The sequence below is a fragment of the Streptosporangium sp. G11 genome, assembly GCF_051192615.1.
Classification (GTDB): Bacteria; Actinomycetota; Actinomycetes; order Streptosporangiales; family Streptosporangiaceae; genus Streptosporangium.
The window spans coordinates 114,005-160,765 of the sequence record NZ_JBPJUQ010000015.1 but is presented as its reverse complement, the minus strand read 5'-3'; the positions used below and the strand labels follow the sequence as shown (position 1 = coordinate 160,765).

The window sequence follows — 46,761 nt, the reverse complement described above, 5'->3', positions numbered from 1 at the left end:
CCGCCGACGACAAGCCCAAGCTCGACGCTCCCACTACCGAAGACGCGGCCACACCACCCTCTAAACGCCGTTGCAGTACTAACGGTCCGTCGATGACGCGGCCACCCGCTCCCTCCCTCACGAGAGACCTTGACGTGGATTGGTGGAGATGTGCTGGCCGACCCGCTTGACCAGCATCGCCATCTCGTACGCGATGTGGCCGACGTCGGCGTCGGAACTGCTCAGCACGGCCAGGCAGGTGCCCTGTCCCGCGGCGGTGACGAACAGGAACGCCGACTCCATCTCCACGATGGTCTGGCGCACCTCGCCGCCGCCGAAGTGGCGTCCCGCACCGCGCGCCAGGCTCTGGAATCCGGCGGCGACCGCGGACAGATGCTCGGCGTCCTCGCGCAGGAGCCCCTTCGAGAATCCGACGGCCAGTCCGTCGGTGGAGAGGATCACCGCTTGGCGTACCGCGCCCACCCTGGTGGTCAGGTCGTCGAGGAGCCAGTTCAGCTCGCCGGTGTTGGTCAATTTCCCGGTCATTTGTCCCCCTTGTCGCCTGTCGTATGGTGCGCGAAGTCATTGTCCTGCTCCTCGCGTCCACGCCGCGCCCCCGCCTGGAAGGCGGAGAACAGCGCGCGGACCTCGTCCGGCGAACGCTCCTCGCCCGGCTCCGCCCTGGGCTCGGGCTCGGGCGGCTCGTTCTCCTGGCGGAGCTGAGGCGCCAGGTTCGCCTGCCGGACCCGGCGGGGCAGGCCACCGGGCCCCATGGGGGGCTGTGGGGCCGCCTGGCGCGTCGGACCGCCGTTGCCGTCCCTTTCCCGGGCCTGGGTCTCGCGGGGCGTCTGGTGGGTCTCACGGGGCTCCTGGGGCGCCGGGAACGGCGCGTTGGGGGGCGCCGCGTGGGACGCCGCGTCCCAGCCCGTCTCCCACCCGGTCTCGCCGCCCGTCTCCCCGCGCGCGGGTACGGCCGGGTACTCCGCCTGATCCGGCGACGGGGCGCGGGCGGGCAGGTCCGTGACCACGCTGAGGGACGGGGCGGTGGCGGGCTGGTTCGGGGAGGCGTGTCTCGTCCTGCGCGGGAGGCCGTTGCCGTTGGCCGAGGGGGCGAGCGCGCCGGGAGGGGCGGCCTCGAACAGCTCTCCCGGACGTTCGGCGGCGCGCTCGGCGGGAGAGGACGTCCGCTCCGCGGTGAGGGTGAGCGGCGTGCCCTGCTGGGCGATCACCGAGCGGGGGATGAGGACGATGGCCGTGGTGCCGCCGAACGGCGAGCCGCGCAGGATGACCTGGACGCCGTGCCGGGAGGCGAGCTGGCCCACCACGAACAGGCCGAGCCGGTCGCTGTCCGCCAGGTCGAACTCCGGTGGGCTGGCCAGCCGCTCGTTGATCGCCTCGTACTCCGCGACGCTCAGGCCCAGGCCGCGGTCCTCGACCTCGACGGCGAACCCGTTGGCCACCACGTCGCCGCGCACGGTCACCGCGGTCTGCGGCGGCGAGTAGATCGTGGCGTTCTCGATCAGCTCGGCCACCAGGTGGGTGATGTCGGCGACCGCCGCCCCGTCGAGCGAGACGTCGGTTATCGGCATCACGTTGACCCGGGTGTAGTCCTCGACCTCGGCGATCGCGGCCCGCAGGACGTCGATCACCGGCACCGGCTTGCGCCAGGACCTGCCGGGCGCCGCGCCGGACAGGATGATCAGGCCCTCGGCGTGCCGCCGCATGCGGGTGGTCAGGTGGTCCAGCCGGAACAGGTCCTCAAGGCTGTCGGGGTCGGTCGCCCGCCGCTGCATGCTGTCGAGCAGGGTGAGCTGGCGGTGGAGCAGGCTCTGCTTGCGCCGGGCCAGGTTCACGAAGACCTGGCTGACACCGCGCCGCAGGTTGGCCTGGCCGACGGCGGCCTCCACGGCGGTGTGCTGCACCGAGCCGAAGGCCTGGGCCACGTCGTGCACCTCGGTCGAGCCGCCCGCCTGGATCGGCGGCGCCTCGGCCTGTACGTCGACCTCCTCGCCGCGCCGCAGGCGGTCCACGACGCGGGGGAGCCGCACGTTCGCCAGGTCCAGGGCGGCCGAGCGGAGCCCGGCCAGCTCGGCGGCCAGGCGGCGGCCGAAGCGGACCGAGATGATGATCGACGCGACCACCGCGATCAGGCCGACGCCGCCGGCGATCACGATCCGGACCATGACGCCGGTGGCGACCTCCTGGGCCCGTTCCGCCAGGACCTTGGAGGCGGCGAGGTTGACCTTGTCGAGCCAGGTCGAGATCGCGTTCGTGGTCGCCTTCCACTTGCTCGCCTCCGGGGCCAGCCGGCCGCCGGTCGACCCGGCGATGGCCTTCTCCAGGTCGGTGAACTTCTCGAAGGCAGAGGAGGCGAAGGTGTCGCGATACTGGGCGCCCAGCTCGGGATCCAGCGAGGCCGCGCCCCGGGTGTGCAGGAAGCGCCGGGTGGCGACGTACTCGCCGAAGGCCTTGCGCTCCTCCTCGGACAGCCGGTAGTCGATCAGCGCCCCGCTGATCAGCGCGTTCTCCCTGGCGATCATGTCGTGGGCGTTGCCCATCCCCTGCATGGCCGAGGCCTGCTGGAAGATCGAGAGATCGGGCACCGCGGCCATCTGGTCGTACACCAGGAAGACCGCGTCGAGGATCTGGTTGTAGTTCGACAGCACGCCCAGCCGCGTGTGCTGCCCGCTGTCGACGCCCGAGCGGACGCTCGGGAGCCTGTCGAGCTGGCGGAGCAGCTCGTCCAGCGAGTTGCGTAGTTCCGGGCTGCCGGAATCATCGGTTGTGGCGGCCTGCCTGAACCCCTCGACCGCGCGGTCGGTGCGGGCGCGCTGGTCGCCCATCCCGCTCGTGAGGACCCGGGAGCTGATCGCCACCGACGACTGCGTCCGCTCCGCCTGGAGCTGAAGACCCAGCTCGGTGGAGGTGACGCCCACCGTCTGGTAGAGGGCGTTCGCCCTCAGCAGTGCGATTCCGTCGCCGACGGTCAGGTTGAGCACGAAGCCCCACAGCGCGCTCAGTGACAGCAGCGGCAGGAGCAACAGCAAGAAAATCTTGAACCGAATCGAGCGGTTTCTAGAGCCCATGTCCACTCGTCCCAACCTCTGAGCGTGTGGAGGCTCGCGCCAATTTGGGGTGGATACGCCTCCGGAAGATCGCACAGGAGACTAGCACCGAATAAGGTCTTTGCGCAGTGGAGGATCTGATGATTAGTGTGATTACCGGGGCTAGTGCCGGAATTGGCGAAGCTGCCGCGGTGGAGCTCGCGAGACGCGGGCAGACAGTAGTTCTGGTTGGCCGTAATCCCGACAAGACAGCTCGGGTGGCGGAAAGAGTGAGGGCGGTCTCCGGGGTACTCCCGGATACTTTTACCTGCGATTACACCCTTCTGGGTGATGTGCGTAGGTTGGGGGACGAACTGCTGTCCCGCTATGAGCGGATCGACACCCTCGTCAACAACGCGGGCGTCATGACCACCGAGCGCACGCTCACCCGCGACGGTCACGAGACGATGATCCAGGTCAACCACCTGGCTCCCTTCCTGCTGACGAACCTGCTGCTCGAACGGGTCGCGGGGCGTGTGATCACCACCAGCTCCCGGGCGGGCAAGACCGGAGGCCTCGACCCGTCCGATCTCGACCGCGAGCGGCGGCGCTGGAGCGGCTGGCTCCAGTACGGGGACTCCAAGCAGGCGGGCGCCCTGTTCACGGTGGAGCTGGCCCGCCGCCTCCAGGGCACAGGGGTGACCGCGACCTGCTTCCATCCGGGCGTGATCAAGACGGAGTTCGCCCCGTCGACGTTCATGATGTGGATGGTGAAGAACGTTCCAGGCATGGGCCAGACGGTCGAGGAGGGCGCGAGCACCATGGTCCACCTCGCCACCCATCCGGACGGCGCCGCCCATCCGGGCCGCTACTTCGCCAAGGGCGCCCTCGCGGCCGTTCCCAAGAGGATGAGCGACCCCGCGCTGGCCCGCGCCCTCTGGGACGCCAGCGCCGCCGCCGTCGCGTGACCGCCCGCGCGGCGCGGTAGGGGCGCCACGTCCGCGCGGGCACCCGTGGCCCGCGCGGCCGGGGCCGGTGAGTCCCGCGCCCGAGGCGTGCCGGTGCGCGGGGCGGCCGACGGCGGGCGCCCCGCGCACCGGGCGCGCGGCCGTACGGCGGGCGTGCGCACGGTTCGCAGCGGGGATTTCCCCGCGTGTCACCGGCCGTTCGCCGGGTGTTGGGGGGATCCGGTTACGGTCCGGGGCTGTGAGCGTCACAACCCCGCTGCGGGCCGTCCTCCCGCCCGCCGCGGCCAGGGACCCGTTCTTCGACAACGCCAAGTTCCTGGCGATCACCCTGGTCGTGTCCGGCCATCTGATCGAGGATCTGCGGGACGTCCCGGCCGCGCACGCCGCCTACTTCTTCGTGTACACGTTCCACATGCCGCTGTTCATCGTGCTCAGCGGCTACCTGTCACGAAATTTCACCTTCTCGTCCGGCAAAGCGCGCAAGCTGATCAGCACCCTCGCCGTCCCGTACGTGATCTTCGAGCTGATCTACTCGCTGCCGCGCTTCTTCCTGTACGGCAAGCTCGACATCAGCCTCCTCGACCCGTACTACCTGACCTGGTTCCTGATGTCGCTGTTCCTGTGGCGGCTGTCCACGCCGGTCTGGCAGCAGCTGCGGTGGCCGCTGGTGGTCGCGGTCGGGCTGTCGCTGCTGTCGGGGATGAGCAGGCTCCCCGACGAGCTGTCGATGAACCGCACCCTCGGCCTGCTCCCGTTCTACGTGCTCGGGCTCATGCTGCGGCCCGAGCACTTCGAGTGGCTCAAGAAGCGGTGGGTCCGGGTCGCGGGCGCGGTGACCCTGGTCGCCGGCGCGGTCCTGGCGCTCGCCGTGCACACCTCCGTGAAGACCGAGTGGATCCGCTGGCGGCACGCCAACGACGTGATCGGGGTGGACGACCTCACCGGCAGCCTGATCCGCCTGGGCATGCTGGCCGCGGGGGCGCTGCTCGTCGCCGCGTTCCTGGCGATCACCCCCTCCAGGCGCACCTGGTACTCCGGGCTCGGCATGGCGACCATGTACGCCTACCTCCTCCACGGCCTGGTCGTGAAGGTCGCCGAGCGGTTCTACGGTGACTGGGCCCAGACCCTGCCCGGGGTGGCGGCCGTGGCGCTCTTCGGGGTCGGGCTCGCCGCCCTGCTGTGCACGGCGCCGGTGCGGCGCGTCACCCACTGGGCGGTCGAGCCCGGCATGAGCTGGGCCTTCACCAGGCTGAGAAAACCAGGCTGAGAAAACCAGGCTGAGAACCAGGGACGAGAGGGCCGGGCTGACCGACCGGGCTCACCGGGCCGTCCGGTCGCGGAGGTCAGGCCAGGAGCGGCCCGCGAGAAGGGCGGCCCTGGAGCTCCGCGACCGCGCGGTAGGCGGCGGTGACGGCCGCGTCGGCGCGCGCGGCGGGAACGGAGTCGGAGTTGGCGATCGCGATCCGGCCGTGCGGCCTGCGGGCGACGGCCGCTGGGGGCTGCCCGTCGGGGTAGAAGTCGAGGTCCCACGGGGTGGCGTACTCGGGTGCGTAGCCGTGTCCCCACCGGTTGACCGTGATCGCCTCGATGTCGCGGGCCGCGTCGAAGCCCCCCGGCCCGAGCAGGCGGGCGAGCTGGTCGCGGATGCTGTACTCCAGGTGGTCGTACGGCGTCCCGATCAGGGCGTACCGCCCGGCGACCGAGCCGTGCGCGGGTGACACCCCGGGCGTGACAGGGGTGCTGACCATGTGCGCGGCGATCGGCTCCCCGGGCCTCCTCGGGCACCTGTAGCCACCGACGTCCGCCGGGTCGTCGAGCTCGGCCACGCACCAGCGGGCACCGGTGAACCGGGCGCGCCTGATCCCCATCTCCCTCCAGGCCCGCCAGTCGCGGAGCTGGACCGTCGCGTAGAGCAGGGGCACCTTGACCGCCCGCCGCAGGGCCGCCCGTTGCGCGGGCGGGAGGTCGTCGACCAGGTAGGGGATCATCGAGTTCCAGCAGGCCATGATCACGCCGCCCGCCCGTACGGTCCTCACCCGCTCGCCGTCGAAGTAGCCGACCGTGGCGCCGGTGGCCGCGCCGGGGAGACCGTCGTTGGCGGCCGAGACCACCGGGCTGGACAGGCGCACGCGCACCCGGTTGCCCGGCCGGTCGAGCACGCCGTAGTCGAAGTTCGCGGTGGTGATGTCCTTCACGCCGCCGGCGGTGGCGAAGCCGGGGATCATCCGGGCGGCCATCATCCGGACGATCGCCTGGTTGCCCTCGGGGAAGCGGCAGACGCGCGGTTCGCCCGCGTCCCACTCCTTGATCACGGTCGGGGAGTTGTACCTGGACGGCTTGGACCTGTCGAGCCCGAGCCCCTGGAACCCCGCGTACCGGTACTCGTCGGCGCTGCCCCAGGCGTCGATCGCGCCGAAGGCGTCGGAGCCGTAGGCCCACTCGTCGTTCGGCATGGTCCTGACGAACGCCAGCACGTCCGGGTGGACCCCGCAGACGTCCCTGAGGAAGCCCGAGTAGGTCAGCCGGGCCAGCCGCGCCTGTTTCTCCTCGCCCGACAGGCCGGGGAACCAGTCGGGCGGATCGCCGTACAGCATGAGCAGGTCCCTCCTGGCCTGCTCCGCGACGGGCAGCTCGGCGATCCACCGGGGAGCGCTCCTGCCGGGCGCGAGCACGACAAGCCTCTCTTCGGGGAAGGTCTCCCGGTCGCAGAAGACGCTGTCGTGCATCCCCAGGCTCGCGTACAGCCCCCGGCCGGAGGGTTCCCCGAGCCTCTCGGGGCGGATGTCCAGCTTGGCGAGCAGGTCCTTGCCCTCGGGGGTCCACGCCGACGGGCTCTCCATCGACCGCGAGCCGCCGTACGCGACCAGCGGCCCCTTCCTGGCCGCCGGGCGGAACTCGTTGCGCAGGGCGTGCCCGCCGATGTCGTCGTGGTTGTCGAGGATCAGGATCCGCGCGCCGGGCTCACGCTCCAGCCATCGGTGGGCCGCGCTGAGACCGCTGATCCCCGCGCCGACCACGACCAGGTCGTAGTGCTCGCCGGTGGGCTCCGGGGTGCCCGCGTACGACCAGAACCGCCGGTCGCGGAGCGCGTGGGGCACGCTGAGCGCCTCCGCGGTGTCGCCGCGCAATCCCGTGAGGGACGGCGGATAGGACATGTCAGGCGAAAGCTCCAGATCCTCCATGGGTGCGGCGGGATAGGTGTCCCGCCCGCCGGCCCCGGGCAGCGAGCACGCCGCCGCGATCCCCGTGGCCGCGATCACCCCATCGAAGAAGTCCCGGCGGGAGATGGGCCGGTCCATGCCGAGTTCCAGGGCCTTACGTGGATTGATCTCGTGAGGATCGGTCATGGGGCGATCATCACGATGTGAATGGATCGGCGGGGCTGCCTCGCTGCGTTTTCGGGAAGTTTTTACCCACGCCATTAACGTACTGTCGCGACATTCCCTGTATAAGCGTTATGTCGTGGTCGCATGGAATCACAGGGGGTGGGGAGGCGATATGGCATTGGCGGTACGCCGGCCCGTCCGGTCCGGGGGAAGGGGCCCTCGCGGCGAGCGCCCGGGATGCGTACCACTCCACCTCAAACCCCCTTTACCTGCTGCTGCGTCCCTTTCCGTCCGTTCGGCCCCGGGGGTGCCGGGCGGAGGCGTGTCGCGGGGAGTATTGCGACAACGCTCAAAATCACGAAGGATCGGCGCCGTAAGTCCGGTCGCGTCCGTGCCTTCGGATGGCGCGCGGTTAAGTGGGACATGCCGGTTCGGGGCTTGTATTCGCGCCCCTTTCCGCAGGCGGTAAGGAAAGTGTCGCGCGGAAGGTAAGCGGGGCCGCGACACCGGAAAGGGGCGCGCGGAACGAGATCTCGGGGAAAGCGACGAGCGGAGCGGCGGAACCGGGAAAGGCGTCCGGTGAAGCGGTTCCCGAACGGGTGAGCAGCCGCTCGCCGGAGCCCGAATCCCCGGCGGCACCGGCCCTGGGCTCCTCCGATCCCTCCCGGACGACGCCGCTCCCGGCGCCGGCGCGGGGAGCTGCCCGCCGTCCGAAACACCGGGACGGACCGCCGATTCCCCTCCCCGGCACCGGGACACCCGGTCTCCGGCCCCGGATCGGAGCCGATTCGCGGAGCCCTTACGGCGTGTCCCGCACGAGCTCGGGGGGCGTCCCGTGCGAGCGGCCAATAATTCGGGTCACTCCGTTATGTGTTGTTCCTCTTTCCTCGGGCATACGCCTGGCAGCTGAGCAGACAGGGAGCGTGGAACATGACAGTCACCGGCATCATTACCGCCATCGTCATCGGCGCCATCATCGGTGCCCTGGGCCGGCTCGTCGTGCCCGGCAAGCAGGGCATCCCGATCTGGCTGACCATCGTGATCGGTATCGTCGCCGCACTCATCGGCACCGTGATCGCCGGAGCCCTCGGGGTCTCCGCCACGTCCGGTATCGACTGGATCGAGCTGATCATCCAGATCGCCCTGGCCGCAGTCGGCGTCATCCTGGCGGTGAGCCTGTACGGCAGGCGAGGCGTCCGCTAGTCCGTGACCTGGGGCGGCCGTTTTCCACGGGGAGATCCCGAGGAAATCCGGAGACCACCGCCCCGGGCACCCGCGACGGCCCCGCCCCGGATCTTTCCGGGGCGGGGCCGTCGTCGTGTTCCGCACCGCCCGGACGCGCGGTACCGCCCAGGCCCGAGCCGGAAGACCGGAAGGCCAAAGGGTCGGAAGTCCGGAAGTCCGGGAAGCCAGAAGGCCAGAAGGCCAGAAGTCCGGGAGGCCGGGGGCCAGAAGGTCGGAAGGTCGGAAATCCGGGAGGCCGGAAGGTCGCGAGGTCAGGAGGCCGACGGTCCGGAAAATAAGGAGTTCTTGACAAGTTAATTTGTCGGCCGTAGCCTGTGGTCATGCAGGACATCGCCGTGATCGAAGACCCGGCCGCCGCCGAGGCCTCGCTGGACCCCATCCGGGCCCGGCTGCTGGCCGAGCTGAGCGAGCCCGGCTCCGCGACCATGCTGGCCGCCAAGGTCGGCCTGCCCCGGCAGAAGGTCAACTACCACCTGAAGACGCTTGAGGCACACGGGCTCGTCGAGCTGATCGAGGAGCGGCGCAAGGGCAACGTCAACGAGCGCATCATGCGTGCGACCGCGGCCTCCTACGTGATCTCCCCGACCGCGCTGGCGCTGGTCGAGCCCGACCCGGCCCGCTCCCCCGACCAGCTGTCTGCGAGCTGGCTGCTGGCCGTCGCGGCCCGGCTGGTCCGCGACGTCGGGACGCTCATCACCGGCGCCGCCAAGGCGCGCAAGCGCGTCGCGACCTTCGCGATCGACGGCGAGGTGCGCTTCGCCTCGGCCGCCGACCGGGCCGCGTTCGCCGGGGAGCTCGCCGGGGCCGTCACGGCCCTGGTGTCCAAATACCACGACGAGTCCGCCGAGAGCGGCCGCGACCACCGGATCGTCGTCGCCCTCCACCCGAGCGTGAAGGAAGCCCGATGACACACCCGTTCGAGCTGAGCCAGGAGATCGAGCTCGCCGCCACCCCCGAGCAGGTCTGGGACGCGATCGCGACCGGGCCGGGCGTCGACTCCTGGTTCATGGGACGCACCGAGCTCGGCACGTCCGCCGGCGGCCCCGCCCACCTCACGATGATGGGCCACACCCAGCAGGCCACGATCACCGCCTACGAGCCCGGAGCCCGCCTCGCGACCCGCGGCGCGGAGGCTCCCGACGGCCGGTTCATGGCGATGGAGTATCTCATCGAGGGACGCGGCGGCGGCACGACCGTGCTGCGGCTCGTGCAGAACGGCATGCTCGGTGACGACTGGGAGACCGAGTTCGAGGCGATGAAGGCCGGCTGGCCCATTTACCTGGAGACCCTCAGGCAGTACCTCATCCACTTCACCGGCCGCACCCCGTCGGTCACGGCGGTCTTCCGGCCCGGAGCGGGCGGCCCGGACGCGGTCTGGAAGATCGTCACGGAGTCGCTGGGCGTCACGCCGGACGTCGGCGAGGGCGACGACGTCCGGCTCCCCGACGGCTCCGCCGGGGTCGTCTACTACGCGAACCTGCCCGTCAACCTGGGCGTCCGGACGGGCGAGGGCCTGTACCGGTTCATCCACTCCGGCACCGCCCGCGGCGACGCCCTCGTGCTCGGCCACCAGAACTTCGCGGGCCGCGACGAGCAGGCCGCCTGGGACGCCTGGATGGCCGAGAACTTCGGCTGACCGACCACCCCGATGCCCACGCCGGTGGTGCGACACCTCGGCGACACACCCCCTGAAGGAGCAATCCCATGCGTATCCTGATCATCGAGTTCATGAGCCTCGACGGCGTCGTGCAGGCGCCGGGCGGGCCCAAGGAGGACACCGACGGCGGCTTCGCCCACGGCGGCTGGTCGGGCCCGTTCTTCGATCCGGAGGTGGTCGGCGGCACCTTCGACGGCGCGCTGAGCGGGGCCGAGGCGCTGTTGTTCGGGCGCCGCACGTGGCAGACCATGGCCTCGGCGTGGCCCGGACGAGCCGGTGACCCGTTCGCCGACCGGATGAACGCGATCCCGAAGTACGTCGTGTCCCGGACACTGGGCGACGACGAGCTGACGTGGAACAACACCACCCGCATCCCCGGCGACGAGGCCGTTTCCCACATCCGGAAGCTGCGCGAGACCGGCGACGGCGACCTGGTGGTCATGGGGAGTCCCACCCTCGCGCGCACCCTCCTGAGCGAGGGCCTGGCCGACGAGCTCCGGCTCATGGTCATGCCGGTGATCCTCGGCGGCGGCAAGACGATCTTCCCTGACGACGGTGGCCTGCACACGCTCGAACTGGTCTCCACGGTCACCAGCGACGCGGGTGTGAACGTGTGCACCTACCGGACGACCGGCTGAATTCCCGGGACATCCCGGTGGTCAGAAGGTGACCGGTGTCCCCCTTTCGAGACGGGCGATCTCGTCCTCCGAGAGCCGCAGCGCACCGGCGGCCACGTTGGCGACCAGATGGTCCGGGTCGCCGGTGCCCGGGATGGCCAGCACGTGCGGCCCGCGCAGCAGCGTCCACGCCAGCCGGACCTGTGCCGCCGTCGCCCCGTGGGCGCGCGCGACGGCCAGGACCTCGTCGTTCTCGGCGCCGCTCGCGCCCGCCTCGCGCCCGTCCCCGGCGATCGCGAAGAACGGCACGAACGCGATGCCCCGCTCCCCGCAGGCGCGCAGGAACTCGTGGCGCTCGGGGCTCGCGCCGAGACCGTACCTGTTCTGCACGCAGACCACCGGGGCGATGGCCAGGGCCTCGGCGAGATGCTTGGGCCTGACGTTGGAGATGCCCAGGTGGCGGATCAGCCCGGCGTCGCGCAGCTCGGCCAGCGCGCCGAAGCGCTCGGCGATCGAGTCGGGTCCGTGGACGCGCAGGTTCACCACGTCGAGATGGTCGCGGCCGAGCTGGCGGAGGTTCTCCTCGACCTGGCCGCGCAATTGCTCCGGCCCGGCCGGGGGCAGCCACGCACCCGACGGATCCTTGCCCGGCCCGACCTTCGTGGTGATGACCAGGTCATCCGGGTACGGGGCCAGCGCCCGGTTGATCAGCTCGTTGGCGGAACGCAGCGGCGAGAAGTAGAACGCGGCGGTGTCGATGTGGTTCACCCCGAGCTCGACCGCGCGCCGCAGCACGGCGATCGCCCGGTCACGGTCGCTCGGGGTGCCGTCGGCGTTCGCCGTCAGGCGCATCGCGCCGAATCCGATCCGGTTGACGACCAGATCGCCGAGTTCCCACGTGCCCGCCACCGCCGCTGTGATGCTCTCCGGGTTCATGGGCGAAGTCTGCCAGCACCTCCCGAACGCCCGGAAACGCCGACGGTGGCCGGCGTCCGTCCCCGCGCGATCGGCCGATCGCGCGGGGACGGTGATCCTGGTGTCGCGGGTTATCGGCGGATGACACCTGGGTCGGGATCGAGGCTGATGGAGTCGAGGTTGACGTTGCCGTTGTCGTTGGGACCGTACGTGAAGGTCAGCGGGGTGGTCTTGCTGAGGCGGAGGCCGACCTGGTGCTCGGACCAGGTGGCCCAGTTCTGCAGGGTGGGCAGCCGGAGCTGGAGGGACTGCGTCCCGCTGGAGAGGGTCATGGTCTGGGTGGTGCCCATGGCGTTGGCGTAGCGCAGGCGGACGGTGTAGAGGCCGTCGACGGTGACCGGGGCGTTGAAACGGACGCCGCTGTCCTTGGTCTTCAGGCAGGCCACGAAGCCGGTGCCGGTGTAGCCGGCGTGCTCGGTGCGCAGGCACGCGCCGCTGACGAGCTGCGCGGACTCCGCTTCGAGCCTGCGGGGGCCGGTGGCGAGAAGTGCGCTGACGGACAGCAGGTCGGCCGCGACGTCCGGGGCGATCGGCTCGGCGTTGACCAGGGCGGTGAACCGGTTGAGGGCCTCCCGCATCCCGGCCAGGTCGCCGGCGACCGCCGCGGTGATCGCGGCTTTGACCTCAAGGGCGAGTCCGCCGGACAGGGCCGGGCTGAGGGCGCCCGCGTCCGTTGCCAACCGCACCTTCAGGGCGAGGGACAGGAGTGCCTCCGGTGTGCCGAGCCGGGTGGTGAGCCGGTCGTCGATGGCGGTGCGGGCCTGCGCGGTCACCTCGGTGAGGGGGAGACCGTAGAGGGCGAGGCGTACTTCCTGGAGGGCCAGGAGACGGCCGGTCGGGTCGCCCTGGCGGAGCAGGGTCTCGGCCTTGGTGATCATGGGCTTGAGGAGCTCCGCCGCGGACGAGGTCACCTCGCGGGACTTCCGCAGCTCCCGGACGAGGTCGAGCAGCGAACGCGTCTGTGCGACGCGGACCGATTCACCGTGTTTGCCGGTGGGGGCGCCGACCTCGACCCGGAAGTCCTGGTCGGGAACCTCGGAGGCGGGCAGTGTCCATTCGACGGTCCTGGCTCCGTCGCCCGCGACGCGGACGCGCCGGGCATCGCCGACGGCGCGGCCGTCGAGGAACACCTGGGCCTGGAACTCCGCCACGGTGCTGCCGGTGTTGGTGAGCTGAGCCTTCACGGTGAGCTGCTGGGTGGCCGGGTCCAGCACGGCTTCGGGGGTGTCGTAATCGGCGCGGGGCGTGGCGTACCGGGGGAGGTCACGGAGCTCCTTGGCGGTCGCGGGCCTGATCCTGACCGCCTGGCCGCCGGCGGCGACGAGCGACATCGACAGCCGGGTGGACGACCTGACCAGGGTCTTGCGGATCTCGACGGGCAGCGGGTCGCCCTTCCAGGTGGTCTCCTGGGCGTCGGCGTAGGTCTCCGCCACGAAGGTGCCGTGGGAGAGGAACGACAGCGGCACCTCAAGGACCCGGTCGTTCTCGTCGGTGATCGCGCCGAGGTACCAGGTGTCGCCGTTGCGCCGGGCGGTCGTGGTGTGGTCGCCGATGGCGCTGTCCAGGACGCGGGTCTCGTCCCAGGTGGCGGGCATGTCCTTGAGGAAGGCGAAGCCGGGGTGGGCGGCGTAGTTCTCTGGGGTGTCCGCGAGCATCTGCAGCGGGCTGAAGAACGTCGGGTACAGCGCGAGCTGTGCGGCCGAGGTGGTCTGGACGCGGGTGTTGAGCCGGGCCGGGTCCCACGTGACGTTCAGGACGCCGGGCGTGTAGTCGGCGGGTCCTCCCATGAACCGGGTGAAGGGGAGGATCGTGGCCTGCGCGGGCGGGTTGCCGTTGGCGCCCATGTAGTTGTGCTGCTCCATGCCCGCGACGCCCTCGCCCGACATCATGTTCGGGTAGGTGCGCGCCAGGCCGGTGGGCTTGATCGCCTCATGGGCGTTGACCGTGATGCGGTGCCGGGCCGCCGCGTCGATCACCCGCTGGTAGTGGCGGACGGCCTCCTGGTCGTAGTGGCTGCGATTGACGCCGCCGAGCAGGAACTTCGTGGCGTAGCCGGTCTTGATCGCGTGGATGCCGAGTTCCTCGTACTTGGAGAAGATCTGCTCCAGATACTGGTCGTAGTAGTCGATGTTGCCCCGGGTCTCGTTGTGCGCGATGTACCCGATGCCGTTCTCGGCGGCGTAACGGAGGACCTCGGGGAGGTCGAAGTCGGCCTGCGGGGTCAGGAAGTCCTGGTTCGCCCAGCTGCCGCCGGAGTTGGTGTTCCAGCCCTCGGCCAGCACGAACTTCGCGCCCGCCTCCTTGGCCAGGTCGATGTACTGCTTGACCCGTGCGGTGGTCGCGCCGTGCTTGGGCCCGGCGTTCCAGGTGGTGTGCCTGCGCTGGAGCTCCCACCAGACGCCCACGTACGTCGCGGGCTTGATCCAGGACGTGTCGTCGCAGATCGCGCACGGGTCGTTGAGGTTCTCGATCAGATGGGACTCACCCAGGTCGCCGGGGCGTTCGCCCACGGTGAGGGTGCGCCAGGGCGTGGAGAACGCGCCGTTCAGCTTGGCCTTGGTGCCGTCGGGGAGGGCGATCAGGTCGCTGGAGAACCGGCCGGGCCGTCCCGGCACCGACTTCAGCGTCATGCTGGGGTAGTCGGTCAGGTCGGCCTCGTGCACCACCACGTAGGAGTCGGCGGCGGGGGAGGCGGTGATGGGGGTCTGGGCGGTGGAGACGCCGGACAGGGGCAGGTCGCGGTAGTGCTGCTCGTCGGCGGCCCAGGTCTTGCCCGCGGGGATCGACCAACTCCGCGCGCCGGGGTCGAGGGCGAACTCGGTCTGCTCGGCGGTGACGGTGTAGGCCTCCAGGCCGGGCTGGTCGGGGAAGCGGTAGCGGAAGCCGACCCCGTCGTCGAAGACCCGGAACACCAGGTCGAGCTTGAACCCCGTGTCGGCCTGGACCGCGTGGACGGTGAGCTCCTTCGCGTGGTTCCTGACCTCGCTCGACGTCCCCCAGACCGGCTTCCACGTCTCGTTGATCGTGCGCCGTTCGACGGACTCTACGGCCATGCCCTGTGTGAGGCTGGGGCGTCCCGCGAGATCCACACCGAGCCCGGACGCGCCGACGAGTGTCTTGCGGTGCTTCGTCACGCTGTAGGTGAGACGCCCGTCGACGACGGTGACCGCGACCCGCAGATCACGGTCCGGCGACTCGACGACATGAGCGCCCTCCCCGGCGACCTCGGCGAGGGCACCGGAGGCAGGCATGGGTTCCTCGGCCAGCGCCGGCACCGCCACGATCCCTCCGGAGACCACGACGGCCGCCGTCATCGAGAGCAGTCCCGCCCATCTTCTTCTCCGCGCGGCCTTCTTACGTTCCATGCACGCCTCTTCTAACGGGGTGGTGATGTGACGGAAAAGACTCCGTGACATGTTCCGTGACGTTAGGGGCCAGAAAAGACTCTGGTCAACACCCTTAATACGATTTAATTAGTGCACTAAGCATCCAAATTAGATAGGCTCGGCCGGTGTTCACCACACAGAACCAGCGGATCGAACGCAGCAGGCGCGCGATCCTCGACGCGCTGAACCAGTCCTTCCCCGCGACCCGGCAGGAGCTGAGCCGCCGGACCGGCCTCGCGCCGAGCACGGTGGCGGGGATCGTCCGGGGCCTGCTGGCCAAAGGGCTGGTGCAGGAGCACGAGGCCGCCGACCACGCGGGGCGCGGCAGGCCGTCGTCGCGGCTGTCGCCGCGCCGCCTTCCGGGGTATCTCGTCGGGATCGACTTCGGGCACAGGCACGTCTCGGCGGCGCTCGCCTCGACCGCGCAGGAGATCGTCGCCGAGGGCACGGTGCGTCTCGACGTGGACGCCTCGGCGAGCAACGCGCTCGACCAGGCGGCGATCCTGGTCGCCGACCTGCTGGAGCGAGCGGAGGTCCCGGCCGGTTCGGTGCGGCGGACCGTGGCGGGGATCCCGGGGCCGATCAACCAGGCGACCGGCACGATCCAGTCGGCCACGATCCTCGCTGGCTGGGCCGGGGTCCGGCCTCGGCAGGAGCTGATCGCCCGGCTCGGCGGGGAGGTGGTGATCGCGAACGACGCGGAGCTCGCCGCGCTGGCCGAGCACACCCACGGGGCCGGGCAGAACGTGTCCGACCTGATCTACGTCAAGGCGTCCCACGGCATCGGAGCCGGGCTGATCCTCGCGGGCAGGCGATACACCGGGGCATACGGGGCGTCAGGGGAGATCGGCCACACGCTGGTCCAGGAGGGCGGGGCGCAGTGCCGTTGCGGGCAGCGCGGCTGCCTCGAATCGGTGGTGTCGATCGGCGAGGTGTGGAGGCAGCTCGTCGCGGCGGGTCTGCCGCCCTCCGAACGGCCCGACGACCTGTTCCTGAACGCCCTGGTCCACAACCCGGTCGTGGCCCGGATCGTCACCGACGCGGGGCGCCGGCTCGGACGGGTCCTGTCGGACCTGTGCAACGCCCTGGACCCCGCGATGATCATCATCGGCGGCGAACTGGCGACCGCGGGGGACCCCCTCCTGGAAGGAGTCCGCGAATCCCTGCGCCGCTTCGCCCAGCCCGCGATCAGCGACCGTGTCCAGATCCGCTCCTCCCCCCTGGGCCCCCGCGCCGCCCTCGTCGGAGCTCTGACCCTCGCCGCCACGGCGCCTGGAGCCGCCCCGGTCCGGTAGCCCCATCAGGACTTTCGGCTACGCGGCGGCATGATCGCCTTAGGAGAGCGGTCGCGGGTAGGAGCGATCATCAGGGGCGACATGACGAGCAGCGGGATGAAGAGCGGCCGACGTCTCATGCCCTCATGCCGTACGGCTTCAAGGGGTGCCGCACGTCGCGGGGCAGAACGTGACCTCGGGGTAGCGCGGTGACGGCCCCTCCAGCAGAGGCTGCCGCCGTGACTTCAGGTGCCGGTCGAGGAAGGCCGCCACGTAGGTGCGGGTGAGCTCGGCGGAGCGCGCCGCGGACAGGGCGCCGGGGGCGGGCCTGATGCCGAGGGCGCCCGCCAGCAGCGGCAGGTCGGTGGAGGACTGGTGGTCGGAGCCCGTCAGGACGAGCCAGCGCTTCCACCCGGTCAGCAGCTTCCAGTCGCGGTCCCACGAGGTGTCGCGGCCCCCGGGGACGTGCTGCGGCGAACCGATGAACATGAACGGCCGGGTGAACCCGCTCTTGGGAATCCGGGCGTAGGTGGTGCCGTCCATGTCGATTCCGGCGCGTACGCGTGGGTCTTTGACCATGGCCGCCATGGCGGCGGCCCCGCCGATCGACTGACCTGCCATCGCGATCCGGGAGCGGTCGATCAGACCGGAGCCGTCCCACTCCGATGGCAGCCGATCGAGCACGAAGGAGACATCGGCCGCCCGGCCCTGGACCAGCCCGGTGCCGAAGCCCGGGTCGGTGTCGCTGTCGCAGGCGAGGCATTCGGCGACCCGCCCGCCGGGGAAGGTGGTGGCGTAGCTCTCGTAGGTGTGGTCGATCCCGGCCACGACATACCCCCTGCTGGCCAGATCCTCGGCCAGGGACGTGAGCGTGCTCACCGGCTTGGTGAAGCCGGGAGAGAGCACCACCAGCGGGAATCCGCGCCCCGCGGGTTCGGCGTCCTCGATGGCGTTCGTGCGCGTCTTGCTCAGCGTGTCGTACGGTGCGCCGGTGATCCTGGAGCCCTTCAGGGTGAGCTCCGACTCCTTCGGCGTCATGTACGGCGCCCGCTGCCCCTCCCGCCGCTCGGTCGGATACCACAGGGTGACCTTGAGCTCTCTGGCGTCGGCGTCGAGGTCCCAGGGATCGGGGCGGGAGGCGTCTTTCAAATACAGGGCGGTGGTGCCGACCGGATGGGCGCCGGTGGGGGCCGGCAGGGTGGCGGGGCCGGTCGGTGTGGCCGACGGGCCGACGGCGGCACGGGGCGGTGCGGGGGCGGAGCAGGCGGACGCGGCGAGGACGACCAGTCCCGCGGCGACGGCCAGGAGCTGTCTCATGGGGAGGTCCATTCACGTGTGCAGCAAGGCCAGGGCCTTGGCCAGTGCGGGGTCGCGTCCGGCGGCCGCGTCCTTCGGGGTCAGGGGTATGTGGTGGTCGGGCGGCACGCCGACCCGGTCGATCACCTCGCGATCGGGCCCCAGGTGGTGCTTGTCGGGGAAGCTCAGGAGGGTGTTGTTACCGAGCAGGTACGGTTGCGCCGGGCCGGAGACGAGCCCGGCGGTTCTGGTACCGACCAGCGGGCCGATGCGCAGGTCCTTGACCGCGGAGCTGAAGTGCTCACAGGCCGAGGCGCAGCCGCGGTCGGTGAGCACCACCAGCGGCAGGTGCAGCAGTTCGACGGTGTCGTCGGTCCGCGACGCTTCGCACCTGGCGTCCACGGTGCACTGGTAGGCGGTGTTCTTGCCGTGGACGAACGCGCTCAGCAGCCGGATCGTCTCCACGGGGCTGCCGCCGCCGTTGCCGCGCAGGTCCAGCACGACGCCGGACAGCGTCCGGCCCTTTCGCAGCCTGGAGATCGCCTTGAGAACCCGGTTGGCGGAGTCGGGGGCGAATCCGGTCATCCGCACGTAGGCGATGTCGTCGTCCAGCAGCTCCGACTGCACCACCCGCAGGGTGGCCGGATCGCGCTGGAAGAGGCCGGGTTTGAGGGTGACGCTCCAGCGGCGGCCGGTGCTCTGCCGCAGCAGCCGCAGTCGCACCGGCCGCGCGTCGGGGTACCTGGGGTAGAGGGCGGCGATGGCGGGGGTGGCCTTGTCGTCGATGAAGGGCGCCGAGCCGTTGACCGCTTCGATGAGGTCGCCGGGGCGCAGGCCGGCGGCCCGCGCGGCGCCGCCCTGCACGGTGGTGACGAACAGCGGGGCGACGGCGGTGCCGGGGTTGGCGTTCGCCTGGGGGCCGTTGACGTTCGCCGCCAGGCCCAGGCCGTAGCCGTCGCCGTCGTAGTGGTCGGGGTGGCGCGTGACGTCGTGCGCCCAGCGGGCGTGGTTGTCGCCGAGGGCGGCCACGATGGCCTCCAGGGTGACGACGGCCAGCCGGTCGCGCAGGTCGGGGACCTGGTCGGTGGTCTTGCGGTAGGCGGTCTCGAAGGCGGCCCAGTCGGCTTTGCGGTCGCCGGTCAGCGCGGGCATGGTCGCCTCGGGTACGTCGTGCCCGTTGCGGTTGAGCTCCTGGGTCAGGGCGACGAATCCGGCGGTCAGCAGCGCGCGAGCGTCCAGGGTGGCGCCGCTGTAGTAGTTGCCGAGGATGCAGAGGTACGCCTGCTCGATGACGTCGATCGTGGTGGCCGTCTCCGCCTTGGGCGGTCCCTGGGGGCGTGCGCAGGCCGTCGCGCCCGCCGTGCTCGCCTGGATGCGCGGCGGCGCCGGCGCCGTGCAGGCCGCCGCCAGCAGGAGCGCGAGCCCGGCGGCCGCGGTCCTGACGGCGGTCATGACAGGCGCCTTCGGACCCACCAGAAGCAGAACCATGTGAGGCCGGCGGTGAGCAGGGCGTAGATCCCGGTCTCGATCCACTGGAAGGGCCAGAAGCGCTCCAGGGGCTGGTAGCTCGCCTGCTGCCGGTAGCCGAGCCGGTTGACCTCGACCAGGCACCCGTCCATGCCCGCTCCCGCTCCCGCCCCCGGCGGTGCGCAGGGCCCCGACGTGGTGGAGGTCTTGACGGCGCCTTCCGTACCGCTACTGGCGATCTTGCGCCCGGACGGATCGACGAAGTCGCTGGACAGGACCCAGGCGCCGGCGTGACCGGGAACGGCTGACTCCAGCACAATGTGCACGAACTGGGTTTCGCCCCGCTGTATACCGATGCCGTCCACGTTCGCCTTGCTGAGTTCGAAGGTCGATGTGACCGGGGGCATCAGGTGGGGCCGGACCAGCAGCGGCATGGCGATCTGGATTACGGTGAAGACGGCCAGGGTGAGGGCCATGGCGGCCAGCGTGCGGCGCACCAGCATGCCCACGGTCACGCCCAGGACGAAGGCGAAGGCCGCGTACCCCATCGGCGCGATACCGCGCGCACTGAACACCAAAGGAGCCATCAGGGCCAGCTCCGGAGTGGCCGACTTGTCCAGGGGGTCGGACCACCAGGTCGCCGCGAGGCCGCACAGGCAGGCGGCGGCGATGGCGACCAGGCCGGTGAGCGTGAGCTTGACCGCCAGCCAGCGGCCGCGGGTGATGCTCTGGTTCCACACCAGCAGGTGCGTGCCCGCCTCCAGCTCGCGGGTGATCAGCGGTGCTCCCCAGAAGAGCCCGACGAGGGCGGGCAGGAGCAGCACGACGAGGCTGACGGCCGTGAAGGGCAGCTGGTACTCGTCGAAGAAGCGGTCGTAGAAGCGGTCGCAGGTACTGTCCTGCGTACAGGCGGCGATCCCGGTGGAGTATTGGGAGGCCAGGTCCGGCCCGGTCAGGGCCAGGGCGGCGATGAGTGTGACGAGCAGGGCGGCCATCATCGCGGCCGATCCGCGGAACTGGCGCCAGGTCAGCCAGATCATCGCTGCACCTCCAGGGCGGCCCGCCGGTTCTCGGCGGTGCGCTTTTCCATGTAGGCCAGGACGAGGTCCTCCAGGCCGAGCCGGCTGACCGTCCAGGCGGGGTCGAGGATCGGGGCGTCGGTACGGACCACGTACGTGCTCTGCCGCTCGGTGTGGCGCGCGGAGACCACGTGCTGGTCGGCGGGGAGCCGCTCGGGGTCGCGGCGCGGACCGGTGAGCCGGTGATGGGTGGACAGCAGCCTGTCGACCTCCCCGGCGACCTGGACGCGGGAGTCGACCAGCACGATCAGGAAGTCGCAGACCCGTTCCAGGTCGGAGACCAGGTGGGAGGAGAGCACGACGCTGAACTCGTGCTCGACGGTGGCCTCCATCAGCCCCTGCAGGAACTCGCGGCGGGCCAGTGGGTCCAGCGAGGCCACGGGCTCGTCCAGGATCAGCAGCTCGGGCCGCTTGGCCAGGCCCAGGGTGAGGGCGAGCTGGGCGCGCTGCCCGCCGGACAACTTGCCCGCCCGTTGAGTGGGGACGAGGCCGAGCTGCGCGATGCGCTCCCGCGCCATGGCGGCGTCCCAGCGGGGGTTGAGCCGGGCGCCCAGCCGCAGGTGTTCGGCGACGGTCAGCCCCGCGTAGACGGGGGTGTCCTGGGCGACGAACCCGACCCTGGCCAGCTGGGCGGGCGTGCCCCCGGGCCGCCCGCCCAGCACGGTGATGCCGCCCGCCGTCGGCTCCAGCTGGCCGCCGGCCAGCTTCAGCAGCGTGGTCTTGCCGGCTCCGTTGGGGCCCACCAGCCCGACGACGTGGCCTGCCGGGATGTCGACGGTGCACTCGCGCAGCGCCCAGCGCCTGCCGTACCGCTTGCCCAGTGCCTGGGCCTCCAAGACAGCGGTCACGCTATTTCCTCCTGAGCGGTGGTCCGAAAGGTGGTCGTGAAAAGGGCCTCGATGCTCTCGTCGTCAAGGCCGGCCCGGCGGGCCTTGGCCAGCCAGCGCTGCAGCTCCAGCCGCAGCGGGCCGTGCGCGGCCAGCGAGGTGTCGGTGAGGGTCGCCGTCACGAACGTCCCCACCCCCGGCCTGGCGGCGACCAGGCCCTCGTGCTCGAGTTCCCGGTAGGCCTTGAGGACGGTGTTGGGGTTGATCGCCAGTTGCGCCACGGCCTCCTTGACGGTCGGCAGCTGGTCGCCCTCACGCAGCAGGCCGAGTCGTAGCGCGTGCCGTACCTGCTGTACCAGCTGCATGTACGGCGAGACGCCGGACTTCGCATCCAGATGGAACTCGATCACCAGTTCCTCCATTTATCTACTGTCCTAGTACTTTAGATTATTACATGTATGGAACTTGTTAAGAAGGCGCGTGGCGGGAGCTCACCGCAGTCCCCGTGGAGAGGTCAGAGGAGCTCTGGTGGCAGATGCCGACGACCAACCCCGCTCCGGGATCCTGTCCGGCCCACCGCCCGGGGCGGCCTACCGCTTCAGGGCCCTGCATCGCTTGAGAAGCGCGGTGACCCTCTCGTGGTCGGCCCCGTCGTTCAGTTCGGCGATGAGATCGTCAGGGCACAGCTCGTACAGGTCACCCCACCAACGTCGCCCTCTGTCGTCCCAGAACCGTGCGGTCCCGTCATGGTTGCCGGGACAAGAATTGACGTCGGCGGGGACGGGGGAGTCGAAGATTGTTGCCGAAACGGCAACAGGATTCGCGGGCTTCCGGGCCACCACCCCACGATTGGGAGGTGCGCCGGAGGGGCGCTTCGATTCAGGGGGATTCATGTCGCGGGCAGTCGAGGCTGGGGAAACACACCGTCTGGTTCCTTCCCCGGCGGGTCGGATCCATCTGGTGGAGCAGGGCACCGGGCCGCTGGTGCTGCTGGTGCACGGGTTTCCGGAGTCCTGGTACTCCTGGCGCCACCAACTGGCGGCATTGGCCATGGCCGGATACCGGGCGGTGGCAGTGGACGTGCGCGGATATGGCCGTTCGTCCAAGCCGGACGGGGTGGCGGCCTACCGGATGCTGGAACTGATCGAGGACAACGTCGCGGTGGTGCACGCCCTTGGTGAGGAAACCGCGACCATCATCGGTCACGACTGGGGTTCGAGCATCGCCGCCAACAGCGCCCTGGTTCGGCCGGAGGTATTCACCGCGGTCGGACTGCTGAGTGTTCCCTACGCACCTCGGGGTGGGCCCCGGCCCAGCGAGGTCTTCGCCCAGATGGGCGGCGAGGAGGAGTTCTACGTCAGCTACTTCCAAAAGCCCGGCCGGGCCGAGGCCGAGATCGAACCGGACGTCCGCGGCTGGCTGGCCGGGTTCTACGCCGCGCTCTCCGGCGACACCATGCCCGCTCCCGGCATGCCCGACCCTCATTTCGCCACCCGTGGCGGCACGCTCCGCGAGCGGTTCCCCACCGGCCCGCTGCCGTTCTGGCTCACCCAGGACGACCTGGACGTCTACGCCGGAGAATTCGAACGCACCGGCATGAGCGCGGCACTCAACCGTTACCGGAACATGGACCGGGACTGGGAGGATCTCGCTCCTTGGGACGCGGCCCCCATCGCCGCACCGTCGGTGTTCATCGGCGGCGTCCTGGACGCCTCCACCACCTGGATGGCCGACGCGATCGACGCCTACTCCGTCACTCTGCCCGGACTCGTCTCCTCTCACCTCCTCGACGGTTGCGGCCACTGGATCCAGCAGGAACGCGCCCATGAGGTCAACCAGCTCCTGACCGGCTGGCTCGCATCCCAGCCCACCTGAATCACCGCCTCCGTGGACACAACCAGGAGTGCGACCGGGCACACCTCTGGCCACATATCGCCGCCTGCTCACGGTGCCCCGACACAGGTACGGCTGTCATCTCTTCCGTACGGCTGTTCGTTGCTCTCCGGCCACGCGACCGCTTCCGCCAAGCGGCGTCGACCAGTTCGCGCTGTTGTCTGGGGTACCGAGAAGGTGTCAGGGGTCGGGTAGCCGGGGCGCATTGCTGCGCCCCGGCCCCCTCAGAACCGTGCTTGCTGCTCGTCGCAGCACACGGCTCAAGCAAGCCCCGCGGACGCTCGGGAGGGCTTGGCCGTCCTCATGCGTTCCCGGGACATGAGACTCCGGTGGCATGAGGTGTGCACAAGGTGTGATCGGACGTCACCCTTTGGGCCGCGGCTTCCGTGGTAGACGAGGTGATCTTGTGAGATCGCCTTTCGTGCTACCTGAAGCCACCATCTCTCCCATTCATCCGGTCCTTGCGGGGGTTGTTCGGGAGATAAGAGGTGTTCTCCGCAGAGCACGCAGCGCGCGTCTTGCCGGTCGAGCACCCTGATGGTGTAGGCGTCGAGCGGGGGTTTCACCCGTCGGCGCCGCGCAGTCCAGTAGTCGTCCAGGGCGGGGTCGTCTGGGGACGCCCGCCCTCTGACCATGGTGTGTCGTTCGATCTTTGTCCAAGAGAATTTCAGCAGGTAGGCACCCGTTTCCGGATTGCCGAACACCCAGCGGTCGTTGCGGAACTTGTTGAACTTTCCGTAGTGCCGATCAACGATCCAGCGGGGTGGCCTGTTGCGGTGGGTTCGAAGCGCCCACCGGTAGGTGAGCATCCACAGGTAGTGGTCCAAGGATTTGAACACCTTGGCCGAGACCACCGTCCGGTAGTAGGCGGCCCAGCCCCTGATGATGGGGTTGAGCCGAGCGATCACCCTCGTCGAGTTGGCCCCGCGCAGAGAGCGCAGTTCCTTGGCGAGCCGTTCCCGGATCCTCTTGATGGCAGCCTTGCTCGGTTTGATCAGTAGCTTGCCGCCCGCGTAGCGGCGGACGTTCATCCCCAGAAAATCGAACCCTTCCGAGGCATGGACGATGCGCGTCTTGTCCTCATTGAAGGTCAGTCCCCGGGGCTTCAGCCATGCGGCGAGCCGTGCCTTGACCTGTTCGGCCTGCTGCTTCGAGAAGCAGCAGGCGACCAGGTCGTCGGCATATCTGATCACTGCCGGGCTGGCCTGTCCGAGTCGCGTCGTCTCTTTCGAGTAGCGGACTCCTGCGGCTTCCTCTAGCCCGTAAAGTGCGACGTTCAGCAAGAGCGGCGAGATTACGCCGCCCTGGGGTGTGCCCTCTGGTGTCGGAGCGAACCCCTTGCCCTTCTCGAACACTCCCGCCTTCAGCCACTCACGGATCAGCCCCCGAGCGGGGAACGACCCAATCATGGACAACAGGTAATCGTGGTCGATCCGGTCGAACGCTGCAGCCAGGTCCGCGTCGAGGATCCAGAGCCGTCTCGTAGTCCTGAGACACAGCGTCTGGAAGATCGCCCCAATCGCGTCATGGCAGCTCCGACCGGGCCGGAACCCGTAGGAGCGCGGTTCGAACCGCGCCTCCCACTCGGGTTCCAGCGCGTTGCGTACCCGCGCCTGGTGGCATCGATCTGCCAGCACGGGAATGCCCAGCGGCCGGAGCTTGGTTCTGTCACGGGCCTTCGGTATGTGCACGCGCTTGACTGCACGGGGCCGCCAGGTTCCGATCGAGGCGTGCACTTGCACGGCCAGCTCGGCCCTGGTGGGCGAGGTCAGCGCGACCTGCCCGTCGATCCCTGGCGTCTTGCGCCCGGCGTTCTGCTGCGCGACCTGCCGCACGCTCACGAGCGTGTTGGCGCGGCTGCGCAGCATCAGCTTCTGCAGGTTCCTGACCTTGGGCCAGTCCTGCTCCTGAGTCGCCTTGAAGATCCTGTGGCGCAGCTGCTGTACCTGCTTGTCCTGGCTCGGCCAATGGATGGCATCCCATCCATTTCCGTCCAGGGACAAGGGCAGGTCCTCGGGTCCGTTCACCGCGACGGCATCCAACTTGTCCCTCGGTTCCAGCGACCTTGTCGCTTCGTCGTCAAAGGCTCACCTGCCCACGTCAGCACCCCTTTCGGGGCCGGGCGAGCAAGGCCCGGTATCCGGCCGGTTATACGGGGCGGCCCGAGGTAGAGGCCTTGCGCTCCGCTTTCCCGCTGCCTTTCGGCCGCCGGCGTTCGCTTCTTGGGCATCCTGTGCCCGCCAGGGAATTCAGCTCTCCTCACGGTCGGCCTACCCCACCTGGATGGGGACCCTGTCGGGGTTGCCATGTTCCACACTCATGAGATGCGGCCGGGTCGGACGCCCTCTCTGCCCCGGGGACGGCGGTGTCCTCACGTCAGCCATATGCAGCCTCCGCCGCCTGCCGATTCTCGCGGCCAGTCCCTGTTAGCCCCGAACTTGAAAGCCGTCTCGGGGAGTTTTGCCTCACGAGGCTTTGAAACAAGGGTTTGCTTTCGCTCGTCCTTTCGGCCTTCCCCTCGCCTGTGGCCCCCGGACGGATCGGGTGCTCTTGGGCTTTTCCTCTGAGCTCCGCACCCCGCAGTTACCCGCGACGCACGTCAGAGTGGGGACGGATCTTGGACACTGGTCCGAGCTATGATCACGGCTTCATGCCGGACCTCCTGTCATAGCTGCTCATCGAGTGCGGCCTCATGTCGCACCACGTAAGGCAAGTAGGCGTTCGACTTCGGCGGAGCGACGAAGGGCTGGCGGTCGTGCCCGGCCCGACGGCCGGGCACGACCGCCAGGTCACTCGACCATGATCTGATAGGTGGCCTTGGCCGGCCCGGCCGTGGCCTCCCCTGACCACAACGCGAGGTAGCTGTACCTGCCGGCGATGGCGGGTGTGTCGGTGAACGTGTACGTGCCGTCGGCGTTCACGCTCACCGGCGGCAGTTTGACGCTTCCGCCGCTGACGTTGTCGACGTACACGCTGCGCTGCACGGTGAGCGTGGCCCCCGGCGAGGGCGGCTTGCCACCCGCCGCCAGCACGCCGGTCAGCTCCATGGCCGTGCCGACGACGCCTGACTGCGGCCCGTTCATGGTGAGGTTGGATATGTGCCTGACCGTCACGGTGACGGAGGCGCTGCTTCGGCGGTAGCGGTCGTCGCCGTCCCAGAACACCAAGTAGGTCACCTCACCGATGTCCGGCGGCGTGTCCTGGAAGGTGAACGTGCCGTTCTTCTGCGTCGTCACGCCGGTGATCGGCTCTTTCGTCCCGTCGATCGGGCGCCGGGTCACCGCGAGCGGCTTGAGCCCGAGCGCCTTGCCGTCGGTGCGGGTGAGCCGCCCCTCGACGGTGACCGGCGAGCCGAGATACGTGCGCGCCGGGGCCGTCACCGTCAGATTGGACGCCGGCAGCGCGACGCCCGTCACCCGCCAGAGCAGCAGCCGGTTCGCGGGGCTCCGCAGCAGTACGAAGACGTCCGGGCCGGAGAACGCGACGCCGTCCGGGAGCAGCTCGGCGTCCGGCTGGTCGGCCGAGAACATCGCCGTGCCGGTCGCGGCGTCGTAGAGCGTGAGGTCGGTGCTGCCCCACTGGCGTCCCGCGGCGACGTAGGCGCCGCCCGAGCCGAGCGCCACGGCCGACGGATACCCGTCCCAGCCGTTGCCGTAGGTGCCGGTCGCCGCCAGGGTCCTGGTGTCGTACCTGGCGAAGTGACCGGGGGCGTCGGCCGCGGCGAACAGGGTGGTGCCGTCGGAGGTCAGGGCGAGGTCGCGCAGGTAGTCCATGCGCCACTTCTTGCCGTCGATCGTGCCGCGCGGCTCCGGGGTGTCGCCTCCGATGTCGTAGACCAGCATGTCGGCGTGGTAGATGCCGGTCCGGCCGACCACGAGCGTGTCGCCGGCGGCCGCGAGCACGGGAGCGCGCAGGTGCTCGCCCCCGACCGCCACCGGCGCCGGTGTGGCCGCGCTCAGATCCAGGCCGACGACGCCGCCATGGCCGTCGTCGCACCCGTGCCCCACCCACAGCCGCTCACCCAGCAGTGCCAGGGTGAACGGGCACGGGTGGGCCGACAGGTCGATCCGCCGGGTGACGGCGAGGCTCGCGGTGTCGATCTCGGCCACCTCGTGCGAGCCGGTGAGCGCCGCGTACAGGCGGGTGTTGTCCGCGTTCATGGCCAGCTCTTGGATGCCGGGCAGGCCGGTGACGACGTCGCCAGTGGGGTTTCCGCCGGTGTCGGCCACGATGATCCGGTCGTCGATGGGGACGAACACCCGGCCGCCGCCGATGGCCAGGTCGGCGGTGTGGGAGTCGGAGATCACCCCGAGGTCGGTCGTGGTGTCGGCCGCCGAGGCGGCGGGGGCCGCGACAGTGAGCAGGCCGGTGATCAGGCCGACGGCGCCGCAGTGAGCGGCTAATCGGCGAACCAGCGGGTGGCGCACGAGGCCCTCCTACATTTATGGGAACATGCGTTCTAATAACGTCTTATGGATGCTCCCACGTCAAGATCAGCCGATCGCACGACACCAAACCGTGATCAAGCACGTCCTCGCTCCGGTCGAGAGAACGTGTTCTCGGGGAAGGCAAGACTTTCCCTCGCGGAAGGGACCCTTCACTCGGCCGCGCGTCCGGTGCTGGTTGGCCCCGCCGCAGTCCCAGATCTACAGCCGGGTGCCGTCGGCGAAGCCGACGCCGGTCGCGTCGAGGCACCTGCCGGACTGCGGACTGACGATCCGGCCGCTGCCGGAGTCGAAGGTCCAGCGCTGCGTGCTCGTGCCGTTGCAGTTGTAGAGCTGCATCTGGGCGCCGTTGGCCGCGGAGCCTGCGAAGTTCATGACCGGGGCCCGAATCCCGCCACCAGAACCTGGGCGGCCTCGGCCGCTACGTTCGCCTGGGCGAGGAGGCTTTCGCCCGCATCGCCGCCGAGCATGCCCCCGTCCGACGCTGTCGGCGCTGCGGCCGACGTGGTCGGCCGCAGCGCCGATATCATCCCTCGCCGCCACCGCGCAGTCAGCCGAAACACCCGGCTAGGCCCCATGCGACATGCCTTCAAGATCGGTCGACATGCCTTACGTGCCTGACAAGATCATATCGCTCTGACCTGGGAGAAGAGGCCAAGGGCCCCGGATAGAGCCCGAGGCGCAGGGGTTCCCGAAGACGTACTCCAACCGGTCGCACGGTCAAGCGCGTGTGTCGAAATCCCCAGCCTTGACGTGGCCGAGGAAAACACCCCAGTCACTCGGCGAGAAGACGAGCGCGGCACCACCGGGGTCCTTGGAGTCGCGGACGGCGACCAGGTCCGAGACGACGGCGACCTCGACGCAGTCGGCACCGCCATTGCCGCTGAGGCTACTCTTGCGCCACGTAGCGCAAGAAAAATCAGGGAGGTCTCGCGGCTCACGCTCTTCTACGGTCATGAAGTCGTCTCCTCTATGACCGCGCTCATTAGCGCTGCGGACTCGTTCGGCGGCAGAGCAGCCGCGCGAAGGTGGTCGAAAATGAGTCTATACCTGCGTACTTCCTCTGGCTTTTCCAGATATAGGGAGCCCGTCAAGTACTCGACGTAGGCGACACGGGTCTCCGAGGGTGGGGGAAACTCCAGGAGGTGGAAGGGGCCGAGCATGCCGGGATGGGCGCCTCCGGCGAAGGGCAGCACCTGGAGAGTGACACAGGCGAGCCGTCGCGCGTCGCGGAGTTTGAGGAGTTGCTCGCGCATAGTCGCCGGGCCACCGATGGCGTGCCGTAGAGCCGCTTCGCTCATCACCGCCCACAGTTCCGGCGGGTTGGATCGGGTGAGGAGTTTCTGTCTGGCCAGGCGCAGGGCGACGAGTCTGTCGATCTCCTCCTCGGGCGTTCCGGGGTGGTCGGCCTCGATGACTGCACGCGCGTACGCCTCGGTCTGGAGAAGGCCGGGAACCAGCTGGGGTTGGTAGGTCTGGATTGACGCGGCCGCGGCTTCGAGCCCGATGAAGACCTCGAACCAGGGCGGTACCGCGTCCCCGTGAGCGTGCCACCACCCTCGCTTGCTCGCTGCGCGTGCGAGGTCGAGCACGGCCTGAGTTTCGTCGTCGGCCGCACCGTACAGGTCGAGGAGCTGAACAAGGACCTTCTGGCGGATGGTGACCCTGCCGGTCTCGAAGCGACTGATCGTCGAATCGGAGCGGCCGATGCGCTCACCCGCCTCGATGGCGGACACGTCCGCACGCTCACGTAGCCGACGCAACTCCATGCCGAGCTGCCGTCGCCGGACGGTAGGGCTCTGACCTTCGGTCATGTTTTCGCCTTCGTGAGATTTCTGTTGGTTTGATCGGCCGTACAAGCGAGCTTTCCATGAAGTCTCCTGACGTGCATATGCATTTGGGGTTGCATATGGGACTGCAGAGACTGCATGCTCTGAGCATACGACCGATGACAATCCGTGAACGTCGGTGTCCCCAAAAGCGCGAGCGAGCCAGTTCGATCGGCAACGAAAGGAAGGGCTGTGAAGTCACGCGATCCGCGTGAGCAGTTCACTCACCTGATGAGGCTGGGCTGGGACCTGCGAGGTCTGGGGTTGTGCACCTCGCTGGTGCTTCCCCGGGCAGGGCAGCCGATCCTGGAGGTCATGTTCGGCGGCGAGACCCGCGTCCGCATCACCGTCGTCCGTCGCGCCTGCGGGTGGGTGTTCGTCTGGCGGCCCTGGTGGGCCAGGGTGTGGCGGCCCGGCGAAGCGGTGTGGGCCGAGGCGGACAACGCGGCCGACGTCATCGTCTCGGCGGCGACCGCGTGAACGCGTCTAACCAAGCGGCCTGCCGGTACGAGCGCCAGCGGACGGCCTCGGAACGCTGGGCCGTGCTGCACCCGCTGGGCCACGCGGAGTTCGCGGGAACCCCCTGCTCGGTCGCGACCGTCCGCACCTGGGCGCGACACCTCCTGAACGGAAGAGTCGCCGGCACCGCCCTCGACGACGTGGTGCTGCTGCTCAGCGAGGTCGTCACCAACTCCGTCGTCCACTCCGACTCCGGACACACCCCCACAGGATCGGTGACCGTCTGCCTGGGCATCGGCGGAGGCATGGTGCACGCCGAGGTGATCGACGACGGCTCGGCGACCAGCCTGCCCTTCGTCCGCGCGGCCGGACTCGACAGCGACGGCGGACGTGGCCTGCTCCTGGTGGAGGCGATGGCCGTCGGATGGGGCGTCCACCACGACACCGAGGCGGGCACCGCCGTCTGGTTCCACGTGGCGGACGGCTCGGCGGGATCGGTTCCCTGACCCGCCACCGGCCGGGCCTCTTGAGGACGGGGTACGACAGCACGCCCGACGCGGAGGGTCCGGTGGTGGGAGACACGACCGCGCCCCCCACTCGAACGGTCGTCGACGAACCGCCGCGATCCCGGACAGGACCGGGCTCACCCCATGGGCGGGTCAGCAGAGCTGGTGGGTGATGGACGGGTCGGTGATGGTGGTGTCGGCGGCCAGCAGGAACGCCTTGGACAGGATGACCGACAGCATGCCGCCGTCTTCCTCGAACGGCAGGAAGACGGGGTCGTTGGCGCCGCCGGGGACGACGCACAGGTAGGCGTCGTTGGGCTCCATCAGGATGTTGCCGGAGCCGATGTGGATCTTGTAGGTGCGAAGGTCGCCCCGGACGCGGAGAAAACGGTCGGTGAGTTCGAGCCGGTCGGCGATGGTCAGACGGGGGATCAGCCTGGTCAGGGCGTCGCGGCGGACCTGCGCGGTTTCGGTGAGGTCGCCGACGTTGTAGGAGTGCCAGTAGTCGTCATGGCCCTCGGGGGCGAGGCCGGTGGAGGTGACGCCGACGGCCAGGTCGGCGTCACGCAGCGCCTCTGACAGCACTCGCGGCGGCACCTCTGCCAGCGAGACCCGGTGCCCGTGTTCGTCGGTGAAACGGATGTCCCCGCTGACGCAGACCGAGGCGGTGCCGTACCCGTCGCGCTCGCCCGACGCTTCGTCCAGGTGGAAGTCCCAGCGGACGGTCAGCCCCGGGAGCTCCTTGACGGCCTCGGCCTGGTCGTATCCGCCCTCTGCCCACCAGTGGCCCAGCGACAGACCGGTCCAGCCGCGTTCGGTGAGCAGCGCCTTGGCCTGGCCGTATCTGAGGAAGTGGCCGGCGAAGCGCCGCGAGTGGTCGCCGGTGCCCTCCTCGGCGGGGGTGAGCAGGTATACCTCACGGAACGCCTGCTTGAACGGCTGCCGCAGACCGATCGCGAGGACGTGGTCGCGCCAGGCGCGTACGTCGTCCGCGGCGGCGGAGATGGGGTGCCACAGCTTCACCGGGGTGTCCGGGAGGGGCTGGACACTCCGTCCCCGCGGGTCCGTCAGCTCCCAGCCGCCGGCGGTCCGGACGGGAAGACCGGCGAAGTCCTGCGAGATCTCCCAGATCAACGCTCTGCCGTACCTGCCGGTCACCGGGTGGTCGAGGTAGTAGGCGCAGACGTCGCGCCAGTGCCAGATCCGCTCGGTGGCCAGGGCGCGTTCGACCCGGAAGCGCTCGGCGGGGAGCGTCTTCCTCAACTCCTTGGCGGTGGCCTTGAATTCGGCCAGCAGCTCTCCGTGGGCGGAGCGCACGGCCTTGGGGATCGTCTTGCGGACCTTGCCGCCGTCGTCGACGAAGGTGATCACGCCGTCGGCGGACAGCCGCAGGCCGTGCTCGGTGCGGGTGCCGTCGGGTTCGAGCCCGAAGGACGGGACGGTCCGGTCCAGGAGCTGCTCGGGCGACAGGCCGGTCTGCTCGGCCACCCCGTCCAGGGTCCTGGCCGCGAGCGTGAGGATGCTCTTCCTGCGAACTTTGGCCTGCACCCGGGCGAGCTGGGTGACCACCTCCAGGCCGCCGCGCCGACCCAGTACGCCGAGGGCGGCGTTGGTCGTACGCTCGTTGCGCGAGTTGGGGCCCGAGCCGCCGACGCCGGTGCCGGTCGCGACGGCCACGTCGCCGAGCAGCGCCGTCACCCACGGCTCGTTGATCAGCTCGCACGTCCACACCATGCCGCGCACCAGGACCGCCGTGTGCTCGTGGAAGTAGGTGACGACGGTCCGGTGAAAACGCGACTCGACGTGCTCGCGGTAACCGGGGATGCGGCCCAGCGCCTCCTTGACCAGGGTGACCGCGTCCGGCGTGAGCAGCGCCGCGGCCTGGTCGAGCCAGGCGGCGTTGGGCCGGGGGTTCGTGGCCGTGGTCCAGTGCCGCAGCAGCGGCAGCACCTCGGGAGCGCCGAACCGGGCGGCGTACTCCTCGCACAGAAGCACGGCGAACGGGTCCAGCTCGTTGATGAGGTCGCGGGCGGCGACCGCGGGATCCTCCGCGTGGTCGGCCAGCAGGTTGTCGATGACGCTTTTGACCGAGCCGGTCGCCACCCACGGCGACTCGGCCAGATGATCCTTGACCTGCCGTAAGAACGTCACGTACGGCTCGCGACCGGCGACCGGCAGCCGTCTGGTCGCGGCGAGGGGCAGCCGGTAGAGGTCCGCCGTCTGCCGGTCCCTGCCCAGCGGGGTGACGGCGACGCGCCACAGCAGCTCGACCTCCGCCGGGGTCCATCGGGGAGCGCGCCGGAGTGCGGGGGTGAAGACACTGGTCAACGCCCGGTTGTAATCGCCCCTCCCCACGCTGATGTGCAGGCGGAGCTGGCCCCACAACCCCAGAGCACGCCACTCGGCACCGTCGAATTCCTTGGCGAGCCTCCCCATCGGGGTCTCGGAGAGCTTCACGTCCCACGGCGCGTGCTCCGCCGGGTCGAAGACCGCGTCCAGCCGCTCGAAGACGTCGAACGTCGCCTCGTCCAAGCAGTCGAGCCAGGCCCGCTGAGCCGGGGGCAACTCGTCCAGGATCGCCATGTCAGCCTCCCACCCGGGCCACGAATTCGACGACGGACCTCACCGAGTGGATCGAGCCGCTGAAGTGGTGGGTGAGCAACGCCATCGGTACATCCCTTGATCGTCGGGGGGTGACAGCGTCATCTATAGCAACCCGAGCCGACAAAGACGCGGCCGACTTCACGGCGACGGCGGGCGTGGCACACCCCTGCTGGAGGCCTTGGCCACCGGATGGGCTCCCACCACAGGGGCGCGTTTCCTGACACGCCCCCATGAGCCTCGTACGGCGAGCGAGCCCTGCGCTCCTTTCCGCACTGGCGCTTCAGCTACGGCGCCCGGCCCCGAACGCCCCCGTACGGATCGCTTCAGCGTCCCAGAGCACACTGGGCGGCCCGTCGCAAAGCGACTACGGTCCGAACGACGTACGGCGAGGCGGGTCGTGTGCGGAGGTGGGTGGGTGCTCCGGGCGGCTTATAAGAATCCGCAACCAGCGCGCCCGCCAGGCCGGAGGCCTGACGCACCGGACGACCACCAACGACGGCCGCCCGGAGCGCCCGCCCACCGGAGCGCGAACTCACCTCAAGCGCCGGTCCCTACCGGCCAGGCACCCGACGGACACCTGGACGACATCCGTCGCACCCATGCCCCGGAAAAGCGTCCCCGCCATAGGGAACCGCCCCACCAGAGTCAGATCATGACGTGCGCTTCGGGATGCCCGGCGAAGGAGAACTGGGCGTTGCGGGTGAGCTTGATGTCGTCGGCCTGCCAGGTGTGCATGGACTTGTCGCCGCTGCGCCAGTAGACGAAGTTGAAACGGTCGGCGGAGTAGATCTTGACGCGGTCTTCCTTGAGGCGGCGGACCAGGTGGGTGTCCTCGCCGCGCGTGATGTCCTCGAAGCCGTAGTGGCGGAACATGTCGGCCTTGCCGAGGAAGGTGCCGCCCTGGACGAGGAAGGCGTAGCGGTGCTCCAGGCCGGGCAGGCGCAGCATGGTGGTGTTGCTGCCCTCGAAGTAGGCGTAGTGGGCGCCCTTGCCGACCAGTTCGGCGTCGGAGTAGTCGAAGGCGCGGGCCAGGTCCGACAGGTAGTGCTCGCCGTACAGGTTGTCGTCGTCCATCTTGGCGATCAGCTCGCCCTCGGCGGCGGCGATGCCCATGTTGAGGCAGGCGCCCAGCGACAGCGACTCGTCGGCGGGCAGGACCACCACGTCGGTGATCCCGGCCATCCGGGCCTTGTCGGCGACGACGACGGGGTCGATGTCGAGGCCGTGCAGGACCATGACGAGCTGGACGGGCCGGTGGACCTGCCGGGCCACCGAGGAGATCGCGTGCTCGATCTGGGAGGCGCGGTTGGTGGGCAGGACCACGGAGATCGACCGGGTCCGCTGCTGCACCGGCCTGCCGAGAATTCCCAGGATCTGGTCCACGCGGTGGGAGAACAGGTGCTTGTCGAAGACCTCGCGCATGGCCAGGTGTCCCTGGCGGGCGCGCAGCTCGGGGCTGTTGATCAGGTGCAGGACCTGGTTGTACGACTCCAGCTCGTCGCGAGCGATCGGGATCAGCGACCCGAAGGTCTCCTCGATGGCCCGGGACCAGCCGGAGACCATCGACGTCGAGCAGGCCGACAGCTCGAAGACGCGGCGGGCGCACATGGTCGGCGAGTCGAGCACCGAGTTCACGTTGAGGAAGACCTTGTACATCTTGTACGCGGCCAGCATCCGGTCGTAGGGCAGCTCGCCCACGATGTGCGGGACGTACTCCTTCGGCCAGGCGTACTTCTCGTCCACGGTGCCGTTGCGGGCGAAGATGTGCAGCCCGAGCTCGCGGATCGGGGCGATGACGGTTTCCATCTGCTCGCGGCGCTCGGGGTGCTTGTCCCTGAAGTACATGCCCGCGAAGACCACGTCGTGCACGCGGCCCCGCTTGTCCTGGATGGGGTTGTGCACCCGGGGCTGCGCGGCGAACTGCAGGACGTCGACCCGGTCGTGGCCCAGCACCTCGCGGTAGCGGGGGACCATGTCGCCGTCGCAGGTGAAGACGTAGTCGAACAGCTTGGCCGTGTCGATGAAGAAGTCGAAGTTCGGCGGGTCCTCCTTGTTCCAGAAGACCGTGGGGATCCCCTCGGCACGACACCAGTCGATCAGGGCGTGCAGTTCCGGCTTGGGAGCGTTCGTGCCGGTCATCTGGTAGCGCCAGCGGCCCTGGTTGCCGTGCCAGGCCGACTCCACGAACAACAGCTCCGGGCGGCGCTCGGCGAAGATCTGCGGCCAGTCGCGGAGCCCGAACTCGATCTGGTCCCACTCGTATTTGAACGCCATCCTGGAGAAGTCGTCCAGGATGACCGCGACCTTCATGTCGGGGCGGAGGATCGGACCGGCGGGCCACTTGATCTCCGGTACGTCGGCCACCGGCCCCTGGTGCTTGAGCTCCTCGACCACCTCGGCCACCGGCCGGGGCGGCTTGGGCCCCTTGCGGGCCTGCATCGCCGAGCGCAGCTTGCCCGGCAGCGCGGTGACCCCCTGCCCCTTGGCCGCCGTCAGTGCCTCGGCCACCCGGTAGGGGCGCTGCACCTTGGTCGACTCCAGCTTCCACTGCGCGTAGTCGGCACGCGCCTCGGCGATGGCGAGCCGCCGCTCCAGGTCCTGGACGCGCTCCTCGAGGCGCTCGACGACCTTGCGCTCCTCGGGCAGCCAGTTGATCGGCCCGAGACGCTGGAACTTCGGCTCTTCTGGGGTCTCATCGCTCATGGGGAATCGCCTTTGTCAGGGGTCGTGCCAGCGTACGACCATAGCCGTACCGAAATAGTCGTTTTAAAGGGATTTGGGCGGTACGGCTTGCCCGGCCGGAGAGAGGTTGCCGCCGAGCAGCCAGCTCTCGATGACCCGGGCGATCCGGGGGCCCGCCTTGCCGTCCCAGAGCGGCGGCAGCTCGCCCGACGGCGTCGCCGCGCCCTCCGCCAGCGCCCGGTCGGCGGCGGCGGGCAGCTGCGCGGGGGTGACGAGGCGGTTGGTGCCGTGCGTGATGGTGATCGGCCGCTCGGTGTTGGGCCGGACCGTGAGACAGGGGACGCCCAGCATCGTCGTCTCCTCCTGCACGCCGCCGGAGTCGGTGACGACCAGCGTCGCGCCCCGCACCAGCGACAGGAAGTCCACGTAGCCCAGCGGGTCGACGATGAGGAGGTTCTCCCCGTTCACCAGTCCCGCCTCCGCCAGACGGGTCCGCCCGCGCGGGTGCAGCGGCACCACGATCGGGAGGCGCTCGCTCACCGACAGCACGGCGTCGACCAGCTCCTTGGCGGAGGCCGGGTCGTCGACGTTGCCGGGACGGTGCAGGGTGGCCACCCCGTACCGCTCGGGAAGACCGAGCCGGGAGCGGACCGGGGCGGGGTCGAGGTGGTCCAGCGCGGAGAACAGGCTGTCGATCATCGGGTTGCCGACGAGGTGCACCCGGGCCGGGTCGACGCCCTCGGCGGCCAGGTGGGAGAGCGCGTCCGGCGAGGTGGCGAAGAGGATGTCGGACAGGCCGTCGGTGACGACCCGGTTCACCTCCTCGGGCATCTCCCGGTCGAAGGAGCGCAGTCCCGCCTCCACGTGCGCGGTCGGCACGTGGAGCTTGGCGCAGACGAGGATCGCGGCCAGCGTCGAGTTCACGTCGCCGTAGACGACGACCAGGGTGGGACGGTGCTCGAGCACCACGTCCTCCAGGCCGACCAGCAGGGCCGCCGTCTGGCGGGCGTGCGAGCCGGAACCGACGCCGAGGTTGGCGATCGGCTCGGGGAGACCGAGGTCGGCGAAGAACACGTCCGACATGAGCGCGTCGTAGTGCTGACCGGTGTGGACGATGCCCTGTCGCACCCCGAGTTCGGTGAGGGCGCGCACCACCGGCGCGGCCTTCACGAAGTTGGGACGCGCGCCGAGCACGTGCAGGACGAGGGGATTCTCGGGGCCTTGAGCAGCGCCCGGACGGGCAAAGTCCCTCATTGACCTCGCCTTTCATGCGGCAGTGGGGCAAACGTTGCCTATGGTACGGTCACGGCGTGGTATCCGATGCCAACAGGCCAGACTCCCCCTCGGTTCCAGCGAAGGTTCCGTCGAAGCCCCCGGGTCCGGCGACGTCCTCGGTGCCGGCGACACCCTCCCCTTCGGTGACGCCTCCGGCCGTTGAGACACCCGCCGAGACCTCGGCTCCGGCGACACCTCCGGCCGCAGGTTCCCCCGCGCGACCGGTAACGCCCCCGGCAGGTCCCTCCGTGTCCGCCGCGCAACCGGCGACGACCCCGGGTCCGGAGAGTTCCGAGAAGACACCTTCCGCTTCCGCGCAGGACACACCCTCCTCGCCGGACGCCCCTTCCGTCAGGGAGACGACTCCGGTCGTGGAGGCGCCCGCCGTGGACACGCCCACGGAGCCGCCACCCCCGCCGAGCGCGGAGACCCCCTCGGTCGTGGACACGGCTCCGGACCCCGTCGCGGACGGCACCGCGGACCCGGTCGCGGAGACGTCTCCCGCCGACACGGTCCCGGACACCGACACGGTCCCGGTCTCCGACATGCCTCCGGTCCCCGCGAGGCCCTCGGACGAGGACGAGGAGAAGGTCCCCGCGTCACTGCCGGCGCCCTCGACGCCCCCCGGCACCTCGACGCCCCCCGGCGCCCCGGCCACCCCGGTGGCGGCGAAGTCCGCCAGGGCGGGACTGCGCGGGCTGATCAAGGGATTCGTCCAGCACCCGGTCATCGTCTCCCGGGTCGTGGCGACCAAGGTGAAGTCCGACCCGGTACGCGTGGCGCAGGCGGCGGCCGAGACGCTCCCGCCGAGTGTCCGTCCCGTCGTGGGCCGGTTCGCCTGGCCCGTCGCGCGCCGCGCCAAGATCGTCGTACGCAAGCTCGGCATGCGCCTGGTGAAGGGCCCGTGGAGCGAGGCGAAGGAGCACTTCGACTCCGGCCGGATGAGCGAGGCCGCCGCGGTGCTGCAGGCCCACACGCGCTACCCCTTCATCAAGCGCCGGGCCGCCTACTACGCCGGAGAGCTGGCCGCGATCCAGCCGAACCCGATCCCGCCCAAGGGCAAGGTGATCGTGGGCGAGCGGTTCCCCGGCCGGGTGCTGCACTGCGTGACCAACGCGCTGCCGTACACGCAGGCCGGATACACCGTACGCACGCACCGCATCGTCACCTCACAGAAGGCCGCCGGGCTCGACCCGCACGTCGTGACCAGCTGGGGCTGGCCGATGATGCAGGGGCACGCCGACGCGACGCCGTACGAGGAGATCGACGGCATCCCCTACCACCGGCTGATCCCGAGCGGCGAGGTGCCGTTCGAGAGTCAGGGGCGGATGATCCGCGGCGCCGGAGAGGTGACCGAGCTGGTCAGGACTCTGCGCCCGCAGGTTCTGCACGCCGCGACCGACCACCGCAACGGGTCGGTGGCGCTGGCGGTGCGCGAGCGCACCGGCACGCCGATGGTCTACGAGGTGCGGGGCTTCCTGGAGGAGACCTGGGCCTCCCGCGACCCCAAGCGCATCGGCAGCCAGCGGCACGTGCTCCAGCGCGACCGTGAGGCGTTCATCATGCGCTCCGCCGACGCCGTGGTCACCCTCGCGGAGACCATGGCCACCGAGATCGCCGAACGCGGGGTGCCGAGAGAGAGAATCTATCTCGCGCCGAACGCGGTGGACGACTCGCTGCTCAGCGCCCAGTACGACGGTGCGGCGTTCCGCGCCGCCTACGGCATCGAGCCCGGCGAGATCGTCATGGGCTCGGTGTCGAGCATCGTGGCCTACGAGGGCTTCGCCACCATGATCAACGCCGCCGCGCTCCTGCGGGACGAGGGCGCGCCGGTCAAGGTGCTGCTCGTCGGCGACGGCGTGGAGCGTGCGGCGCTGCTGGAGCAGGTCGAGGAGCTGGGGCTGGGCGACATCGCGATCCTGCCGGGACGGGTCGGCCCCGACGAGGCCCTGCAGGCGCAGGCGGCGATCGACATCTTCGTCTGTCCCCGCGAGGACCTGCGCGTTTGCAGACTTGTTACGCCATTGAAACCCGTCGAGGCGATGGCCCTCGGCAAGCCGGTCGTGCTGAGCGACCTGCCGGCGCTCTCCGAGCTCGTGGGCTCCGAGGGAGCCGGGCTTCTGGTGCCCGCGGGAGACCCCGAGGCCCTGGCCAAGGCGATCGCCGGGCTGCGTGACGATCCGGCGCGAAGGGCCGAGATGGGTGAGGCCGGACGGGCGGAGGTGGCGGCGAAGCGTACGTGGAGCCGCATCGCAGAGACGTACCGTGATATTTACCGATCGATTGCTGGTTGATGGTGTCGTGTTGATAACGGGGATACCAGCCGTTTGTGATGCGTTCAATCGCATTAGGCGTAGCTCGTTCGGACTTGAGATAGCCTTTGCGACCATGAAGTGTTGTTTCCGGCGTTCCAAGGTCATCCAGTGACTGCCTACGACCTGGCCATCATCGGTCTGGGCTACGTCGGCATGCCCCTGGCCAAGGAGGCCACGGCGGCTGGTCTGCGGGTCGTCGGCTTCGAGGTCGATGCCGTCAAGGTCGAGTCCCTCAACGCGGGCACGTCCTACATCGACGACCTGACCGATGCCGACCTTGAGCACATGCTGGCGGGGGGCTTCACCGCCACGCTGGACGAATCCGTCCTGGCGGACAGCCGGACCATCGTCATCTGCGTGCCGACCCCGCTGGACGAGGACCACCGCCCCGACCTGTCGGCGGTCGAGGGTGCCACCGGCACCGTCGCCCGCAACCTGCGCGCGGGCTCGCTGGTGGTCCTGGAGTCCACCACCTGGCCCGGCACCACCGACGAGGTCGCGCGGCCCATCCTGGAGAAGGGCTCGGGCCTCACCGCGGGCACCGACTTCCACCTCGCCTTCTCGCCCGAGCGCATCGACCCGGGCAACCCCAAGTACGGCCTGCGCAACACCCCGAAGGTCGTCGGTGGTTACACCCCGGCCTGCAAGGACCGCGCGGTCGGGTTCTACTCCCAGTTCATCGAGCAGGTCGTGCCGGTCAGCGGCACCCGCGAGGCCGAGATGGCCAAGCTCCTGGAGAACACCTACCGCCACGTCAACATCGCCCTCGTCAACGAGATGGCCATCTTCTGCGACGAGCTCGGTGTCGACCTCTGGGAGTCGATCGAGGCCGCGGCCACCAAGCCGTTCGGGTTCCAGAAGTTCCTCCCCGGGCCGGGCGTCGGCGGGCACTGCATCCCCGTCGACCCGTCCTACCTCTCCTACACGGTGCGCAAGCTGGGCTACCCGTTCCGCTTCGTCGAGCTGGCCCAGGAGATCAACGAGCGGATGCCGTCGTACGTGGTGGCCCGCGTGCAGCGCCTGCTCAACCGGCAGATGAAGCCCGTGAACGGCTCCAGGGTTCTGCTGCTCGGTGTCACCTACAAGCCGGACATCGCCGACGAGCGCGAGACCCCGGCCCTGCCGGTCGCGCGGGCGCTGCTGGAACTGGGCGCGGAACTCGTCTTCGCCGACCCGTACGTCAAGGAGTGGCGCGTCGACGACGTCGAGGTACCGCGTGAGGAAGACCTCGCGAAGGCAGTGGCCGAGGCCGACGTGACGCTGCTCCTGCAGCAGCACGCGGCCTTCGATCTGTCGGTTGTCGAGGACCAAGGCAAGCTCGTGCTCGACACCCGAGGCGTGCTCGCCGAGGGTGAACGCGTCGAGCGGCTCTAGCGACGAAGGGCTGCGCGCAGTGCACGTGCTCGTCATGACGGTGGTGCATCACCCCGAGGACGCCCGGATCCTGCACCGGCAGATCCGCGCGCTCGTGGACGCCGGTCATGAGGTCACGTATGCGGCCCCGTACACGGCGCGGGGCGTGATGGCCCGTTCCTGGGTGAACGGCGTCGACCTCCCCCGCGCCGCGGAGCGCAAGCGGTTCGCCGCCGTGCGCGCCGCGCGCAAGGTGTTCAAGCGCATGCGCGGGCAGGTCGACCTCGTGGTCATCCACGACCCGGAGCTGCTGCTCGCGGTGGTGGGGGTGCGCAAGCGGCCCCCGGTGGTCTGGGACGTCCACGAGGACACTCCGGCGACGCTGTCGCTGAAGCCCTGGCTGCCCGCGTTCCTGCGCCCGCCGGTGCGGTTCCTGGCCCGCCTGCTCGAAGGCACGGCCGAGCGGCACCTGCACCTGCTGCTGGCCGAGACCGCCTACGCCGGAAGGTTCCGCCAGGCCCACCTGGTGGTGCCCAACGAGACGTGGGTGCCCGACGAGGTGACCCCGCCGGGTGACGACCGCGTCGTCTACCTCGGCTGGCTGTCGGGGGCGCGCGGGGTGCGCGAGGCCATCGAGGTGGCCCGGCTGCTCCAGCCGTACCGGGTGGCGGTCGAGCTCATCGGCTACGCCGACCCGCAGTCGCGGCCGACGCTGAACGAGGCGGTGGCGGAGGGCGTGCTGGAGTGGCGCGACTTCATGCCGAACGACGAGGCGCTCAAGCGGCTCGACGGCGCGCTGGCCGGGCTCTCCCTGCTGCACGACGAGCCCAACTACCGGCACTCCATGCCCACGAAGATCGTGGAGTACATGGCGCACGGCATTCCGGTGATCACCACTCCGTCGCCCCGCGCGGTGGAGCTGGTCGAGCGCTACGACAGCGGCATGGTCGTGCCCTGGCAGGATCCCAAGGCCGTGGCCCAGGCCGTGCTTTTCCTGCGAGACGACGCCAGGGAGCGGTATGCCCGGGGCGCCCGAGGGTATGCGGCGGCTCGTGCGAACCACCACTGGCCCAACTCGGCCCGCCGTTTCGTCGCCCAGCTGGAGGCGTGGGCGGGCGTCAAGAGCTGATCTCCGGTACGGGGAGGCTCGCGGTGTCCGCCCGGCTCCTTATGTCTGCCTGATCACAAGAACGGTAGTGTCCTGAACGTGCGCTGGCTCATCGCTTTCCTGGGCGTGGCGATTCTCGCGGGTGTCGCGGCGTTCGTGGTGACCACGCCCGCCGGGAACGGCTCCCCGACGGCGGGAAGCTCGTCGCTCGCGGCATCCCCCTCTCCCTCCCCCTCGGGGTCCGGCACCCCCTCGGTGCCGGTGCCGGAGGTGGCCGAGTTCACCGACCCGTGTGGAACGTTCGACACGACGATGCGCTGGCCCTACGCCATCACCGGCTACTGGCTCATCCCGACGGCCGACCACTGCACCTGGCGGCGGCAGTTCGGCGCCATCCACGAGGTGGGCGGCGACACGGTGATCCGGATCGGCTGGGGCCTGCAGGCCCGCCGCCTCGACGACGACGGCCGGGTCCTCGACGGCGAGGGGAAGGTCGACGCCCGCTACGAGCCGTGCGAGGAGGACGGGGTGCCGTGCGCGCTGGCGGCGGAGAACGACCTCAAGGCCGCCAACCCCGGCAACCGGGTGAGCTGGACGTTCGTCTACCGCACCGACGAGGCGTTCGGCCCCGATCTGTTCCGCTGTCCCGAGTTCGAGCGGAAGATCGTCACGGAGAAGACCGTCTTCTACCGGATCGTCGCCACCGACGACGGCACCGACGACGCGAGCTGCGCCAACATCAGGGCCAAGGGACGCGGCTACCACGTGATCCTGGTGGCGGCCGCGCACGAGGACAGCCTCACCGAACTGCTCGACCTCGGTGACCGGTTCGGCGTGAAGGTCTATCCCGCGCTGCCGCTGGCCCCCCGCGACCCGGCGCAGAAGACCCGGGCCGCCAAGCAGGGCACGGACACGCTCACCACGCTCACCCGGCGGATCATGCAGGACTACGGGGCGCGCTTCCAGGACCGGACCTCGCTGGGCGGTTTCTACCAGCCGTTCGAGTTGCAGATGCGCGAGATGAAGTACCTCGGCGACGCGGACGAGGACCACCCGACGCTCAGGGTCTACGCCTCGCAGCACGAGATCGTCGAGCAGGAGATGCCCGGCAGGCCCGTCCTCGTCAGCCCCTACCTCGACGCCCGCAAGCAGCGGCCGTTCAGCGCCACCCCCAAGCAGGTCGCCAAGGGCTTCGAGGCCCTCGCCAGGACCGGTGTCGGGATCATCGCCCCGCAGGACAGCCGGGGTACGGGCAAGGTCGGGCTGTTCTGGCCCGACCAGCGCGAGGACGAGGTCGACGAGCGGCTGCGCCCGGCCGTCGAGGAGAAGACCAACGGCGACGCCTACCACGGCTCGACCCGCGACTACTACCGCGAGATGTCCCTGGCCAGGACCAGGATGGTCGAACAGGGTTTCAACGTGCAGCTCTGGGCCAACGTCGAGGCCTTCGAGCCGTCCGGCGCCGAGGCCTGCGCCGCCGGCTCCGGGCGGGGGCGCACCGACAAGGAACGGCTCGACACGGCCGTGGCGCAGGTCGGGCGCTACGTCTCCAAGATCGTCTCTTACATGTGGAGCGACTTCTACACCTGTGGCTCCCCGTCCCTCGCCCAGGAGATCGCCCGCGACCACGACCGGCCCATCGCGGCCGACGCGATCCGCATGCAGCGCGACATCCAGGACGGCATGGAGATCCGCGGCTACAACATCCCGATGGGTTCCAAGGTGACGATCACCTGGGAGGGCCAGGAGGAGCCCCGCGTCGTCGACGTGGCCGGGGTGAACCTGACGGAACCGCCGCCGGACCTGCCGGTGCGGATGGGAACGGCCTGGATCCCGTTCGACTGGACCCAGGTCCCGGACGACACCTGGGTCCAGGTCTCGGTCACGGCGGCCGACGGACGGGCCGCCACCGAGGCGCTGCACGTCCGCGTGCGGGTCTGACCGGTGTAACGTGCCTGCCATGGTGCCGCGCATTCCCGTCAGCGTGGACCTCGTCGTCCTCACGGTGCGCCGCCAGGTGCTGAGCGCGCTCGTCTGGCGGCGTGACAATCCGCCGTACGAGGGACGATGGGCCCTGTCAGGCGGTTTCATCCAGCTCGACGAGGACCTGCCCGCGGCCGCGGCGCGTGTCCTCGCGGAACGGGCGGGCCTGCCGGGTGCCCCCGTGCACCTGGAGCAGCTCCAGACCTACGGCTACCCCGACCGCGATCCGCGCCAGCGCGTGCTGAGCGTGGCCTATCTCGGCCTCGCCCCGCACCTCCCGACCTCCACCGAGGTGCACATGAGCTGGCAGCCGGTCTCCGCGCTGCTGTGCGAGATGGCCTTCGACCACCGGCGCATCATGATCGACGGGATCGAGCGGGCCCGCGCCAAGCTCGAGTACACCCCGCTGGGCGCGGCCTTCTGCCCGCCGGAGTTCACCGTCGCCGAGCTGCGCAGGGTCTACGAGATCGTCTGGGGCCGTCCCCTCGACCCGCGAAACTTCCACCGGAAGGTCACCAAGGCCGAGGGCTTCCTGGTGCCCACCGGCGGCACCACCACCCGCGACGGTGGACGCCCCGCCAAGCTCTACCGCCGAGGCCCCGCCGTGGCGCTCCATCCCCCGATGCTGCGCTCCCTCAAGGAGTAGCCGGAGCACGCTCCTTCAAGAAAAGTAGCCGGGGTATCCGGCCGCGGGGTCGGTCGCACCGCCCTCGCACCGTGTTCCAGGAACACTGGCCGGTCATCGATCAGGGGTTTCACCGGCGCGGTCACCCGCCTTGGCTATCGACCGCGAGGGTTGCTGATATCCGTCAGATCGATGTCGATGTCATAGGGGAGACTGAGCTTCAGCCGATTCTGATGGACACCGGTGAGCGCGTATGCCCTTGTCACCGGATTCAGCTCGTAGACGTAGACGCTGGGGCGGCCCTCGATGTTCTCGACACGCCAGAAGTGGGGGATTCCAGCCTCGGCGTACATCTGGGGCTTACGGTTGCGATCGCGCTCCTCGGATTCCTCGGAGACGATCTCGACGGCGAGCAGCACGTCCGCCGCCTCGTAGAAGGTCCGCGTCAGGTCGGAGGGCGCGTGTGCGTGGAGGAGGATCAGATCGGGCTCCGGCCGTTGACGTCGCCCCAGCTTCACTGTCATCTCCTGCTCTACCCGGAGATGGGCGGGTGCCGCCTGATCAAGCTCTTTGTGCAGCAGGAACAGCACAAGAGCGTGAAAACGGGTCTGGGGGCTCACGAACACGAGAGTGCCATCGATCAGTTCCGTGTGAGGGGGGATCCCCGGAAGCCGATCGAGGTCATCGGCGGTGAAGCCCTCTATAGGGGGAATCGCCCAGTCGGGAATGGGCTCAACGTCGGCCAGCGGTGCGATGCTCATGTCGTCCTTCGGGTCGGGCATGCCTCTCACCTCCAGTGTTACAGGATGATGCCCTATCCGCCCGCTGCTCATAAAGTAAGACCATGCCTCGTTTCCGCGCGATCCTGGACACGATGCCCGCCTACCGGGCGGGCAAGGCCGTGGTGTCCGCCGACGGCCGGTCCTACAAGCTCTCCTCGAACGAATCCCCCTACGAGCCGCTGCCCTCGGTCGTCGAGGCGGTCGCCAGGGCCGCGACCCAGATGCACCGCTATCCCGATCCGGCGGCAACGAAGCTGACCGAGGCGATCGCCGAGAGACACGATGTCCCCGCCGAGCACGTCGCGCTCGGCGCGGGCTCGGTGACGGTGGCCCAGCAGCTCTTCGAGACCGTGAGCGAGCCGGGCGCCGAAGTGATCTACGCGTGGCGGTCCTTCGAGGCGTACCCGCTCCTGGCCGACCTGGCCGGGGCGGCCTCGGTGCGGGTCCCGCTCCTGGGTGAGACGCACCACCTGGAGGCCATGGCCGACGCGATCACCCCGCACACCCGCATGATCTTCGTCTGCAACCCGAACAACCCCACCGGCACGGTCGTCCACGCGGCCGAGCTGGAGGCCTTCCTCGACCGGGTGCCGGAGAACGTGCTCGTCGTGCTCGACGAGGCCTACCGCGAGTACGTCAGGGACGCCGGGGTCACCGACGGGCTCACCGTCTACCGCGACCGGCCGAACGTGGCCGTGTTGCGCACCTTCTCCAAGGCGTACGGCCTGGCCGGGCTCCGGGTGGGTTACATGATCGCCACCGAGCCCGTGGCGTCCGCCGTCCGCAAGACGATCGTGCCGTTCGCGGTCAACCACCTCGCTCAGGCCGCCGCGATCGCCTCGCTGGCCGCCGAGGACGAACTGATGGAGCGGGTCGACGCCGTGGTCAAGGAGCGTGACCGGGTCCGCGAGGCGCTGATCGCGCAGGGCTGGGAGGTGCCGGTGAGCGAGGCCAACTTCGTCTGGCTCCGGCTGGGGGAGCGCACGCTCGAATTCGCCGAGTCGTGCGCGACCGAGGGCGTCGCGGTGCGGCCCTTCGCCGGGGAGGGCGCCCGCGTCTCCGTCGGCGACCCCGAGGCCAACGACATCTTCCTGACCGCCGCGGCGGCCTTCTGGAGCGCCTGACCCGCCTGCCCGGCCGCGACCCGCCTGCCCGACCGCGATCCACCCGCTTGGCCGCGACCCGCCTGCCTCGCCGGACTCGCCGCTGATCTCCCGTGGCGGCGGTCCGGGCGCCGGCCGGGCTCTCGCCGACGCCGGACCCGATGCCGGACCCGCTCCCCGGAACCCGCTCCCGATGCCGGACCCGCTCCCGGAACCCGCGGGGGCCCCGCGCCGGGGCCCGGCCTACACGGTCGCGGGTTCCGGCTCCGGCACGGGCTCCGGCTTGCCGCGCCGTTCGGTGGAGACCACCAGGGCCACGCCGATGACGATCACCACACCGGCCGCGATCATCGCGCCGGTCACCGCCTCGCTCAGCACGAGGGCGCCCAGCACGACCGCCACGACCGGGTTGACGTAGGCGTAGGTGGAGATCAGGGAGATCGGCGCGTTGCCCAGCAGCCACACGTACGCGGTGAAGGCCACCAGCGACCCGATCATGATCAGGTAGGCCAGCGCGATCCACGACCGCGCGGAGACGGCGGCGACGTCGAGGCGCTCGCCCATCACGGCGGCGGTCAGGGCGAGCCCGAGGCCGCCCGCCGCCATCTCGACGGCGCTCGCGGAGAAGGGGTTCGCGGGCATCGGGATGCGGGAGGCCA

Annotated in this window: 36 protein-coding genes (1 of these 36 running past the window's edge); 16 read left to right on the top strand and 20 right to left on the bottom strand. The window is 69.9% G+C overall.

The window, feature by feature from the left end; all coding sequences use genetic code 11:
• Positions 1 to 117: 117 nt before the first annotated feature.
• The gene (locus ACSDR0_RS17580) at positions 118 to 525 is read right to left on the bottom strand and encodes a roadblock/LC7 domain-containing protein (RefSeq protein ID WP_329088690.1); all 408 of its coding nucleotides are present in this window, start codon (positions 523 to 525) and stop codon (positions 118 to 120) included.
• Positions 522 to 3,026, bottom strand: a complete 2,505-nt coding sequence (locus ACSDR0_RS17575) for a nitrate- and nitrite sensing domain-containing protein (protein WP_435289888.1) — start codon at positions 3,024 to 3,026, stop codon at positions 522 to 524. The genes ACSDR0_RS17580 and ACSDR0_RS17575 overlap by 4 nt, the downstream gene beginning before the upstream one ends.
• A gap of 158 nt (positions 3,027 to 3,184) precedes the next feature.
• Here ACSDR0_RS17575 and ACSDR0_RS17570 point away from each other — a divergent pair, with 158 nt between their 5' ends.
• Entirely contained in the window at positions 3,185 to 3,991 is an 807-nt protein-coding gene (locus ACSDR0_RS17570; RefSeq protein ID WP_435289887.1) for an SDR family NAD(P)-dependent oxidoreductase, read from the top strand.
• A 238-nt stretch (positions 3,992 to 4,229) separates the two neighbouring features.
• On the top strand, positions 4,230 to 5,258 hold the full coding sequence (locus ACSDR0_RS17565; RefSeq protein ID WP_435289886.1) for an acyltransferase family protein: 1,029 nt from the start codon (positions 4,230 to 4,232) through the stop codon (positions 5,256 to 5,258).
• A gap of 76 nt (positions 5,259 to 5,334) precedes the next feature.
• Here the strand turns inward: ACSDR0_RS17565 and ACSDR0_RS17560 are convergent, their stop codons facing one another.
• A complete protein-coding gene (locus ACSDR0_RS17560) occupies positions 5,335 to 7,338 on the bottom strand; it encodes an NAD(P)-binding protein (protein WP_435289885.1) in 2,004 nt (667 codons plus the stop codon).
• A gap of 909 nt (positions 7,339 to 8,247) precedes the next feature.
• On the opposite strand from ACSDR0_RS17560, the gene ACSDR0_RS17555 reads away from it, so the two are divergent.
• The 4 genes from ACSDR0_RS17555 (at position 8,248) to ACSDR0_RS17540 (ending at position 10,857) form a co-directional block, all read left to right on the top strand.
• Positions 8,248 to 8,520: a GlsB/YeaQ/YmgE family stress response membrane protein gene (locus ACSDR0_RS17555; protein WP_389916749.1), complete on the top strand. Its 273-nt coding sequence runs from the start codon at positions 8,248 to 8,250 to the stop codon at positions 8,518 to 8,520.
• A 362-nt stretch (positions 8,521 to 8,882) separates the two neighbouring features.
• A complete protein-coding gene (locus ACSDR0_RS17550) occupies positions 8,883 to 9,470 on the top strand; it encodes an ArsR/SmtB family transcription factor (protein ID WP_435289884.1) in 588 nt (195 codons plus the stop codon).
• Positions 9,467 to 10,198 (top strand): SRPBCC family protein, encoded by a 732-nt coding sequence (locus ACSDR0_RS17545; protein ID WP_435289883.1) that lies wholly within the window; start codon positions 9,467 to 9,469, stop codon positions 10,196 to 10,198. Before ACSDR0_RS17550 ends, ACSDR0_RS17545 begins: the two co-directional genes overlap by 4 nt.
• Positions 10,199 to 10,266: 68 nt before the next feature.
• Positions 10,267 to 10,857: a dihydrofolate reductase family protein gene (locus tag ACSDR0_RS17540; protein ID WP_435289882.1), complete on the top strand. Its 591-nt coding sequence runs from the start codon at positions 10,267 to 10,269 to the stop codon at positions 10,855 to 10,857.
• A gap of 21 nt (positions 10,858 to 10,878) precedes the next feature.
• On the opposite strand, the gene ACSDR0_RS17535 is transcribed toward ACSDR0_RS17540, so the two are convergent.
• Positions 10,879 to 11,772 (bottom strand): aldo/keto reductase, encoded by an 894-nt coding sequence (locus ACSDR0_RS17535; RefSeq protein ID WP_435289881.1) that lies wholly within the window; start codon positions 11,770 to 11,772, stop codon positions 10,879 to 10,881.
• Positions 11,773 to 11,882: 110 nt separating this feature from the next.
• Positions 11,883 to 15,176, bottom strand: coding sequence for a glycoside hydrolase family 97 catalytic domain-containing protein (locus tag ACSDR0_RS17530; protein ID WP_435289880.1), 3,294 nt, complete (start codon positions 15,174 to 15,176; stop codon positions 11,883 to 11,885).
• A 146-nt stretch (positions 15,177 to 15,322) separates the two neighbouring features.
• On the opposite strand from ACSDR0_RS17530, the gene ACSDR0_RS17525 reads away from it, so the two are divergent.
• Entirely contained in the window at positions 15,323 to 16,492 is a 1,170-nt protein-coding gene (locus tag ACSDR0_RS17525) for an ROK family protein (protein ID WP_435289879.1), read from the top strand.
• Positions 16,493 to 16,630: 138 nt separating this feature from the next.
• Here ACSDR0_RS17525 and ACSDR0_RS17520 read toward each other — a convergent pair whose 3' ends face one another.
• From ACSDR0_RS17520 to ACSDR0_RS17500, 5 genes are read right to left on the bottom strand one after another with little or no spacing between them, the layout of a single operon-like run.
• Positions 16,631 to 17,788: an alpha/beta hydrolase family protein gene (locus ACSDR0_RS17520; RefSeq protein ID WP_435289878.1), complete on the bottom strand. Its 1,158-nt coding sequence runs from the start codon at positions 17,786 to 17,788 to the stop codon at positions 16,631 to 16,633.
• Positions 17,789 to 17,800: 12 nt separating this feature from the next.
• Positions 17,801 to 19,219 (bottom strand): S41 family peptidase, encoded by a 1,419-nt coding sequence (locus ACSDR0_RS17515; protein ID WP_435289877.1) that lies wholly within the window; start codon positions 19,217 to 19,219, stop codon positions 17,801 to 17,803.
• A complete protein-coding gene (locus tag ACSDR0_RS17510) occupies positions 19,216 to 20,274 on the bottom strand; it encodes an ABC transporter permease (RefSeq protein WP_435289876.1) in 1,059 nt (352 codons plus the stop codon). The genes ACSDR0_RS17515 and ACSDR0_RS17510 overlap by 4 nt, the downstream gene beginning before the upstream one ends.
• Positions 20,271 to 21,161 carry an ABC transporter ATP-binding protein gene (locus ACSDR0_RS17505; protein ID WP_435289875.1) on the bottom strand — a complete coding sequence of 297 codons (891 nt, stop codon included), beginning with the start codon at positions 21,159 to 21,161 and terminating at the stop codon, positions 20,271 to 20,273. Before ACSDR0_RS17505 ends, ACSDR0_RS17510 begins: the two co-directional genes overlap by 4 nt.
• Positions 21,158 to 21,562 (bottom strand): GntR family transcriptional regulator, encoded by a 405-nt coding sequence (locus tag ACSDR0_RS17500; protein WP_435289874.1) that lies wholly within the window; start codon positions 21,560 to 21,562, stop codon positions 21,158 to 21,160. The genes ACSDR0_RS17505 and ACSDR0_RS17500 overlap by 4 nt, the downstream gene beginning before the upstream one ends.
• A gap of 538 nt (positions 21,563 to 22,100) precedes the next feature.
• On the opposite strand from ACSDR0_RS17500, the gene ACSDR0_RS17495 reads away from it, so the two are divergent.
• Entirely contained in the window at positions 22,101 to 23,015 is a 915-nt protein-coding gene (locus ACSDR0_RS17495; RefSeq protein WP_435289873.1) for an alpha/beta fold hydrolase, read from the top strand.
• A 278-nt stretch (positions 23,016 to 23,293) separates the two neighbouring features.
• On the opposite strand, the gene ltrA is transcribed toward ACSDR0_RS17495, so the two are convergent.
• The 5 genes from ltrA to ACSDR0_RS17470 form a co-directional block, all read right to left on the bottom strand.
• Complete coding sequence (gene ltrA / locus ACSDR0_RS17490; protein ID WP_435289872.1) at positions 23,294 to 25,075, bottom strand: group II intron reverse transcriptase/maturase; 1,782 nt, start codon at positions 25,073 to 25,075, stop codon at positions 23,294 to 23,296.
• Between the two features lie 747 nt (positions 25,076 to 25,822).
• Positions 25,823 to 27,460, bottom strand: coding sequence for a hypothetical protein (locus ACSDR0_RS17485; RefSeq protein WP_435289871.1), 1,638 nt, complete (start codon positions 27,458 to 27,460; stop codon positions 25,823 to 25,825).
• 219 nt (positions 27,461 to 27,679) lie between these two features.
• Entirely contained in the window at positions 27,680 to 27,853 is a 174-nt protein-coding gene (locus ACSDR0_RS17480) for an RICIN domain-containing protein (RefSeq protein WP_435289870.1), read from the bottom strand.
• Between the two features lie 345 nt (positions 27,854 to 28,198).
• The gene (locus ACSDR0_RS17475) at positions 28,199 to 28,435 is read right to left on the bottom strand and encodes a DUF397 domain-containing protein (protein ID WP_435289869.1); all 237 of its coding nucleotides are present in this window, start codon (positions 28,433 to 28,435) and stop codon (positions 28,199 to 28,201) included.
• Positions 28,432 to 29,247: a helix-turn-helix domain-containing protein gene (locus ACSDR0_RS17470; RefSeq protein WP_435289868.1), complete on the bottom strand. Its 816-nt coding sequence runs from the start codon at positions 29,245 to 29,247 to the stop codon at positions 28,432 to 28,434. The genes ACSDR0_RS17475 and ACSDR0_RS17470 overlap by 4 nt, the downstream gene beginning before the upstream one ends.
• A gap of 252 nt (positions 29,248 to 29,499) precedes the next feature.
• Here ACSDR0_RS17470 and ACSDR0_RS17465 point away from each other — a divergent pair, with 252 nt between their 5' ends.
• Together ACSDR0_RS17465 and ACSDR0_RS17460 are read left to right on the top strand one after the other, a co-directional pair.
• Complete coding sequence (locus ACSDR0_RS17465; protein ID WP_435289867.1) at positions 29,500 to 29,787, top strand: hypothetical protein; 288 nt, start codon at positions 29,500 to 29,502, stop codon at positions 29,785 to 29,787.
• Positions 29,784 to 30,272: an ATP-binding protein gene (locus ACSDR0_RS17460; protein WP_435289866.1), complete on the top strand. Its 489-nt coding sequence runs from the start codon at positions 29,784 to 29,786 to the stop codon at positions 30,270 to 30,272. Before ACSDR0_RS17465 ends, ACSDR0_RS17460 begins: the two co-directional genes overlap by 4 nt.
• Positions 30,273 to 30,425: 153 nt before the next feature.
• Here the strand turns inward: ACSDR0_RS17460 and ACSDR0_RS17455 are convergent, their stop codons facing one another.
• The 3 genes from ACSDR0_RS17455 to wecB form a co-directional block, all read right to left on the bottom strand.
• Positions 30,426 to 32,855 carry a DUF4132 domain-containing protein gene (locus ACSDR0_RS17455; RefSeq protein WP_435289865.1) on the bottom strand — a complete coding sequence of 810 codons (2,430 nt, stop codon included), beginning with the start codon at positions 32,853 to 32,855 and terminating at the stop codon, positions 30,426 to 30,428.
• A gap of 666 nt (positions 32,856 to 33,521) precedes the next feature.
• A complete protein-coding gene (locus ACSDR0_RS17450) occupies positions 33,522 to 35,579 on the bottom strand; it encodes a glycosyltransferase family protein (RefSeq protein ID WP_435289864.1) in 2,058 nt (685 codons plus the stop codon).
• Positions 35,580 to 35,642: 63 nt separating this feature from the next.
• Positions 35,643 to 36,812, bottom strand: coding sequence for a non-hydrolyzing UDP-N-acetylglucosamine 2-epimerase (gene wecB, locus ACSDR0_RS17445; RefSeq protein ID WP_435289863.1), 1,170 nt, complete (start codon positions 36,810 to 36,812; stop codon positions 35,643 to 35,645).
• A 407-nt stretch (positions 36,813 to 37,219) separates the two neighbouring features.
• Here wecB and ACSDR0_RS17440 point away from each other — a divergent pair, with 407 nt between their 5' ends.
• The 5 genes from ACSDR0_RS17440 (at position 37,220) to ACSDR0_RS17420 (ending at position 44,238) form a co-directional block, all read left to right on the top strand.
• Positions 37,220 to 39,127 (top strand): glycosyltransferase, encoded by a 1,908-nt coding sequence (locus ACSDR0_RS17440; protein ID WP_435289862.1) that lies wholly within the window; start codon positions 37,220 to 37,222, stop codon positions 39,125 to 39,127.
• A gap of 129 nt (positions 39,128 to 39,256) precedes the next feature.
• On the top strand, positions 39,257 to 40,522 hold the full coding sequence (locus ACSDR0_RS17435) for a nucleotide sugar dehydrogenase (RefSeq protein WP_435289861.1): 1,266 nt from the start codon (positions 39,257 to 39,259) through the stop codon (positions 40,520 to 40,522).
• A gap of 19 nt (positions 40,523 to 40,541) precedes the next feature.
• Positions 40,542 to 41,630: a glycosyltransferase gene (locus ACSDR0_RS17430; RefSeq protein WP_329088759.1), complete on the top strand. Its 1,089-nt coding sequence runs from the start codon at positions 40,542 to 40,544 to the stop codon at positions 41,628 to 41,630.
• A 78-nt stretch (positions 41,631 to 41,708) separates the two neighbouring features.
• On the top strand, positions 41,709 to 43,550 hold the full coding sequence (locus ACSDR0_RS17425; protein WP_435289860.1) for a DUF4434 domain-containing protein: 1,842 nt from the start codon (positions 41,709 to 41,711) through the stop codon (positions 43,548 to 43,550).
• 19 nt (positions 43,551 to 43,569) lie between these two features.
• Complete coding sequence (locus ACSDR0_RS17420) at positions 43,570 to 44,238, top strand: NUDIX hydrolase (RefSeq protein ID WP_435289859.1); 669 nt, start codon at positions 43,570 to 43,572, stop codon at positions 44,236 to 44,238.
• 134 nt (positions 44,239 to 44,372) lie between these two features.
• Here ACSDR0_RS17420 and ACSDR0_RS17415 read toward each other — a convergent pair whose 3' ends face one another.
• On the bottom strand, positions 44,373 to 44,999 hold the full coding sequence (locus ACSDR0_RS17415; RefSeq protein ID WP_435289858.1) for a Uma2 family endonuclease: 627 nt from the start codon (positions 44,997 to 44,999) through the stop codon (positions 44,373 to 44,375).
• Between the two features lie 62 nt (positions 45,000 to 45,061).
• Here ACSDR0_RS17415 and hisC point away from each other — a divergent pair, with 62 nt between their 5' ends.
• Positions 45,062 to 46,123, top strand: a complete 1,062-nt coding sequence (hisC, locus tag ACSDR0_RS17410; protein ID WP_435289857.1) for a histidinol-phosphate transaminase — start codon at positions 45,062 to 45,064, stop codon at positions 46,121 to 46,123.
• A 222-nt stretch (positions 46,124 to 46,345) separates the two neighbouring features.
• Here the strand turns inward: hisC and ACSDR0_RS17405 are convergent, their stop codons facing one another.
• Positions 46,346 to 46,761: the end of an EamA family transporter gene (locus ACSDR0_RS17405; RefSeq protein WP_435289856.1), read on the bottom strand. The gene runs 526 nt beyond the window's last position; 416 of the gene's 942 nt are visible here — the last part of the coding sequence; its start codon lies beyond the right edge, outside the window — the gene reads right to left on this strand; its stop codon occupies positions 46,346 to 46,348.

What these genes read in the sequence shown, in the direction of transcription:
- ACSDR0_RS17580 (WP_329088690.1), bottom strand. Translation starts at nt 525, where the DNA reads ATGACCGGGAAATTGACCAACACCGGCGAGCTGAACTGGCTCCTCGAC.
- ACSDR0_RS17570 (WP_435289887.1), top strand. Translation starts at nt 3,185, where the DNA reads ATGATTAGTGTGATTACCGGGGCTAGTGCCGGAATTGGCGAAGCTGCC.
- ACSDR0_RS17560 (WP_435289885.1), bottom strand. Translation starts at nt 7,338, where the DNA reads ATGACCGATCCTCACGAGATCAATCCACGTAAGGCCCTGGAACTCGGC.
- ACSDR0_RS17555 (WP_389916749.1), top strand. Translation starts at nt 8,248, where the DNA reads ATGACAGTCACCGGCATCATTACCGCCATCGTCATCGGCGCCATCATC.
- ACSDR0_RS17550 (WP_435289884.1), top strand. Translation starts at nt 8,883, where the DNA reads ATGCAGGACATCGCCGTGATCGAAGACCCGGCCGCCGCCGAGGCCTCG.
- ACSDR0_RS17545 (WP_435289883.1), top strand. Translation starts at nt 9,467, where the DNA reads ATGACACACCCGTTCGAGCTGAGCCAGGAGATCGAGCTCGCCGCCACC.
- ACSDR0_RS17540 (WP_435289882.1), top strand. Translation starts at nt 10,267, where the DNA reads ATGCGTATCCTGATCATCGAGTTCATGAGCCTCGACGGCGTCGTGCAG.
- ACSDR0_RS17535 (WP_435289881.1), bottom strand. Translation starts at nt 11,772, where the DNA reads ATGAACCCGGAGAGCATCACAGCGGCGGTGGCGGGCACGTGGGAACTC.
- ACSDR0_RS17530 (WP_435289880.1), bottom strand. Translation starts at nt 15,176, where the DNA reads ATGGAACGTAAGAAGGCCGCGCGGAGAAGAAGATGGGCGGGACTGCTC.
- ACSDR0_RS17520 (WP_435289878.1), bottom strand. Translation starts at nt 17,788, where the DNA reads ATGAGACAGCTCCTGGCCGTCGCCGCGGGACTGGTCGTCCTCGCCGCG.
- ACSDR0_RS17515 (WP_435289877.1), bottom strand. Translation starts at nt 19,219, where the DNA reads ATGACCGCCGTCAGGACCGCGGCCGCCGGGCTCGCGCTCCTGCTGGCG.
- ACSDR0_RS17510 (WP_435289876.1), bottom strand. Translation starts at nt 20,274, where the DNA reads ATGATCTGGCTGACCTGGCGCCAGTTCCGCGGATCGGCCGCGATGATG.
- ACSDR0_RS17500 (WP_435289874.1), bottom strand. Translation starts at nt 21,562, where the DNA reads ATGGAGGAACTGGTGATCGAGTTCCATCTGGATGCGAAGTCCGGCGTC.
- ACSDR0_RS17480 (WP_435289870.1), bottom strand. Translation starts at nt 27,853, where the DNA reads ATGAACTTCGCAGGCTCCGCGGCCAACGGCGCCCAGATGCAGCTCTAC.
- ACSDR0_RS17475 (WP_435289869.1), bottom strand. Translation starts at nt 28,435, where the DNA reads ATGACCGTAGAAGAGCGTGAGCCGCGAGACCTCCCTGATTTTTCTTGC.
- ACSDR0_RS17470 (WP_435289868.1), bottom strand. Translation starts at nt 29,247, where the DNA reads ATGGAGTTGCGTCGGCTACGTGAGCGTGCGGACGTGTCCGCCATCGAG.
- ACSDR0_RS17455 (WP_435289865.1), bottom strand. Translation starts at nt 32,855, where the DNA reads ATGGCGATCCTGGACGAGTTGCCCCCGGCTCAGCGGGCCTGGCTCGAC.
- ACSDR0_RS17450 (WP_435289864.1), bottom strand. Translation starts at nt 35,579, where the DNA reads ATGAGCGATGAGACCCCAGAAGAGCCGAAGTTCCAGCGTCTCGGGCCG.
- wecB (WP_435289863.1), bottom strand. Translation starts at nt 36,812, where the DNA reads ATGAGGGACTTTGCCCGTCCGGGCGCTGCTCAAGGCCCCGAGAATCCC.
- ACSDR0_RS17420 (WP_435289859.1), top strand. Translation starts at nt 43,570, where the DNA reads ATGGTGCCGCGCATTCCCGTCAGCGTGGACCTCGTCGTCCTCACGGTG.
- ACSDR0_RS17415 (WP_435289858.1), bottom strand. Translation starts at nt 44,999, where the DNA reads ATGCCCGACCCGAAGGACGACATGAGCATCGCACCGCTGGCCGACGTT.
- hisC (WP_435289857.1), top strand. Translation starts at nt 45,062, where the DNA reads ATGCCTCGTTTCCGCGCGATCCTGGACACGATGCCCGCCTACCGGGCG.